This is a genomic window from Hallella bergensis DSM 17361 (assembly GCF_000160535.1).
Classification (GTDB): domain Bacteria; phylum Bacteroidota; class Bacteroidia; order Bacteroidales; family Bacteroidaceae; genus Prevotella; species Prevotella bergensis.
This window is the reverse complement of the sequence record NZ_GG704782.1, coordinates 285,331-334,681: the sequence shown is the minus strand read 5'-3', so window position 1 is coordinate 334,681 and position 49,351 is coordinate 285,331. Positions and strand designations below refer to the sequence as shown.

At 51.9% G+C, this 49,351-nt stretch carries 39 protein-coding genes and 2 tRNA genes; 27 read left to right on the top strand and 14 right to left on the bottom strand.

The features are described 5' to 3' along the window. On the top strand, positions 1-201 hold a 201-nt coding region (locus HMPREF0645_RS09770), incomplete at its 5' end, for a rhamnogalacturonan lyase family protein (protein ID WP_007174822.1). A 92-nt stretch (positions 202-293) separates the two neighbouring features. Here HMPREF0645_RS09770 and HMPREF0645_RS09765 read toward each other — a convergent pair. The 4 genes from HMPREF0645_RS09765 to HMPREF0645_RS09750 are packed head-to-tail and all read right to left on the bottom strand — an operon-like array spanning position 294 to position 8,013. Next, positions 294-2,252 carry an alpha-L-arabinofuranosidase C-terminal domain-containing protein gene (locus HMPREF0645_RS09765; protein ID WP_007174821.1) on the bottom strand — a complete coding sequence of 653 codons (1,959 nt, stop codon included), beginning with the start codon at positions 2,250-2,252 and terminating at the stop codon, positions 294-296. A 47-nt stretch (positions 2,253-2,299) separates the two neighbouring features. Next, the gene (locus HMPREF0645_RS09760; protein WP_007174820.1) at positions 2,300-5,506 is read right to left on the bottom strand and encodes a glycoside hydrolase family 2 TIM barrel-domain containing protein; all 3,207 of its coding nucleotides are present in this window, start codon (positions 5,504-5,506) and stop codon (positions 2,300-2,302) included. A gap of 51 nt (positions 5,507-5,557) precedes the next feature. Next, on the bottom strand, positions 5,558-6,703 hold the full coding sequence (locus HMPREF0645_RS09755) for a glycoside hydrolase family 88/105 protein (protein WP_044123507.1): 1,146 nt from the start codon (positions 6,701-6,703) through the stop codon (positions 5,558-5,560). A 41-nt stretch (positions 6,704-6,744) separates the two neighbouring features. Next, positions 6,745-8,013: a DUF2264 domain-containing protein gene (locus HMPREF0645_RS09750; RefSeq protein WP_007174818.1), complete on the bottom strand. Its 1,269-nt coding sequence runs from the start codon at positions 8,011-8,013 to the stop codon at positions 6,745-6,747. Between the two features lie 501 nt (positions 8,014-8,514). Between HMPREF0645_RS09750 and HMPREF0645_RS09745 the strand changes: the two genes are divergently transcribed. Next, positions 8,515-9,531, top strand: coding sequence for a YqiA/YcfP family alpha/beta fold hydrolase (locus tag HMPREF0645_RS09745; RefSeq protein ID WP_007174817.1), 1,017 nt, complete (start codon positions 8,515-8,517; stop codon positions 9,529-9,531). Positions 9,532-9,561: 30 nt separating this feature from the next. Here HMPREF0645_RS09745 and HMPREF0645_RS09740 read toward each other — a convergent pair whose 3' ends face one another. Then, the gene (locus HMPREF0645_RS09740; protein ID WP_007174816.1) at positions 9,562-10,029 is read right to left on the bottom strand and encodes a nucleoside deaminase; all 468 of its coding nucleotides are present in this window, start codon (positions 10,027-10,029) and stop codon (positions 9,562-9,564) included. Between the two features lie 140 nt (positions 10,030-10,169). Here HMPREF0645_RS09740 and HMPREF0645_RS09735 point away from each other — a divergent pair, with 140 nt between their 5' ends. From HMPREF0645_RS09735 to HMPREF0645_RS09710, 5 genes are all read left to right on the top strand, one after another. Continuing rightward, positions 10,170-10,793 carry a methylated-DNA--[protein]-cysteine S-methyltransferase gene (locus tag HMPREF0645_RS09735; RefSeq protein ID WP_007174815.1) on the top strand — a complete coding sequence of 208 codons (624 nt, stop codon included), beginning with the start codon at positions 10,170-10,172 and terminating at the stop codon, positions 10,791-10,793. Next, the gene (locus HMPREF0645_RS09730; RefSeq protein WP_007174814.1) at positions 10,780-14,226 is read left to right on the top strand and encodes an AAA domain-containing protein; all 3,447 of its coding nucleotides are present in this window, start codon (positions 10,780-10,782) and stop codon (positions 14,224-14,226) included. The genes HMPREF0645_RS09735 and HMPREF0645_RS09730 overlap by 14 nt, the downstream gene beginning before the upstream one ends. Positions 14,227-14,324: 98 nt before the next feature. Beyond that, positions 14,325-14,894, top strand: a complete 570-nt coding sequence (locus HMPREF0645_RS09725; RefSeq protein ID WP_044123562.1) for an outer membrane beta-barrel protein — start codon at positions 14,325-14,327, stop codon at positions 14,892-14,894. A 311-nt stretch (positions 14,895-15,205) separates the two neighbouring features. Continuing rightward, positions 15,206-15,673 carry a transcription elongation factor GreA gene (greA, locus tag HMPREF0645_RS09715; RefSeq protein ID WP_007174811.1) on the top strand — a complete coding sequence of 156 codons (468 nt, stop codon included), beginning with the start codon at positions 15,206-15,208 and terminating at the stop codon, positions 15,671-15,673. 10 nt (positions 15,674-15,683) lie between these two features. Next, on the top strand, positions 15,684-16,082 hold the full coding sequence (locus tag HMPREF0645_RS09710) for an HIT family protein (RefSeq protein ID WP_007174810.1): 399 nt from the start codon (positions 15,684-15,686) through the stop codon (positions 16,080-16,082). A gap of 97 nt (positions 16,083-16,179) precedes the next feature. Here HMPREF0645_RS09710 and HMPREF0645_RS09705 read toward each other — a convergent pair whose 3' ends face one another. Beyond that, the gene (locus HMPREF0645_RS09705; protein ID WP_007174809.1) at positions 16,180-17,268 is read right to left on the bottom strand and encodes a mannose-1-phosphate guanylyltransferase; all 1,089 of its coding nucleotides are present in this window, start codon (positions 17,266-17,268) and stop codon (positions 16,180-16,182) included. Between the two features lie 178 nt (positions 17,269-17,446). On the opposite strand from HMPREF0645_RS09705, the gene HMPREF0645_RS09700 reads away from it, so the two are divergent. Further along, a complete protein-coding gene (locus HMPREF0645_RS09700; protein ID WP_007174808.1) occupies positions 17,447-19,108 on the top strand; it encodes a putative transporter in 1,662 nt (553 codons plus the stop codon). 439 nt (positions 19,109-19,547) lie between these two features. Here HMPREF0645_RS09700 and HMPREF0645_RS09695 read toward each other — a convergent pair whose 3' ends face one another. Further along, on the bottom strand, positions 19,548-21,227 hold the full coding sequence (locus HMPREF0645_RS09695; RefSeq protein ID WP_044123505.1) for an RluA family pseudouridine synthase: 1,680 nt from the start codon (positions 21,225-21,227) through the stop codon (positions 19,548-19,550). A gap of 1 nt (position 21,228) precedes the next feature. After that, positions 21,229-22,119: an FAD-dependent thymidylate synthase gene (locus HMPREF0645_RS09690; RefSeq protein WP_044123504.1), complete on the bottom strand. Its 891-nt coding sequence runs from the start codon at positions 22,117-22,119 to the stop codon at positions 21,229-21,231. A gap of 97 nt (positions 22,120-22,216) precedes the next feature. Here HMPREF0645_RS09690 and HMPREF0645_RS09685 point away from each other — a divergent pair, with 97 nt between their 5' ends. The 5 genes from HMPREF0645_RS09685 to HMPREF0645_RS09665 all read left to right on the top strand — a co-directional run bounded on the left by HMPREF0645_RS09685 (position 22,217) and on the right by HMPREF0645_RS09665 (position 29,522). Further along, complete coding sequence (locus tag HMPREF0645_RS09685) at positions 22,217-22,651, top strand: Fur family transcriptional regulator (RefSeq protein ID WP_007174806.1); 435 nt, start codon at positions 22,217-22,219, stop codon at positions 22,649-22,651. Positions 22,652-22,714: 63 nt separating this feature from the next. Then, positions 22,715-23,737, top strand: a complete 1,023-nt coding sequence (gene mutY, locus HMPREF0645_RS09680; protein WP_044123503.1) for an A/G-specific adenine glycosylase — start codon at positions 22,715-22,717, stop codon at positions 23,735-23,737. 168 nt (positions 23,738-23,905) lie between these two features. Beyond that, positions 23,906-25,981 carry a methionine--tRNA ligase gene (gene metG, locus HMPREF0645_RS09675; RefSeq protein ID WP_007174804.1) on the top strand — a complete coding sequence of 692 codons (2,076 nt, stop codon included), beginning with the start codon at positions 23,906-23,908 and terminating at the stop codon, positions 25,979-25,981. A gap of 130 nt (positions 25,982-26,111) precedes the next feature. Next, on the top strand, positions 26,112-28,175 hold the full coding sequence (locus tag HMPREF0645_RS09670) for a protein-disulfide reductase DsbD family protein (RefSeq protein WP_044123502.1): 2,064 nt from the start codon (positions 26,112-26,114) through the stop codon (positions 28,173-28,175). 54 nt (positions 28,176-28,229) lie between these two features. Further along, positions 28,230-29,522: an L-cysteine desulfidase family protein gene (locus tag HMPREF0645_RS09665; protein WP_044123501.1), complete on the top strand. Its 1,293-nt coding sequence runs from the start codon at positions 28,230-28,232 to the stop codon at positions 29,520-29,522. A gap of 108 nt (positions 29,523-29,630) precedes the next feature. Here HMPREF0645_RS09665 and ribD read toward each other — a convergent pair whose 3' ends face one another. Then, positions 29,631-30,704: a bifunctional diaminohydroxyphosphoribosylaminopyrimidine deaminase/5-amino-6-(5-phosphoribosylamino)uracil reductase RibD gene (gene ribD, locus HMPREF0645_RS09660; protein ID WP_083793824.1), complete on the bottom strand. Its 1,074-nt coding sequence runs from the start codon at positions 30,702-30,704 to the stop codon at positions 29,631-29,633. 401 nt (positions 30,705-31,105) lie between these two features. Here ribD and prmC point away from each other — a divergent pair, with 401 nt between their 5' ends. The 3 genes from prmC to HMPREF0645_RS09645 are packed head-to-tail and all read left to right on the top strand — an operon-like array spanning position 31,106 to position 33,211. Beyond that, entirely contained in the window at positions 31,106-31,981 is an 876-nt protein-coding gene (gene prmC / locus HMPREF0645_RS09655) for a peptide chain release factor N(5)-glutamine methyltransferase (RefSeq protein ID WP_044123560.1), read from the top strand. A 47-nt stretch (positions 31,982-32,028) separates the two neighbouring features. Next, positions 32,029-32,502: a regulatory protein RecX gene (locus HMPREF0645_RS09650; RefSeq protein ID WP_007174799.1), complete on the top strand. Its 474-nt coding sequence runs from the start codon at positions 32,029-32,031 to the stop codon at positions 32,500-32,502. Between the two features lies 1 nt (position 32,503). Then, positions 32,504-33,211, top strand: a complete 708-nt coding sequence (locus HMPREF0645_RS09645; protein WP_007174798.1) for a ComF family protein — start codon at positions 32,504-32,506, stop codon at positions 33,209-33,211. Between the two features lie 85 nt (positions 33,212-33,296). Here HMPREF0645_RS09645 and HMPREF0645_RS09640 read toward each other — a convergent pair whose 3' ends face one another. Further along, positions 33,297-34,256, bottom strand: coding sequence for a PCMD domain-containing protein (locus HMPREF0645_RS09640; protein ID WP_007174797.1), 960 nt, complete (start codon positions 34,254-34,256; stop codon positions 33,297-33,299). Between the two features lie 677 nt (positions 34,257-34,933). Here HMPREF0645_RS09640 and pyrE point away from each other — a divergent pair. The 9 genes from pyrE (at position 34,934) to HMPREF0645_RS09595 (ending at position 42,650) form a co-directional block, all read left to right on the top strand. Beyond that, on the top strand, positions 34,934-35,566 hold the full coding sequence (gene pyrE, locus HMPREF0645_RS09635) for an orotate phosphoribosyltransferase (protein ID WP_007174795.1): 633 nt from the start codon (positions 34,934-34,936) through the stop codon (positions 35,564-35,566). Positions 35,567-35,654: 88 nt separating this feature from the next. Then, positions 35,655-36,065, top strand: coding sequence for a hypothetical protein (locus tag HMPREF0645_RS09630; protein ID WP_007174794.1), 411 nt, complete (start codon positions 35,655-35,657; stop codon positions 36,063-36,065). Between the two features lie 34 nt (positions 36,066-36,099). Then, a complete protein-coding gene (gene argH / locus HMPREF0645_RS09625; protein ID WP_007174793.1) occupies positions 36,100-37,470 on the top strand; it encodes an argininosuccinate lyase in 1,371 nt (456 codons plus the stop codon). After that, on the top strand, positions 37,467-38,012 hold the full coding sequence (locus HMPREF0645_RS09620; protein ID WP_007174792.1) for a hypothetical protein: 546 nt from the start codon (positions 37,467-37,469) through the stop codon (positions 38,010-38,012). Before argH ends, HMPREF0645_RS09620 begins: the two co-directional genes overlap by 4 nt. Before the next feature lie 116 nt (positions 38,013-38,128). Further along, positions 38,129-38,201, top strand: a tRNA-Gly gene (locus tag HMPREF0645_RS09615). 20 nt (positions 38,202-38,221) lie between these two features. Beyond that, positions 38,222-38,307: transfer RNA gene (locus HMPREF0645_RS09610), tRNA-Leu, on the top strand. A 19-nt stretch (positions 38,308-38,326) separates the two neighbouring features. Further along, positions 38,327-40,003, top strand: coding sequence for a tetratricopeptide repeat protein (locus HMPREF0645_RS09605; RefSeq protein ID WP_044123500.1), 1,677 nt, complete (start codon positions 38,327-38,329; stop codon positions 40,001-40,003). A gap of 70 nt (positions 40,004-40,073) precedes the next feature. Beyond that, positions 40,074-41,072 (top strand): DUF4369 domain-containing protein, encoded by a 999-nt coding sequence (locus tag HMPREF0645_RS09600; RefSeq protein WP_007174790.1) that lies wholly within the window; start codon positions 40,074-40,076, stop codon positions 41,070-41,072. Between the two features lie 36 nt (positions 41,073-41,108). Next, entirely contained in the window at positions 41,109-42,650 is a 1,542-nt protein-coding gene (locus tag HMPREF0645_RS09595) for a YifB family Mg chelatase-like AAA ATPase (RefSeq protein ID WP_007174789.1), read from the top strand. Positions 42,651-42,696: 46 nt separating this feature from the next. On the opposite strand, the gene HMPREF0645_RS09590 is transcribed toward HMPREF0645_RS09595, so the two are convergent. The 3 genes from HMPREF0645_RS09590 to HMPREF0645_RS09580 are packed head-to-tail and all read right to left on the bottom strand — an operon-like array spanning position 42,697 to position 45,947. Continuing rightward, complete coding sequence (locus HMPREF0645_RS09590) at positions 42,697-43,608, bottom strand: glycosyltransferase (RefSeq protein WP_007174788.1); 912 nt, start codon at positions 43,606-43,608, stop codon at positions 42,697-42,699. Beyond that, complete coding sequence (locus HMPREF0645_RS09585) at positions 43,605-44,495, bottom strand: glycosyltransferase family 2 protein (protein WP_007174787.1); 891 nt, start codon at positions 44,493-44,495, stop codon at positions 43,605-43,607. The genes HMPREF0645_RS09590 and HMPREF0645_RS09585 overlap by 4 nt, the downstream gene beginning before the upstream one ends. A 3-nt stretch (positions 44,496-44,498) precedes the next feature. Further along, positions 44,499-45,947 (bottom strand): lipopolysaccharide biosynthesis protein, encoded by a 1,449-nt coding sequence (locus tag HMPREF0645_RS09580; RefSeq protein ID WP_007174786.1) that lies wholly within the window; start codon positions 45,945-45,947, stop codon positions 44,499-44,501. A gap of 147 nt (positions 45,948-46,094) precedes the next feature. Between HMPREF0645_RS09580 and HMPREF0645_RS09575 the strand changes: the two genes are divergently transcribed. Beyond that, positions 46,095-47,123 (top strand): glycoside hydrolase family 43 protein, encoded by a 1,029-nt coding sequence (locus HMPREF0645_RS09575; protein WP_007174785.1) that lies wholly within the window; start codon positions 46,095-46,097, stop codon positions 47,121-47,123. Positions 47,124-47,225: 102 nt separating this feature from the next. Continuing rightward, on the top strand, positions 47,226-48,887 hold the full coding sequence (locus HMPREF0645_RS09570) for a nucleoside kinase (RefSeq protein ID WP_007174784.1): 1,662 nt from the start codon (positions 47,226-47,228) through the stop codon (positions 48,885-48,887). Between the two features lie 230 nt (positions 48,888-49,117). Here HMPREF0645_RS09570 and HMPREF0645_RS13980 read toward each other — a convergent pair. After that, a partial coding sequence (locus tag HMPREF0645_RS13980; protein ID WP_211205380.1) for a hypothetical protein occupies positions 49,118-49,351 on the bottom strand: 234 nt, incomplete at its 5' end.

Here is a 49,351-nt window from a genome sequence, read left to right as displayed (position 1 = left end):
GTAATCGTGCGCAATGAGGCGAGTACGGAACTGCGCATCTACACCACTGACATCCCCACACAGCACCGCGTGCCCTGCCTCATGACCGACATCCCCTATCGGGAGAGCGTGGCTGCAGAGAACGTGGCCTACAACCAGCCACCGGAATTGGGCTATTATCTCGGTCCTGATGCTCCATTACCCAACACGAAAAAGCCCTGACGATCAGGGCCTGAAAAACGAACAGCGTTGCCCCCACACTTGTAAGGAAGGGGCAACGCTGTTTTTATTGTCTTGCTTGTTCTGTCCTCTGTCTAAAACTTATACACCGCAAAGGTCTTCGCAGGAACCGTAACAGTGGCATTATTGCCGTTGGCCTGCACAGCTGACTCCTTGGGAACCACATTGGTGGGATTGGCAAGCGAGTTGGTTGCACGCATGTCATCGGCATGCAACAGGGTGGCTGTACCTGCTCCAAGACCCTTGGCACCCTTGAAGGTCAGTGCGATTTCCTTGGGTTGGTCGTTGTTATTGACAATCTTCACAATGTATTTCTTAGCATTCTTGTCATAAACGGCACTGGCATAAAGTCCGTTGTCACCCTTCACAGCCTGGTTGTTCTCGGTCAGTGAGAGCGTATGGGTACCGCGGTTGGTGGCATAGAGCATCTGCACATACCAGTTGACCGAACGCACACTACGCAGATTGTCGAACCAAATTAGGTCGGGTCGCCATTGCCATCCCTCCACATGGGCGAACAAGGGGGCGTAGGTGGCCTCATGCACCAGGTCGGCATTGCGTTCCAACCCTGTCATGAAGGCAGCCTCCGAAAGCGCGGCCTCGAAATTGTTCATGGCCACGTCAGGCTCGTTGCCGATGCCGCGCACATGGCTGGCATATTCACCGGCAAACACTTTCGGCCCTTTGCGGTCGTAGTTGTCATAGCGACCGGCGTTCTTAAAGAACCAGTCGGGAGACATATAATAGTGCTCATCCACCAGTTCTACGCCGAGTCGGCGCATCTCTTTCCACCCATAGTCGAATTGTTCGCCTCCGGCTGATGGACCGGAAGAACCACAAATCATGATGTTGGGATATTTCTTGCGAATCTGCTCGATAAACTTTTGCAGGCGCACGGGATAGAGTTCACCCCACTGCTCGTTACCGATGCCAATCTGTTTCAGGCCGAAAGGCTCCGGATGCCCCATGTCGGCACGAAGTTTTCCCCATTTTGTCGTCGTTGCTCCATTGGCAAACTCGATGAGGTCGAGGGCGTCGTCGATATACGGCTGCAAATCATCTAAGGAAGCGTGCGCCGTGGTCGACTTGTCGTCGTTCTGATACTGGCAGGCCAATCCCACTGAGACGATGGGCAGAGGTTCGGCTCCAATCTTCTCGGCAAGGAGGAAATACTCGTAGAAGCCCAGCCCGTAGGTCTGGTAATAATTAGGGTACATGCGATGGGCAAAGGTGTAGTTCCACCGGTTTTCGTTAAGCGGGCGGTTCTCGGCCGGTCCCACACTGTTCTTCCATTGGTAGCGAGTGGCCAGGTCTGTGCCCTCCACAATACATCCACCGGGGAAGCGGAAAACGCCCGGATGTAAGTCCTCGAGGTCTTTCACGAGGTCAGCGCGCAGGCCATTCCAGTTATCCCCGGGAAACAGACTCACGTGATCAAGGTCTACCGCATCTGCACTTTCGAGGAAGATGCGCATCAATCCCTTTTCCACAGTCTTGTTGGCTTTCAGCGTTACGGTAAACTTCTTCCACAAAGTATTAGTTATGGAAATGCTCTTTCTGTCCATCGGAATATTCTGGTCGTCCACCAATTCCACCCGTATCTTGGCTTCCTTGTCTTCCAAGTTATGCATTCGGGCATACACGGAGAACTCATAGGTCATGTCTTTCTTGAAACCCATGCCAAAGAAGCCGCGGTTTTCTACTCCCGATCGCTTCTCACGGTGACCTGAACGCAGTATCACAATGTAGTTGGGATTACGGTCGAAAGCCGGCTTTGCCGATGCTAAACTTACATTACCATAAGTGTTCCAGCCCATGAGATGACTGGGAAAGTCAAAACTTCTGTTCTGCACCATCTCAGCATACAGGCCGCCATCAGCACCGAAGTTAATGTCTTCAAAGAAAATTCCATACATGGTTGGCTGAATCTCAGCACCTGGTTTGGTGTTGACCGTGAACCGGTGCTGGGCTGAGGCGCCCAACGGCACCATCAGACCCAACGCCAATACGCTAAGGAAACTACGTAGTATCATATCTGTTTCGTTTTTTTATTATGTGTAAATCATTTGATTTGATTCTATCAACGCTTGCTCAGCGGGGTGATGCGGAACCTGAAAGTCATGTCCTTGTAGCCCAGTCGATGCTGTGGTAAAGGCCATGCGCCCCAGCTATTCTCACCAGCCAGGCCGAATTGTGCAAGGTCAAAGCAAAGCTCCGTAAACTTACTCTTCTTCAGATCCGTGGCATGACGCTGATCCTTCTCATCGCCCTCATCGAGATCATCGACACTGTAGTGCAATGCACTGGCGCTAAAGAGCTTGTCAGAATTAAGGTTGAATCCCGTGGTGGAATTGGCCGACTGCCTCCACCAGCGCAGATCGCTCTTCGTACCAGTCTCCTGCGGACGGATGTAGGGATAGAACTGCTGGTCCGCTGTCTGTGCATAGATACCCACCGGTTGACTCTCCTTGCGGTCAATATAGTTCTCGATGGGACCGCGACCATAGAACTCACTCTTATCCATCTTGTAGGGCAGATCCATTCGCATACCAAAGCGGAGGAGCCCTTCAACCTTGTCTTTCGTCATGGCATTGAGGCTTTGCTCCACCTCCATGGTGCCATCGCCATACACTGTATAGGTAAGCGAGAGACCGCTCTTCACCTCAGGCATGTCATATTTGGCAATTACCCGAACAGCATCCTTGCCCATCTTTTGATAGGATAGGGTCTTGAGGTTCATCGTGGGATTGCGCCAAGCCTTGAATTTCTTCTGCAATTGTGCGCCCATGTCATTGTCGGTCACGGCTCTCCAGAAGTTGGGGCGCAGGGTTCCACCCTCACCTAAGAGTTCCTTGCCATCCACATTATACTTGGTGAGCAGCCCGGTGGTCTTGTCAAACACAACATCAATGTTACTCTTGGAAGTGATGTGGTAGACATTTGCCTTCTTGTCGTCCTTCAGTTTGATTTTCGATTTCACCCCCTGCATCATGGGCAGGGTGGGTGATACCTCGCGCACGGCAAGCTGACGATAGGCCACAGTCTGTCCGGCTGACATCAGAGGCTCGGCCTCCTTGAGCTTAAACTCGATGTTGAGCATTACCTCTCCTGTTGCGGGAACCTTGTAGGGCAAGGTCAAAACGGTCTTTTGCTGAGGAGCAACATTCAGATCTGACACCTCGCCGCTCTGTATTTTCCGACCATTTTGCATCAGATTCCACACAAGTTTGTAGTTGGAAAGGTCGCGGAAGAAGTACTCATTATAGACTGACACCTTGCCATTCTTCATGTCAATGGGTTCGGCCCAGATGTTCTGATAGCAGTAGGCAAGGTCGTAAGCATGAGGGTTGAGTTGGCGATCAGGACCGATAGCGCCGTTACAGTTGAAGTTATTGTCCGACGCATCCCTGTCATTGTAGTCGCCACCGTACGTGTAGACGGGCGACATGGTTCCCGTACCGGCCTCATATTTGGCTGCAATGGCCTCGTAGTCGGCCAGTGAACGACTAGCTTTGAAATCGGGCTTGCGATGCAACGCCTGATCTACGAAGTCCCAGTTATACCCACCTTGGAACTTGGGATACTTACGAATCAAATCCCAATATTCCTTCAGTCCACCACCAGAGTTACCCATCGTGTGGTTGTACTCGCATTGTATCAGAGGTTTGTTGTATTTCGCATTCTTGGCATAACGCTCGGAGGCATCATGCGAATAATACATCGGACAGAAGATATCCGTGTTGTCACCATGTCCTGCACGCTCCCAATGGATGGGACGACTCTGGTCTTGGCTCTTGATCCATTGGTAGGCGGCCGTGAAGTTAGGTCCATCCACCGTCTCATTACCTAAACTCCATACCACCACCGAAGGATGGTTGTAGTGCATCTCGACGTTATGCTGATTTCGCTCAAGTATCTGCTTGGCAAAGCATGGCTTCTTAGCCTCCGAGTCATCCTTATAACCGAAGGCATGACTCTCCTGGTTAGCCTCTGCCGTCACATAGAGTCCATATTCATCGCAAAGGTCATACCAAATAGGATCACTCGGATAATGACAGGTGCGCACGGCGTTGATGTTGAGCCGTTTCATTATCTTGATATCGTGAATCATACGCTCACGCGTCACCACATAGCCGCCGTCGGGGTCCATTTCGTGACGGTTGGTACCCTTAATCAGCACAGGCTGACCATTAACAAGGAACTGTCCGTTCTTGATTTCCACCTTACGGAAGCCCACCTTCTGCGGAATCACCTCCACGACATTGCCCTTAGCATCCTTCACGATGGCCAGCAGTGTATATAAATAAGGTGTCTCGGCCGTCCATTTCTTCACATTCCGCACCACAAAACGCGATGCTCCATGGGTCATTCTGCGGAAGTTTCCAGTAGTTTTACCCACCACAAGGTCGTTGTGGTTGAGCAATTGGAACTCGATGATGGGGTCTCCCGTCACGTCGACATTGACCATCAGCTCACCATCCTCGTAGTTGTTGCCCAAGTCAGGAGTAATACGGATATTGCTCACCTGCACTTGTGGGTTGCGCGTATAGAGATAACTGTCGCGCGATACGCCTGAAAGCCGCCAAAAGTCCTGGTCTTCACTCAGCGAACCGTCACACCAACGGAAGATTTGGAAGGCTATCAGGTTCTTGCCCGGCTTTACGTATTTGGTGATGTCGAATTCGGCAGCGACCTTCGAATCCTCCGTATAGCCAACGTAGCGGCCATTGACAAAGAGATACATATTCGAGGTTACCGACCCAAAATGAGCAATAATCTGCTTGCCATCCCAGCCTGCTGGTATGTCGATGGTACGGCGATAGCTTCCCACGTGGTTATCCTTCGTAGGCACATTCAAGGGATTTTTCCAGTCCATCTGGTAGCGCCAGGCCAGTCCTATATTCACATATACCGGGTCACCATAGCCGTTCACCTCCCAAATTCCAGGCACAGACATGGTCTTCCAAGACGAATCGTCGAGATCGGTTTTGTAGAAATCAGTGGGGCGTTGGTCTGCATTGCGCACCCAATGGAATTTCCAGGTGCCATGCAGCGACATGAATTTGTCCGACTTAGCCATATCTCCCTTCATGGCCAACGCCCTATTCTCATAACTAAAGAACTGGGTGTGCAACCTATAGCGGTTCACCGCGTTCACCTGCTGGTCATTCCACTCCGTCCAAGTGGGCTGCGGGTCTGGTTCTGCAGCTGCCGGTTTCCCGGCAATCGCTGCATTCGTATTCAGGGCCATGGCAGCCACAGCCGCTATCAAAAGGTTTTTCTTCATAATGAATATGGTTTTGGTTTTTAATGATAAATTCGCAGTGTATCTCTCTTCTTATTTCTTATCCAAATATCTATAGTATTCGCAGGCAGCCAGCAGAAACGCTCCTACACCAAAATTGGCCTGCGAATTCTGGTCCACCACCTGTCCGGGAATGGCCTTTTCGCCAATAGGCTGCACATAGCCCACCTTCCCACTCGGTTGCAAGGCCGTCTTAGTCAGGTAATTCCACGCTCTTTTCACAGTCTTTGCAGCAGGATGTTTCGGGGAAAGCACACCATTGTTCAATCCCCACAACAACCCGTAGGTGAAGAAAGCCGTGCCCGATGTCTCAGGGCCGGGGGCATGCTTGGGGTCGAGCATCGAGCGTGTCCAGTAGCCGCCCTTCTGCTGTGTTTTCACCACAGCATCGGCCAAGACCTTATACTTGTTAAGGAAAAAGTCGTAATGGCGGTAGCTCTGGGGCATGTCCTGCAACACCTTGGCCAACCCGGCCAGCACCCATCCGTCTCCGCGTGCCCAGAAATCCTTCTTGCCGTTGACACTCTTGTGCTTGGGATACACATATTTCCCGTCGCGGAAATAGAGACCAGTCTCCTTGTCGAGCATGATTTCATCAGAGTATAACAGATAATCGTAGAGCTTGTCGAGATAGATCTCGTCGCCCGTCAGCTTGTACATCTTGGTCATGACGGGCATCACCATATAGAGTGCATCGGACCACCACCAGTAGTCATTGGCCTTGGTACGCACCTGATAGCCCATCACCTCCTTGGCACGTTGCACCATGCGCTCGTTGCGGGCAGAGCCTCCCTTGGCATTTTCAATCCAATACATGTCTATATAAGTCTGGAAACATATCTGCCAGTCGCCGAAGAGCACGAAGTCTTGCCCCTCGCCGTAGTGCTTGTATTTCCACTTCGACGGGTCCTTCTCGCGTGCTCCCTGCCAGTTGTTGTGCTCGGCCCAGCGCTTGCTGTAGTCGAGCCATGCCTCGTTGCCTAAGAGTTTGTAAGCTTCCATGTTCCCCGTATGGTAGGCAGCAGGATCCCAGAAGCTGCGTGTCTCAGCCTTGTTGTTCTGTTGCCAGTAGTTGTTCACTTGGGCGATCACGTCGGCCACTTGTTCTTTTGTCCATCCCTTGGCTTGCGTAGCAAGGGTCATGCAGGCCAATACGGCCAAAAAAAGTATTCTTTTCATATCACAAATCAAGAGCCCGTAAGCCCTGTTTTTTATTAATCTTACCACTTGTCTCTCGTCTGTATATCGTCGCTCCATCGGTGATCTTTCGGGAATGGCTGTCCACCCCATGCCTTCACCTGTGTCCAGGGTTCTGCCTCTGAAGTCCAGAACGGCGAATTGGCCGGCAGGCCGAGGGGCATAAAGCTGAGCGAACACATATAGAGCGAGCCGTTGTTGGTGTACCAGTCGGCCGTTCCGGGCTGCGACCCGCAGAAGCCTATGGTCAGGAATCCACCCTCATTATAGTTGTTCTGATGGTCGAACATGCGGTGCACCACCTGCGTGAGGGCTGCGCGCACCTGTCCGTTGCTCAGGTCTTTCGGCAATTTCTGATACCAGGCCAGCAGTGCCAGAGGTTGCAGGGCAGCCAATCGGTAGGGCGTTGAGCGACCGATAACGGGGAATGTGCCTTCGGGCGAGATGAAACGCTCAAGGATAATGGCAAACTTCTGCGCACGTTTTAAAGCGCGGTTCCAGTATTTCTGATAATCCAAGCGTGTATTGGCCTTCGCATCAACCATGCATTGCAGGGTTTCGAGATACATGGCATGGAACACATAACTGCTGTAATAGTCGAAGGCAAACACCGGACCGTCGGCATACCATCCGTCGCCCACATACCATTCCTCCACCTTGCGACAGGCCGTGTTCACACGAAACTCATCGTATTCGGCACCGGCCTTGGCCAAAAAGCTCTCGATCACCGAGCTGAAGAGGAACCAGTTGGTGTAGGGTGGATCTACGCGACGCAACTGCGTAAACTCCTCAACATATCTTTTCTTCGTTACATCGTCTAATGGTTTCCACAGCACGTCGTAGGCGCGGATAAAGCTTTCAGCCACATAGGCTGCGTCCACCAGCGCTTGTCCATGTCCGCGCCAAGCCAGATAGTCTGGACTTTGTGGGTCAACCGCGTTCTTATAGGCTGCCAGCGCCCAGGTGCGCAGCTGCTCACGCTGCTTGCTTTCGGCCGTAGCGTCGTCGGGGAGAGCCAACCAGGGCGCGATGCCAGCCATCAGTCGGCCGAAGCACTCCATGTAGGCCACTTTCTTGTTACGGCCATCCCAGTTGGGGCTTACTTCGAGCTGCATGTTCTTCTGCAATTCGCCCTTGGCCATATTCTCCAACACCGGACGCGCCATGGTGTAGGCTTGGTGGCACCAATACTCGCGATCGGTGAGCTTGGCTTTCTTCTTTGCTGAAACGCCACTCACGGGCAGCAGGCACACCACGACCACTACAATGGCTTTAAGAATTTGTCTTGTCATTATTTTTAGGTTTTTGATGAATCTATCAACTTCATGATTGGGAAGGCAGGAAAATGCCAGATAGATAGCACAAAGATAATGTTTATTTAGCTATTTCTACCACATTAAACATTTTTTAAATTCGTTTTGTGTCATATTTACAACCAACAGGCCTCATCATGACGTTTTATCGCCGGCGTTTGGCGGCCGCAATACACGTGTATCGCGTTCGGCAGACAGGTGTATGACGGCCGACGTACACGTGTATGGCGGCCGTTGTGTGATGACGTTCAAGTCGAATGGGCATCACAAAACAGCTGGTAGTCACTCCGGAGAGATCCTCATGACCGAATGTCCAAATAAATTGAAGCATCACAGCGAGACTTTTTAGGTGAAAATTTGTATCTTTGCAATAGTTATGGGAGTTGCATAAACGACCCTGCCTCACCCCACGGGAATGGCAGAGGTGCCGGCGGAGGCAACTTCCAGAAATGATTTTTCGACCTCCCAAAAGAAAGAACCATGGACAATCCTTACATCAAACAATTTCCCGACCTGATGAACGGGAAAACCATCATGTATAACCACGGCTTCGGCTCGTCAGCAGCGACGGGTACGGTGGCACGCATCCGACAGGTCTTTCCCCATGCGCGCGTCGTCGCATTCGACATTCCGCTGCATCCGGAAGAAGCCTTGGATTTTCTGAAAAAGAAGGCAGCCGAGGAGCGTCCCGACCTCATCATCGGTACGTCGATGGGTGGCATGTACACCGAGATGCTCTACGGCTACGACCGCATCTTGGTGAACCCTGCCTTTCAAATGGGACAAACCATGAAAGACCACGGCATGACGGGGATGCAGACGTGGCAAAACCCACGCGAGGACGGCGAGAAAGAGTTTATCGTGACCAAGGCACTGGAGAAAGAATACAAAGAGATGACCGAGCGGTGTTTTGTGGAACTGGAAGCCATGACTCCCGAACAGAAAACCGAGGAACAGCGTCGCGTATGGGGACTCTTCGGCGATGCTGATCCGGTGGTGCATACGTTCGATCTCTACAGGAGCCACTACCCACAGGCGGCCCACTTCCACGGCGAGCACCGCATGGACGACCGCTCGTTCATGAACGGTGTGGTGCCGGCCATCAGATGGATTGATGACAAACAGGAAGGGCGCGAACGCCACATCGTATATATTGACCAAAGCACACTGTGCGATGGCTGGGGCAAGCCGGCTTCGAGCTTAGTCAAGGCCTTCTCGATGCTTGTCGAGACGTATGACGTGTACATCGTGATGCCGGCTCCGACCAACGAGCACGAAACCTTTGCTGCCAACGCCGCCTGGGTGGAGCAGTATCTGTCCACGCCGGCCCACGACCGCGTGATCTACACCAACCGGAAGCATCTGCTCTATGGCGACTATTTCATCGACACCAACCCCTGTGAAGAATTCATGGGCACCGGCATTGCGTTCGGAAGCGATGAGTTCAAGACGTGGGAAGAAATCATAACGTTCTACAAAAGGCTAAACGGACAATGACAGAAGCATCCCGAAAGGGAGCAAGAAGGGTTAATAAGTAGTCTTGTTGATTGTGCTGCGCCACAGGTCGAAGGCTTTCCGGCCCTCCTCGGGCAGCAATTCTTCTATGGGTTTTTGGCGGTCTGCCATGGCCCGGCCTATCTCCTGATAGATCAAATCGTCGTCGAAACCTATGCTGGCAGCCGCCTTGCGATTGTTGGCATAGTAAATATGGTCGAGTCGGGCCCAATAGATGGCTCCGAGACACATGGGGCATGGCTCACAGGAACAATAGATCTCGCACCCCGACAGGTCGAAAGTGTGCAAGCGATCGCAGGCCACCCGGATGGCATTGACCTCAGCATGCGCCGTGGGGTCGTGGTCGATGGTCACACTGTTGGAAGCCTCGGCCAACACCACGCCGTTTCTGGCAATCACTGCCCCGAAAGGGCCACCACCTGTCATCACACTCTTTTCGCTGAGGACAATGGCCCTGCGCATAAGTTCTGTTTTATCCATAACTGTCTATATTATTGTCGGTTTTCAAGGCCACAAGGCCGCTTTACAAAATTAAGAAAATTCTGAAGTTCCACAACGGATAACCCAATTTTTTTTACATCTTGCGGTAGGCTTTCACCCGTTTTTTATATCTTTGTACCATGATGGGAACTATTGTTTACGGATTCAGCGACAGCCCCTTTGGCGAAATCATTGTAGCGGCCACGGCAAAAGGCATCTGCGACCTGCAGTTTCTGGAACACAGCAGGATGCAAGCCATCCACGAGCTGGGCAGTCGGTGGGGTGTTTACACCTCCACCACCATTGACAACGAGATGGCAGAGACCGTAGCAGGTGTCATTTTTGAAGGTTTGGACAAGCCCCTGACCATCGACCTGCGTGGTACGGAGTTCCAGATCGGGGTATGGAACCAGCTGCGTGAAATTCCGTTCGGCCAGACCGCAAGCTATCAGGACATGGCTGACCGCCTGGGTTCGCCCGGAGCCGTGCGTGCCGTGGCATCGGCCATCGCCCGCAATCCCGTGGCCATGCTCATTCCCTGTCATCGGGTTATCCACAGCGACGGGTCGGTAGGCGAATACCACTGGGGACGGGAGCTGAAGAAAAGGCTGTTGGAATGGGAGGCCCAGGTGGCCGAGGAGGCCGCTGCCGGAAGCGCTCTGAGCAAGGGACCCCTGCGCCTGACGGTTAACAGCAGCACTGTTCCGTTGGCCGAGGAATTGTCTAATGATATCTTCAAGGGGGAGCTGGATGGACTGTTCTGAATTGTTCGGGAGAATTTCGACGGTTCTCTCCGATGACCAGGTTGCTCCCGCCGTGCGTAATAAAATTATGCACGAAACGCTCGTGCTGACGTGTGCGGAGGGACTGAAAGACTCCAAACATGGGTTTGGCGACCTCAACTCGCAGGTCGAGACGCTCATCCGCCAATTCCACATCCCTCTCGAGGAGGCCAATGCCATACGGCGAATGCGACGCAACAGCAACCGCACGAAGGCTCTCCTGCCCGAAGACCGACTGTATGATGCCAGCGCCTTGGCCACGCTCATCGGCCGAGTGTTTGGCGTTGCTGTGCCCGACAACCTCACATCGAAACTTCCACGGAACCGGAAAACGACGGACAGATCCATCCATGCCAATGCGCCCGACAAGCGGTGCACCGTGAATGCGTGGGACGAAAACACCATCACGGTGGTGGTAGACGAGGAGGGTGCGGAGTCGATGAAAACCGTCTGCTATACCAAGGAGACGCAATATGCAGACATGGGATATCTGAACAACATTCTGCAAGTGGGTATGAGCCTTAACTTGCTGGGCTGCGAGGTGGATGGAAACACCATCACGCCACGCCTGATCGTGGTGGAACCCGACTGCCTGCTCGATATCTCGGTCATCGCATCGTGCTTCGAAGACTACGGACACCACCCGTTGCTCTACCTCGTCAGCCGCATGCAGGAGAAAACCAACAGCCAAGCCATACTGCTCGGAAACTTTGCGGGCAGCGCGCTCGACGACATCATCAACAATCCGAAAGCCGACATCCGGCATACCTTGATACGAAGTTTCAAGGATAAGGCGCTGGAATACAGCACCTGTCTGGATTTCGACGCAGAACAATTCAAGCAGGATGCCTCTGCCCAGGTAGCCAACCTGCGACAAATTGTGGAACAGTTGCGCAGGGAGTTTGACCTGAACAAGGCCATCCTTGAGCCTTCTTTTGTCTGCGAAAAATTAGGCATACAGGGACGTGTGGACCTGATGACCACCGACCTGAAACTGCTGGTGGAGCAGAAGTCGGGGCGCAACATCATGCTCGAACGCAACACCAGAAACGCCCATGGTTCGCAGATGATGGAGAAGCACTATGTGCAGCTGCTGCTGTATTTCGGTATACTCTACTACAACTTTCATCAATCGAGCACTGATATACGGTTGCTCTATTCCAAATATCCCCTTCCGGGCGGGCTGATAAGTGTGGCCAATCTCATGAAACTGGTCTATGAGGCCATACGTTTTCGAAACGAAGCCATCGCCCTCGAGTTTGACATGGCCCACAACGGGGTTGCTCACATCCTGCCACAACTCACCTCCGACAACCTGAACACCACGGGACTGAACGGATATTTTTACGAAAATTACCTGCGCCCGCCGCTCGAAGCCACCCTCATTCCCCTGCAACACCTACAGCCATTGGAGCGTGCCTATTTCTGCAGGATGATGCAATTTGCCATCCGCGAGAACCTCATGTCGAAAGTGGGGGTGGTGGAAGGCACGGGCAACTGTGTGGCCAACCTCTGGAATATGCCCCTTCAGGAAAAAAAGGAGACGGGTAATATCTATACCGGACTGACCATTATCAATAAGGAGAAAAGCCGGGAACAAAAGGGCAACAACAGTTATGACCTTGTCACTCTGGCAGTTCCTGTGCAGGGCGAAGACTTCCTGCCCAACTTCCGGAGGGGTGATATGGTGTGTCTTTATGCGTATCCCGAAAACGAGGAACCCGACATTCGGAAGGCGATGGTATTTAGGGGTGGGCTCTCGGAGATTCATCCTGACCGTGTCACCGTGAAACTGAACAACGGACAACAGAATCCGGACATCTTCGAACGACTTCCCTATTCAGCCCTCCTGTCTTCTCCCGGAGCGGATGCACGCCCCGATCAACAGTTTGCGTGGTGCATTGAGCATGGCAACAGCGATGTGGGAGGGGGTGCAGCCATACATTCCCTCTACGAATTTGTCACCTCCACCGCCGATCGCAAGGCGCTTCTGCTTGGCCAACGCGCACCGCGTAGCGACAAAACCGTGACTTTGTCGCGCAGCTACGACACCCTGCTCGACCCCATTCTGCTGAAGGCCAAACAGGCCCGGGACTATTTTCTGCTCGTTGGCCCACCGGGTACCGGCAAGACCAGTAGGGCGCTGAGATTCATGATGGAGGAAAGTCTTGTGCTGCCGGATCACGCCATTCTCCTTCTGTCCTATACCAACCGTGCGGTCGATGAGATTTGCAGTATGCTCGTGGAGGCCGGTATCGACTTTATCAGAATAGGTAATGAGCTGAGCTGTGCACCTCAGTTCAAGCCCTATCTCCTGTCAGGCAGGATTGGTGAAAAACCCAAACTGAGCGCGATGCGACAGATGCTGCTCGATGCCCGTGTGGTGGTGGGAACGACATCGATGTTGCAATCCCGACCGTTTCTGTTCAGCCTGAAGCATTTTTCCACAGCGATCGTCGACGAAAGTTCACAGATTCTCGAGCCCGGTATCATCGGATTGCTGGCCAGTCACCGTGCTACGGCAAGCGGACAAGATGAAACGATATGCAACATTGACAAGTTTATATTGATAGGCGACTACAAGCAGCTGCCGGCTGTGGTGCAGCAAAACGACCGCGATGCAACGGTGACAGAACCTGAGCTGCAGGCTATCGGACTGCAAGACTGCAAGAGCAGTCTCTTCGAACGACTGATCAGGTTGGAACAAAAGAGCGGACGGACGGACTTCATGGGTGTTCTTCGGCGTCAAGGTCGAATGCATCCGGACATTGCCCACTTCCCCAGCACGGCATTTTACTTCGACGAACGGCTCACAACGGTTCCCCTGCCCCACCAGGAAACCAACTCGATTGGCTACTCCGCAGCATCGGAAGACGCTATAGACGACCTCCTGAAGCAGCATCGGATGCTCTTTTTTGCCTCGGAGGACTGCCGTCAGCCCGACATATCCGATAAGGTGAATGCCGATGAAGCGCGCATCGTGACTGACCTACTGCGGCGCATTCATCGGTTCACCGCAGAGTGTTTCGACCCTGACAAGACTGTGGGCGTCATCGTTCCCTACCGAAACCAGATAGCCATGATACGCCAGGAAATCGAGAAACTTGACATCTCTGCCCTCGAAAACATCAGCATTGACACCGTGGAGCGATATCAAGGCTCGCAACGTGACATCATCATCTACTCGCTAACCATACAACAGCGATACCAGCTCAACTTTCTCACAGCTAACACCTTTGAGGAGAACGGACATTGGATAGACCGTAAACTCAACGTGGCCATGACTCGCGCACGCAAGCAACTGATCCTTACGGGAAATCTTAAAGTTCTTTCACACTCTCCGATATTTAAACAACTTTTGGACTATTATAAAGAGGGAAAGGGATGTTTAAGTAGTTATAAAAATGTAAAATAGTGAAAAAAATATAACAAAATAATGCCGCCCGAGCTAATTTACGTATATTTGCCGTCGAATTTTCAAGGATAATTTTGTTTAATAAATACATGAAGATTATGAAAAAATTTATTTTATCAGCAGTTGTAATGCTTGCTTCTGTAGCAACCTACGCACAGCACGAAGTTGGAACAACGACCATTCAACCAAAGATCGGTGTTAATATCGCAAACCTTAGCGAATTGAAAGGTGATGCCAAAGTTGCCTTGGCCGCTGGTGCTGAACTCGAGTATCAGGCAACTGACATGGTTAGCTTCTCTGCCGGTGTACTCTACTCCATGCAAGGATCCAAGTGGGGCGGTGGCAAAGCAGACATTCCATTGTTAGGAACCGTTAAGTTAGATTCGAAGAAACTCAACACGGGCTACATCAATGTACCGGTTATGGCCAATGTGTATGTTGTTCCAGGATTAGCCGTGAAACTCGGTTTGCAGCCTGGATTCTGCATTAGCAAGGACAAAACCGATGCCAAAACAGTAGACCTGTCTATTCCTGTTGGTCTGTCTTACGAAATCAGCAATTTCGTAGTTGACGGTCGTTACAACTTCGGAGTAACCAAGGCCTTTGATACAACCAAGGCTAAGAACAGCGTGTTCCAAATCACCTTGGGCTATAAGTTCGAACTCTAAACAATACAGTAGGGTGCCGCAACCCGACTCCCTTGTATAACAACAAACCAGACCCGGACGCCGACCATCGGTTCCGGGTCTTTTTATGCCATAGTGGTATAAGCTTTTTGGGAAATTTTGTTGACCCGATTCACGATATCGGGAAAAAACAACCAAAAAAATTGCCCATATCAAAGATTATACCTATCTTTGCAGAAACACGAAAAAACACAAACTTTAGAAAACAAGATTCCGACATTGTAGAGATGTCGGAATCTTGTTTTCTAAAGTTTATATTTACAAAAAGCATTAACAATTAAAAGAAATAACGAATGGCTTACATGTCAAAAGAGGGCTATGACAAACTTGTAGCCCAGCTTCACCAACTTGAAGCAATTGAACGCCCCAAAGCTTCTGCTGCAATAGCCGAGGCTGCCGACAAGGGCGATTTGAGTGAAAATTCGGAGTATGAGGCCGCTAAAGAGGCCCAGGTTCATCTGGAAAACAAGATCAACGAGATGAAGATGACAATTGCTCAGGCAAAGATTGTCGATATGAGCAGATTGTCGGCCGATGAAGTGCAGATTATGTCGAAAGTGGAGATGACCAATCTTGCCACCAAGAAGAAAATGACCTACACCATCGTCAGCGAAAGCGAGGCCAACCTGAAAGAGAACAAAATATCCATCCACACCCCCATTGCGCAGGGTCTGCTCAACAAAAAGGTGGGCGAGGAAGTGGAAATCAAAGTGCCGCGTGGTACGTTGAAGCTGCGCATAGACAATATCTCCATCGCATAATCCAACAACCATGGCTACAATATTCACTAAGATCGCCAATGGCGACATTCCCAGCTACAAGTGTGCCGAGGATGAAAACTTCTATGCATTTCTGGACATCAACCCTGTTGTGAAAGGTCATACCTTGGTAATTCCACGCAAGGAAATAGACTACATCTTTGACATGGAGGATGACGATCTGGCTGCTTTCGAACTCTTTGCCAAGAAAGTAGCCAAGGCCATCCGCACTGCTTTTCCATGCAAGAAGGTTGCCCAGGTGGTGCTTGGCCTTGAGGTTAACCATGCCCATATCCACCTTATGCCCATCAACAGTGAAGGCGACGTGGATTTCAAGAAGCATGTGAAGCTAACCGAAGAGGAAATGAAGGAGACCGCAGAGAAGATATTCGAGGCGTTTGAAAGCCTCTAACCCCTCACTTCCCACGCATAACGAGGGAGAGTAATCACCCGGATAAACAGAGAAACTCATACGGCCTGCCTGCTTAGGCGGCCGTTATTCCATTCTTTTACACATACCGATCTCCATTCTTCATCCTGGCCTCAGTAACATATTTGCGGATAAGGTCCGAAGAATCTTCTTTCTTACATATCAGCAACACGTTGTCGTTCTCTGCCACAATAAAGTCATTGAGTCCATCAATGACACCAAGTTTTCCCTTGGGCAGTTTGATAACGTTGCCGCGGCTGTTCTCAATGATAACATCAGAGTTAATGATCACGTTGTCATCGGGTGTTTTAGGCAGAGCCTCATAGATGCCATGCCACGTCCCGACATCAGCCCAACCGAAATCACATTTCATCACACACACTCCCTCGGCACCTTCCAGAAGTCCCATTTCCACCGACACATTAGGATAAGACGGGAAGTGATCCAGCATATAAGCATCCTCCTGCTCGGTGGAGGCATAATAGTTGATGTCATCGAGCGTACGTAACACCGAGGGCAGAAGTCTGGAGAGACGTTGCCAGAGGTGGTTTGCATTGGCCAGAAACAGGCCGGTATTCCAACAGAACTCGCCGCTCTTCATAAATGTCTTGGCAAACTCACGGTTGGGCTTCTCAGTAAATGTTTTCGCCACATACACATCATGCTCCAACGGTTCCGCCAACTGGATATAGCCATAGCCCGGCTCAGGTCGGGTTGGCTTGATGCCCATGGTAAGCAACACATCGTTACCAGACACAAAAGTCAGCCCGTCAAGCACATTCCTCCGAAACGCATCTTCATGGATAATGAGCTGGTCCGAGGGAACTGCAATGAAACTTGCCTTGGGGTTAGCATGCAATATTCTGTGCGTTGCCCACGCAATGCTGGGCGCGGTGTTGCGATGGATGGGTTCGGCCATGATCTGCGAGCGCCGCACATCGGGCAGTTGTTCCATCACATAGCTCAGATAATTCGTATTGGTATTGATAAAAATGTGGTCGGCAGGAAGAATGGCTGCCATCCGGTCGTAGGTCTGCTGCAGGAGCGTGCGCCCCGTTCCGAAGAAATCAACAAACTGCTTGGGAAAGTTCTCCCGGCTGCACGGCCACAGACGCCGACCCTTCCCCCCGGCTAAGATCAGACAATAGAAGTTTTCGGAATTTGCCATTATTTTCTCAGTATAGATTTAAATCAACAATAAAATTACAATGTTAAAACGAGTCTTCAAACGTTTTAGTACCTTTTTTCCGTTATTTTTCGATTATCCAACCTTTTTTGTCTTTTTACTTCTCCACCTCCCTGCTTTTTACTAATTTTGCACACGATTCTACAGGACAACGCGCGTCATGGATTGGACATCTTCTCTTTTCTGCATTCATTCGCCTTTACAGACGGTTATCGTCATCTCCTTGGTTATTGCTCTGGGCCTGGGTCTGGGAAGAATCAAGGTGATGGGCATATCGCTTGGCATTGCTTTCGTATTCTTCGCAGGCATCCTGGCCGGCCACATTGGCTTGTCGGCAGATGCCCAAACCCTCGACTTCATCGAGACTTTCGGCTTAGCCCTATTTGTCTATTGCCTGGGGCTGCACGTCGGGCCTAACTTCTTCGGATCGTTTCGAGAAGAGGGTATGGCCCTCAATCTATGGGGATTGGCGGTGATTGTCTTAGGAACCGTCATGGCGCTTGTCCTCATTCCCATCACCGGCGTGAGCCTCCCCAATATGGTAGGACTGCTTTGCGGTGCCACGACCAACACTCCTGCGCTCGGTGCAGCCACCCAAGCCCTCGAGCATATTGGTATTTCCAATGGCAGCGCGGCATTGGCAACAGCCGTCACCTACCCGCTTGGTGTGGTGGGCGTGATACTCGCCATGGTGTTTATCCGTAAGTTTTTTGTCAAGCCCCAGGACCTCGAGGTGAAATCACAAGATGACGACAACCACACCGTCATCTCTCAACTCAACGTGATCAACCCCGCCGTAGACGGCAAAACGATATTGGAGATTGTGCAGATGTCACACTTGCGCTTCGTTATTTCGCGCATCTGGCGTGGCAACGAGGTCATCGTTCCACTGGCTGACACGGTGATTCGAACCAACGATTCACTGCTTGTCGTGACCAACAGAGAGGACGATGATGCCCTCGTGCTGCTCTTCGGCCAACAGGAAAAGAAAGACTGGAACCGGGAGAAGATAGACTGGAATGTCATCGATTCGAACGTGGAGAGCCGCATCTGCGTGGTGACCCGTCGCACCCTGAACGGCAAGCGGCTTGGCGACCTGCACATGCGGCAGGTCTATGGCGTCAACGTGAGCCGTGTGATTCGTGGCGATATCAAACTGCTGGCCAGTCACAACCTGCGTCTGCAATACGGTGACCGCGTAACCATCGTCGGCAAACACGAGGACGTGAACAATGCCGAGCAATTCTTCGGCAACTCTGTCAAGACGCTCGAAGAGCCCAACATCGGCAGCATATTCTTCGGACTCATCCTCGGTCTGGCCATCGGCACCATTCCCATTGCCCTCCCAGGCATGAGCACACCGGTTCGCCTGGGCATCGCCGGAGGCCCAATCATGATGGGCATCCTTGTTGGCGCCCTGGGGCCCCGCATGCATTTCATATCCTATACCACGCGCTCCGCAAGCCTCATGCTCCGCAAGCTCGGCATATCGCTATACCTCGCGTGCCTTGGCTTGGATGCCGGCAAAGACTTCCTAAGCACGGTGGTTCGACCCGAAGGCATCACGTGGGTAGGCATCGGCTTTCTCTTAACCGTTATCCCCGTGCTCATTATCGGCATTGTCGCCCTGAGGACCAAGAAATACGACTTCGGAACCATCTGCGGCATACTCTGTGGCAGCATGGCCAACCCCATGGCGCTGGGCTATGCCGACGACACCATCAAGGGCGACACCCCAAGTGTTTCCTACGCCACGGTGTATCCGTTGGGCATGTTTATCCGAGTTATCATCGCACAAATACTGATAATGTTTCTGGCATAGTTAGGCGAACGGTTTTTAATAAGAAATCTTGACAAACACCCCTTCAGGCTTGGCGAATTTCAAAACACAAAGTTTGGGATTTAATATTCGAGAAATTTGCAGAAATTCGTAGAACGCTAACCGTCAGCCAGTTAGGCAAATCGTTGTTTCCACCTCCATTTCATCGCTTGCGGTTGACTATCGAATGGCAAGGCGACTAAGCCCTAACCGCACCGCGACTAAGGTTTCTTCGCACAATCAATCGACTCGAACGACACCACGACAAGACCTTTTTCGCAGGGCCAACCGATTTTTTTGTGTCGCTCGGACGAACTTTGGTCGTCAAAACATGGCGCTTTTTGCTCTGGTTTGCTCAAAAAACTGGACCGATAAACGGTCATCTATTTTTACACGTCGTGCTGTCATTGCAGAAGGGAAACGGCCTGAAAATCGTGATTCGTCAGAACGGAGCCACCGACGTAAACTCCACTTCCTCTCCCGTCGCCGGATGCCTGAAAGCCAGCCATTCGGCATGCAGGTACAGCCGTTCGGCCCGTCGGCCATAAAGCTCGTCGCCCTTGATAGGACTGTCGAGTCCGTCGCGGTGGGCACAGTGCACGCGCAGTTGATGGGTGCGCCCGGTACGGGGATAGAGCGCCACACGGCAACCGTCAATAATTTCATAGTGCGTCAACGCCGGTTTTCCATACACCGAATCAACCACCTGGCGCGGTCTGTCGTCGAGATCGGGACGAAGCGGCAGGGCGATTTCTCCCTTAGGCTCCCGAGGTTGCCGACTCAAGATAGCCACATACCGCTTTCTCACGCTCCGCGTGGCAAACTGCCTCTGCAACTCCCGATAAGCCTCCGCCGTCTTGGCGACCACCATCAGTCCACTCGTTGCCATGTCTAACCGGTGTACCACAAGGGCTCCCGTGGCATCGGGACACCGCCGACGCATCACGTCGAGCACGCTCTCACGGCAGCCCTTCCCCGGCACCGAGAGCATACCTGCAGGCTTGTCCACCACACAGAGGGTGTCGTCTTCATAGACAATCTTCAGTTCGTGTGTTTCCTCCTGCTCCAGCGGGTTAGGATCGACATCCATGCCTTGGAGCATCCAGCGCAGAATGGGCTTGCACTTTCCACTACATGCAGGATAGAATTGCAGATGATGGCGCACCTCCTGCTTCGGACTTTCGCCCCACCAGAACATGGCCATGCTTACCGGACGCAGCCCATGGGCAAACGCATATTGCAGCAGTCTGGGCTCACAGCACTCGCCGGAACCGGCAGGCGGATAGTCATGATCCATTCCGAACAGGCTGATCAGGTCGCGTTGCTCGCCCCGTGCATTTCTCATCACAAAATTACGGAATAACCACGCCTGCAAGTTGTCACTCTTTTGTCGTCGCAGTCGCTTCAGGGCAGCTATCCTGTCCGCTTTCTGTTGCTCCCTGGCTTCAAAATCTTGCCGCTCCGCGCGCACCCTGAGTTTCCAGCGGTGCAGTTCTGCATTCTCAAACTGCCGACGACGGATGTATTCCTCATGGCTTTCGTCCGCTCGCCTGTTCTTGTTAAACTCGGATTTCTCACCGGCTTGCGAACTCCCCTCCCACTGGAGCGGCAGGGGGAGGTGTTCAATATCGCGGGTTAGCTTCTCGATTTCTGCTTCCTCGCGTTTGAAGTATCCTTCGGGCTGAAGATAGTCGAACACCGCGGGCACGAAGTCAGCCCAGTCGCTCCGTCCGCAAATCTGACCGCTGTAGCCGGAAAGATAAGAGAGAGAAGAGTGAAGAGGGGAAAGAGAAGAGTGAAGAGGGGAAAGTGAAGAGTGAAGAGAGGAAGGATGGGGAGAGAAGAGGGAAGGATGGGGAGAGAAGAGGGAAGGATATGATGGGGAAGCACTGTGCTCCACGACTAACACGCCGAACATCTTGCCCTTGGCAATCTCTGATTGAAATTCGGGACTGATGGGACGAGAGGAAAAATGCTGGGAAGGAGCACCCGAGAGATAGTCGACAAGTTCGTCGACCGCCTGACGCGTTAGTGCATCGGGGGTGTAATAAAACGGATTGTTCAGCCGCGGCCGCGGCCGAACAGACGAATGGAGGGGATGAAGGATGGAAAGATCTTTCAAACTATTCTGCTGCTATCAGTCCCCGCCGGCGAAACTCCTCCATCAATGGCTCGGCCAGTATCTTTGCATCGGGATGGGGTGCACCAGTGGTGCCGATAGCACGGAGGTCGAAAAAGTGATTCCAGTCGGACACAAAAGCCGTGTGCACCAGTTCGGTGTTGGTGTCTAAGGGTAACACAGCGCGCGCCTCCTGCGCCTTGCGCCCGGCTGCCGTGAGATTCATATAGGCCTTTTCGGCCGCAAGATTGGCAAACGTCCAGTTCTCCAAATCGGTGGCCGTGCCAGCCATCACCTTCTCGAAAAGCTCGGGAAGCGAAGCCGTTTCGTCCACTTCCTTCACCCATGTGGGCAAGTTCACCGTTATCTCGTTACCAAATTTTGCCTTGGCATAGTTACAGTAGCGGGTGCTTTGCTCGGCCATCGAGTTGGCCCGGTGACGGTTGAACTCGCGCGTGGTGCCAATCTGGGTCGTGAAGTGCACCGTGATTCGGCGCTCGTGATGCGCTGTCGGCTCCACAAAATACCGCAAATCGTCCATCCAATGGTTTTCGGCAAGAACACGTAGGTTGGTCGTAATGTATGCCACACCGTCCACTGTATGAACATGAGAAAACTTATTCTGCACGTACTTCTGGGCTACTGTTGTTTCCAAGCGCGCCTCCGCGTCATCGGTAGAAGAAGAGACCTTAAGGGCAAGATACACCGTGCCATGCTCCAACATCGCCGTATGGTCATTTCTGAGCATTCGTTCCACGAAGGGTCGGGCTGAATCGTCGGTGCGATGCGTCTCACTCTTGTAACAAACACGGCCGGCACGCTCGATCTGGCGGTACACCCCTTGGAGTCCCGGCTCCTGCAACCATATCTCGAAGGATGGTTCTTGTATTTTCATTGATTGATATTTTATCGCGATTAGATATGCAAAGATAAGAAATTTAACACCATATCGAGGATAAAACAACATTTTTATTTGTATTTTTGCAAGTACTATGGATGAATCTACATGCGTAAAAATGCTCGAAAAGCACGGCATCAGACCCACCAGCAACCGTATCGTGGTGCTGAAAGCTTTGGCCGCGGCGATGAACCCCTCGTCGATTTCCGACCTGGAAAACAAGATCGTGACCATCGACAAGAGTGGCATTTTCCGCAGCCTGATGCTCTTCCGCGAACACCGATTGGTGCATGTGCTGGAGGATGGTGACGGCGGAGTGAAGTATGAGCTATGCCTGAGCCACGACGAAGACGAGGACGAGGACATGCATGTGCATTTCTATTGCGAGCAATGCCACCGGCTGTTTTGTCTCCACGACATGCCCGTGCCCCAAGTGGATCTGCCCGAGGGCTACTCCATGACAACCGTCAACTACGTGGTGAAGGGCACTTGTCCACAATGTGCAGAGCGCTGCCGGCATGAGCATTGACACAACAGTCGGCCTGAACCGAGCCGACAACACTCCCAATAAATTATAAAATTCCCTCCATTCATGTCTCCACATCACTTTGTCCACACCCTTCTCGCGTGGTTTTCGGTCAATGGCCGCGACTTGCCATGGCGCCACACGCGTGACCCATACGCCATCTGGCTGAGTGAGATTATCCTCCAACAGACGCGCATCAGTCAGGGCATGGACTACTGGAAACGTTTCATGGCAACCTATCCCACCGTTGATGACCTGGCGGCGGCATCCGAGGATGAGGTGCTGAAACTCTGGCAGGGACTCGGATATTACAGCAGGGCACGCAACCTGCACAAGGCTGCCCGGCAGATTGTGGCCATGGGCAAATTCCCCGACACACCTGCCGACATTAAAAAGCTCAAGGGTGTGGGCGATTACACGGCCGCAGCCATCGCCTCGTTTGCATTCAGCTTTCCAGTGCCGGCGGTGGACGGCAACTGCCACAGGGTGCTGTCGAGAGTCTATGGCATCGACACTCCTATCAACTCTACACAGGGCAAGAAGCTGTTTCAGGCCTTGGCCGAACAACTGATGACCGAGGGACGGGGGAACGCCGACCGCCCGGAAGATTTCAATGCCGCCATGATGGACTTCGGGGCAACACAGTGCACACCCAAGCCGCCGGCCTGCATCGTGTGCCCGTTCAACGAGCAGTGCGAGGCACTGAGGCAAGGCCGAGTAGATGAGCTGCCCGTGAAGCTGAAGACGACACGGGTGAAAACACGCCGGATAGTCTACTTTTACATCAGACATCAGGGCCAGGTCGCCATCCACCGACGTGGTGAAGGCGACATCTGGCAAGGGCTATGGGAGCCGGTTGTCTTTGAAAACCAGAAACTGCCGGCATGGGACGGCAAACTCACCATGGTGGCAAACCAGGTGAAACATGTGCTCACCCATCGTGTCATCATGGCCGATTTCTACCTCCTTGAGACCGACACTAAACCACCGCTCCCCAAGGACTACATCTGGATTGACGAGGGGGAGTTCGAAACCTATGCCGTACCCCGGCTCGTGGAGATATTGATAGAACGGCTTTCGCGCGTCTGAACCTGTCTCCGGACATGTTGACAAAAACGGGAAAACTCACACTCCATACGCTCCCGGAACCGCGCAGCAGCTACCAAAAGTCATTGTATGCAAATTAATAAAGGTATAGAACACTTTTATGAATTACTTTTTGTAATTTTGCATATTAAATAATCAATCTCCTAAAAGATGGAAGAAAAGAAATTTAAACGTACCACCGTCACCGCCGCCCTGCCCTATGCCAATGGCGGCGTGCACATCGGTCACTTGGCCGGTGTATATGTTCCTGCCGACATCTACGTGCGCTATCTTCGCCTAAAGAAGCAGGACGTAGTATTCATCGGCGGCAGCGACGAGCACGGTGTGCCCATCACCATACGTGCCAAGAAAGAGGGCATCACACCACAGGAGGTGTGCGACCGCTATCACAAGATGATCAGGGACTCGTTCAAGGAATTTGGCATCTCATTCGACATCTACAGCCGCACCACCTCAAAGATTCATCACAAGTTTGCCGCCGACTTCTTCAAGAAGCTTTACGACGACGGGAAGCTTGTGGAGAAAGAGACCGAACAGCTCTATGACGAAGAGGCGCATCAGTTTCTGGCCGACCGCTACATCACGGGTACATGCCCCCACTGCGGCAATCCCAATGCCTACGGTGACCAATGCGAGAAGTGCGGCTCTGACTTAAGTCCTGAAGAGCTGATCGACCCGCACTCCACCATCTCCGGTGCAAAGCCCGTCAAGAAGGTCACGAAGAATTGGTATCTGCCCCTGAACGACTATCAGCAGTGGTTGAAAGCGTGGATTCTCAACGGCCATAAAGAGTGGCGCTCCAACGTATACGGCCAATGCAAGAGTTGGCTCGACCTCGATTTGCAGCCCCGTGCCATGACACGCGACCTCGATTGGGGTATCCCCGTACCCGTGGAAGGTGCTGACGGTAAGGTACTCTATGTGTGGTTTGATGCGCCGATAGGCTATATTTCCAACACCAAAGAGCTTTGCGACAGCAACCCTGAGCAGTGGGGCACATGGCAGAAGTGGTGGCAGGATCCTGAAACGAGACTTGTCCATTTCATTGGCAAGGACAACATCGTGTTCCACTGCCTCATCTTCCCAACCATGTTGAAAGCTCACGGCGACTATATCCTGCCCGACAACGTACCGGCAAACGAGTTTCTGAACTTGGAGAACGACAAGATTTCCACGAGCAAGAACTGGGCTGTGTGGCTGCATGAATACTTGGTTGATTTCCCGGAAAAGCAGGATGTGCTGCGCTATGTCCTCACCGCGAATGCGCCTGAAACCAAGGACAACAACTTCATGTGGAAGGATTTCCAAGAGCACAACAACTCTGAACTGGTGGGAGTATACGGCAACTTTGTGAACCGCGCACTGCAACTCACCAAGAAATACTGGAACGGCGTGGTTCCGGCCTGTGGCGAACTCAACGACACTGACCGCCAAACCATTCAGGAATTCAAAGACATCAAGGAGAAAGTAGAAGCCTACCTTGACGTGTTCAAGTTCCGCGAGGCACAGAAAGAGGCCATGAACCTGGCACGAATCGGTAATCGTTACATCACGGAATGCGAGCCTTGGAAGGTGTGGAAGACCGATCCGAAACGCGTGGAGACCATACTCTATATCTCCCTGCAACTTGTGGCCAATCTCGCCATTGCCTTCGAGCCATTCCTTCCTTTCTCGAGCAAGAAGCTGCGCGGCATGATTGGCATGGAGAACTTCGACTGGTCGGAACTCGGAAGCATCGAACTGCTTAAGCCGGGAGCACAGCTGAATGAACCGGCCCTGCTCTTCGAAAAGATTGAAGACGACGCCATCCAAGCCCAACTCGACAAGCTCGCCGCTACCAAGGCAGCCAACGAGGCCGCTCTTGCTGCCAAGGAATACAAGGCAAAACCTTTTAAGGAGAACATTGCCTTTGACGAATGGGAGAAGCTCGACATCCGCGTGGGTCACATCAAAGCCTGTGAGAAGGTGAAGAAAAGCAACAAGCTGTTGCAGTTCACCATCGACGACGGCAGTGGGAAAGACCGCACGATTCTCTCCGGCATTGCCAAATTCTATCAGCCCGAACAACTTGTGGGCAAGGATGTGCTGTTTATTGCCAACCTCGCTCCACGCAAAATGATGGGCATCGAGAGCCAAGGCATGATACTCTCTGCCGTTGATTTCGACGACTCTCTGGCCGTGACGACTACGCTCAGCGGCGTAAAGCCCGGCTCACAAATCAGTTAAATGCGCATGAGGAAGAACTCCTGCATACAGGTAGGACTTCCTCAGCTCCTTTCATGATACAGGATCGAACTGATATTATATTTCGAATCAATATTTACAAACCGCTAAATTAATACGAGGAATGTACCCTATGAAAAAAGCAACGACCTTGATTTTGGTGATGCTCGTCAGTATTCTGGCCAATGCACAGATGCTTAATCCGGTGAAATTCACCTCACAACTTAAGACCAACAACACGGCCGAAGGCGAAATAATCTTCTCCGGGAAGATTGATCAGGGCTGGCATGTATACTCCACCGGACTTGGAGCCGATGGTCCCATATCTGCGACATTCAACAAAGTAAAGCTTGACGGCGTGGAACTCGTGGGCAAACTTCAGGCCCGAGGCAAGGAAATTTCGAATTTTGACAAGCTGTTTGAGATGAACCTCCGGTATTTCGAGAACAGCGTTCAGTTTGTGCAGCGGGTGAGATTTACCAAACCTTCCTACACCATTGAAGGCTACTTGGAGTATGGTGCGTGCAACGACCAGAACTGTCTGCCACCTACCAGTGTGGAAATCAAGAAGTCTGGCAAGAGTCCTGCCGTAGTTGACAACAAGGCTGAGGTTAAGAAAGAGGAGAGCGAAAAGGCTTCTGCTGAACCGATTACAGCCACCCTAACCGAGGCTGACACCCTAACCGAGGCACAAATCGACTCGGCCGCCACAGCCGTTGTGGCCGAAAGCAACCTGACGGACAACGAAAAAGCTGACCTTTGGCAACCCGTCATCAAGCAGTTGCAACAGTTTGGAGGCAACAGCGACATCGCCAACCATTCCTTATTATATATATTCCTCATGGGAATCGTAGGAGGTTTGCTCGCCTTAGTGATGCCATGTATATGGCCCATCATCCCCATGACCGTGAGTTTCTTCCTGAAACAATCGAAAGATGACAAGAAAAAAGGCATCCGCGATGCCGTGACCTACGGTATTTCGATCGTGGTAATCTACCTCGCTTTGGGTATCGGTGTAACGGCAATATTCGGTCCCAGCACACTTAACTCACTGTCGACAAACGCTGTATTCAATATCTTCATTTTCTTATTGCTGGTTGTTTTCGCCGTCAGCTTCTTCGGCTGGTTCGAAATTAAACTTCCCGACAGCTGGGCAAACCGTGTTGACAACAAAGCCACACAAACTTCGGGCCTGCTCTCCATCTTCCTGATGGCATTCACATTGGTGCTGGTTAGCTTCTCGTGCACGGCCCCCATCGTTGGCCTGCTGCTCGTACAGACGGTTACCTCAGGCAACTGGGTGGCTCCCGCCATTGGCATGCTGGGGTTCGCCTTGGCTCTTGCCGTTCCGTTCACACTCTTCGCCATGTTCCCCACCTTGATGAAGAAAAGCCCCAAAAGCGGCTCATGGATGACCCAAATCAAGGTGGTACTGGGTTTCATAGAACTGGCTTTCGCCCTCAAATTCTTCAGTGTGGCCGACTTAGCCTATGGCTGGCACTTGCTCGACCGCGAGGTATTTCTCTCACTTTGGATAATCATCTTCTTCGCTTTGGGCTGTTATCTCGTTGGCTGGCTCAAGTTTCAGGAAGACGAAATTGGTGGCGACATCCGCAAACCCATGCCGGTTCCTTCCATCATGCTCGGTCTGTGCTCATTGGCTTTCGCCGTTTACATGGTTCCTGGACTGTGGGGCGCACCCTGCAAGGCCGTATCGGCGTTTGCTCCGCCCATCAATACGCAAGACTTCAACCTCAATACTCAAGTTGTAGAAGCCACTTACAAAGACTACGAGGCAGGCATGGCCGCAGCCAAGGCACAGGGCAAACCCGTGCTTATCGACTTCACAGGCTTCGGCTGTGTGAACTGTCGCAAGATGGAAGCATCCGTCTGGACTGACCCGAGAGTGGCCGATAAGATCAAAAAAGACTATGTCCTCATATCGCTATACGTAGACGACAAGACCTCGCTGCCCGAGCCCATGGAAGTGGAAGTCAATGGCAAGAAGCGCACCTTGCGCACCATTGGCGACAAATGGAGTTATCTTCAGAGCCACAAGTTCGGTGCCAACGCACAGCCATTCTACGTGGCTCTCGACAACAACGGTCTCCCCTTGGTCGGCTCCTACGGCTACAAGGAGGATGTTCCGGCATATCTCGAGTTCCTGAACAGCGGATTGGAAGCGTATAAGAAGTAAAGCTTTTCCACCTGCATCATTCTTCTTCTGTTCCCCTTCTTTATCTTTTGTATGATGTTAGAAAAAACGATCCGCGATCAAATCATTGACCTTATCAACAAGGAAGTAGTACCCGCCGTGGGCTGTACAGAGCCCATGGCCGTGGCACTGTGCACGGCCCGTGCCACCGAAATACTCGGGCAGAAGCCTGAAAAAATCACAGCCCTGCTCAGTGCAAACATCCTGAAAAACGCCATGGGCGTGGGCATACCGGGCACGGGCATGATAGGCTTGCCTATCGCCATCGCACTCGGTGCCCTCATTGGCAAAAGCGAATACAAGCTCGAGGTCATCAAGGATCTCACCCCCGAGTCGTTAGAAGCAGGCAAAGCCTATATACAGGACCCCGAACGCATCAATATCAAGCGTAAAGAAAATATCAGCGAAAAGCTCTATATCGAGATTACGTGCGAAGCCGGAGGCAACAAGGCAACGGCCATCATCGCCGGCGGACACACCAACTTGGTCTACGAGGAGCACAATGGTCAAGTCATCGTAGACCAACGTCAGCCCGTCAACAACAAGGAAGAGAAAAAAGACATACAGTTGGACATGAAAACCGTGTGGGAATTTGCCACCACGACTCCTGTCAATGAAATTGATTTTATTCTCAAGACGCGCGATTACAACATCCGGGCTGCACGCGAAAGCCGCAAGGGCAACTACGGGCATAACCTTGGGAAGACAATCGAGCGACCCATGAGTTGCGGTATTTTCGGCAAGTCCATCTACTCACGCATCATCTCTGTCACGGCATCGGCCTGCGACGCACGCATGGGTGGTGCACTCATCCCCGTGATGTCAAACTCCGGTTCGGGCAACCAGGGCATCTGTGCCACCAATCCTGTGGTCATCTATGCCGAGGAAAACGAGAATACCGAAGAGGAACTCATCCGCGCCCTCACCCTCTCGCACCTCACCGCCATTTATATCAAACAGAACCTCGGCAAGCTGAGCGCACTCTGCGGATGCGTGGTGGCCAGCACAGGGTCGAGTTGCGGCATTGTCTATCTCATGGGTGGCAACTATACTCACATGTGCCATGCCATCAACAACATGGTGGCCAACCTCACCGGAATGATTTGCGACGGTGCCAAGCCGAGCTGCTCTATCAAGATCTGCTCGGGCGTATCGTCGGCCCTTCTCTCTGCCTTGCTCAGCATCGAGGGACAATATGTCACCTCGGCCGAAGGCATTATCGACAACGATGTGGACCGAAGCATCCGCAACCTCACAAGCATCGGCAAGGATGCCATGTCTCTGACCGACGAGATGGTGCTCGACATCATGACCCACAAGGGCTGCTAACCCTTCCGCAGCAGCCCTTTTTGCAAATCCTTTCCTTATACTTGATGTTCGCGATTCAGTCCTATCATCATTGCATCGCATCCGCAGTATAGTAGGATTTCATTGGCTTTATTCATCAATTTGAACACGATTCACCTTAAAATACCGCTGAATCGTGTTACCATCATAGTCATGTGACTCTACAAGACGGACATTATCGGGCAAATCGGGGGCATCAACGCCCTCGGCCACACTCCAAGGAGCTGTTTCCACCCGTATCTCATCCCACAGTCCTCGTTCCAGAAAACTCCTCAGTGTGACAGCTCCACCCTCGACGATGAGACTCTGTCTGCGGTTGTTGTAGAGATATTGCAACAGCTTATCCATATCGTCAAAGCACTTGAACCATTGCGGCACATCGTCCGTGCAACGCGCCAGCACCAAACGTTCAGGGTCACGTCCGCTCCAGCTGCGCGTGTTCAGTTGCGGATGGTCTGCCCGCACCGTCTCGTGCCCCACTAAAATGGCATCGTTCTCGGCTCGCAGCTTGTGGACAAGCATCTTGGTAAAAGCGGAGGAAAGAACGAGGGGGGCGACTGTCATAACAGTCGAAACACCGCTCCCTACCGCAGGTGTCACGGAGGCAGAGGCTATCTTTCCATTCTCCGTCTGCGCCCACTTCAATAGAATATAGGGTCGCTTTTCCGTATTAAACGTGATGAACCGACGATTTAGCTCCAGGCACTCCTGTTCCAATACGCCGACTGTTACTTCAATTCCAGCCTTTCGAATATGTGCCACCCCGCGCCCCTGCACCTTCGAGAACGGGTCGATGCAACCACAAACCACGCGGCGCACCCCTTTTTTCACAATCAAATCGGCACAGGGTGGGGTCTTGCCCCAGTGCGAGCACGGTTCGAGGGAGACGTAAACCGTAGACTCCTTCAACAGCACCTCATCCTCGGGGCGAACCGATGCGAACGCATTCACCTCAGCATGACCCTCACCACAACGCACATGATAACCCTCGCCGATAATCCTACCGTCACGGCTCACAATGACCGCCCCCACCATCGGATTAGGCTTTGCATTCTGCCAGCCGTTGCGTGCCAACTGCAGACAGCGGCGCATATACCGTTCGTCGGTGACGAGTTGTTCTTCCCGACCGCACTCTTTTGCTTTCGCGGATGTTGTATTTTCCATTATTTCTCCAATTATCAAAGCCACTTACCCTTTATATACTACAAAATACTTGTTGCGACACACTCATTTGGCCTTGAGCCTACGAGGTAATTTTGATATTCTTTATGTATTGCAAATATAATAATAAAGGGCTGTTCATACTATCTAAAGAGTGCTTTTAACTCAAATTCTTGCAAATTCTTCAAGAACTTGCAAGAATTTTAAAGAATGACAGCAGAAGAATGGGCTGTACTTCATATCAGATAGCGAAAGAAAAATAGGGCGTTGGACAACGTAAATCCCGTCGTATCGTTCATTTTCAACACCGAGACTTGTCTCGTTGGGTTATTTTTTCTAATTTTGTCCGAACAGCCGCGGCAACTCCACATTGCATGATTGCCCGACTGAAAACATGCAACAGGATGATGACAACAAACCATCAGGACATATATACTCGCCTGTGGCGATCGCTGACTCCCATCTATGGAGACGGCGAAGCCAAAGCCGTAGTCAGGCTTTTGCTTGACGAAGGCTTCGGCTTGACACTGACCGACATCATGAGTGGGAAAGCCGACGAACTACCGACAAGCGATAAGGAGCGGCTCTCGGTAATGGCCGACCGGCTACAAAAGGGCGAACCGGTGCAGTATGTGTTGGGGCGGAGCGACTTCTGTGGGCGCACATTCCATGTGGAGCCGGGCGTGCTGATACCGCGACCGGAAACCGAGGAACTGTGCCAGATGATTGTGTCGGAATACACCAAACCCTACTGCGCCCTGCAACCGCCTGTACCTCTGCAGGTGTTGGACGTGGGCACGGGCAGCGGATGTATCGCCGTGACGCTGGCACTCGGCCTGCACAACGCGGAAATCACAGCCTGGGACGTGTCGTCCGAGGCGCTCATCATCGCCCGTGACAACGCCCACCGGCTCGGAGCGAAGGTTAATCTGGAATGGCAGGACATGCTCTGCCCGCCCGAGGACGACCGCCAATGGGACATCATGGTGTCGAATCCGCCCTACATTGCCAACCACGAGCGCAAAGCCATGAGCCGAAACGTACTCGACTATGAACCCGAACAGGCACTCTTCGTGCCCGACGACGACCCACTTCGCTTCTATCGTGCCATTGCCACCTATGCCCGTCGGACATTAAAAAAGGGCGGAAAAGTCTTTTTTGAAATCAATCCTCTCTATGCCGAGGAACTCCAAGAGATGTTCCACCGGCAAGGATTCGAGTCGACAAAACTGATCAAAGACAGTTTTGGAAAACAACGAATCGCCATCGTCCAAAACTAATTGTAATTTCCAAAAACATCACTCAACTTTCTTAATCCACCCGTCCCATGAACTATTCCGAGGAAAAAGCCCTGTCGAAACTGGCCGCTCTCTGTTCCCAAAGGGAGCACTGTACAGCCGAATTAGATGACAAAATGAAGCGATGGGGCCTTGACGAAGATGCCCGCGAACGCGTTGTCGACTATCTGACAAGTCATCAATTTGTCGACGAAGAGCGCTACTGCCGCGCGTTTGTCAACGACAAGGTGAAGTATAACAAGTGGGGACGGCGAAAAATTGAGCAGGCACTATGGATGAAACACATTCCCAACGACATCTCCACACCCATTCTGGATGCTGTGCCCGATGAGGATTATCTCCGTGTGTTGCGCCCTCTGCTCAAGGCCAAATGGCCTACCATCAAGGCCAAGACCGACTATGAGCGAAGCATGAAGCTCATCAACTTTGCCATGGGCCGTGGGTTTGAAATTCGGTTGATTCGCCAGTGTATCGACGAGGCCGAAGACATAGAAGAGTTCTAAGATGAAGGTTGGTTTGCTGCAACGAATTCTCGACCTCATTGCCCCACGGGCCTGCTGCATCTGTGGCACGCGCCTGGCACCTGAGGAAAATGTGATCTGCGTAAGCTGCAACCTGCATTTGCCGCGCACCGACCATCTCGCAGCCCCATACGAAAACGAAATGGCCAAGATATTCTGGGGACGCATCAAGCACATCGAGAAGGCAGCGGCGTGGATCTATCATCAGGGCGGCTCACAAGCCTCATCCCCCATCTACAGACTGAAATACCACCATCAGCCGGAAATCGGTACAAGGTTAGGCAGGATCATGGCTACTGAAATGGAAAAAACGCATTTCCTGGAAGACATCGATGCCCTCATTCCCGTCCCCCTGAGCAGCGACAGACAGCGTGAACGAGGCTATAACCAAAGTGAGGCCATTGCCCGGGGCATGTCGGAAATATGCGGCAAACCCGTCCTGACCGATGTGTTGGAACGAACCGAATACCACGGAAGTCAAACACAGAAAGGACGCTGGGAGCGCAATGACAATGTAGAAAACGCCTTTCGCCTTATCAACGGTGACAAAATCAGGAACACTCACATCCTCCTTGTAGACGATGTGGTAACCACAGGAGCCACCATGTGTGCATGTGCCAAACAGCTGGAGCAGGTCGGCAGGGTAAATATCAGCGTAGCCGTGATTGGATTTGCAGCCCCGGGAAGATAATTACCAGCCCTTTTTAATTCTGCTCCGACACCTTTTTCTCAAAAAATTCTCCTGAATTGTCGCACTATTGAATACGATTTCGTGGTTAGTAGACCAGCCGCACGTTATCTACCCATAATGTGTTGCCCACCGAACCGACATACGCACCACCATGGCTCGATGCAAACTGCAACATGAGATGCGTTGGCTTCTCGTTTGCCCCGGCCCATCCGGTCTCCCTGATCAGCACACTCTTGCCTTTGCTGTTGCGTGCGTAGTCAGCGTGGCGAAGTCCCATCGTTTTGGCATCATAGTGGGGGTTTTTACGTATATCGCCATACATAATCTCATACGTCGCATTGTTCACCCATCCACCGGTGCTCTTGCCGTATTTCACGACCATGGTACCCACACGTTTCGCAGTGATATTACCATTCTTGTCCTCAGTGCGCTTTTGCAAATAAAGCACAGCGGTGGCATAGTCTCGTCCACGTACAATCTGTTTGTCGCTGAATCCCGTCAATTTGATTCTGTTCGCCTTGCCAGCTGCCTGCATGCGGTAGTCATACCTCAGGGCTTTCGGCCTACCGGTGAAGCGTATGCCATTGTTGATGGCCTTCGGAGCATCCTTCATGTCGCCGATCGGCTCCTTCATGTCACCGAGGAACATTGAGCCGGCAGCCAGCACATCGACCTTCTTCAGTCCCATCATATTCACGCTCTCAACGTGCGTCGTTAGTTTGGCACACCATCCCTTGCCCCGTCGGTCCCGATAGACAGAGTTGCTGGCCTTCACCACACCCATCACTTTGGCCATCACGTTCGATGTCGCCCAGGGCGATCCCCCTCCGTTCACATAGGGTTTGTTTCCACTTATCGTTCGGTTGGGTCCTATCTCGTAGAGGGTTTTGGAATCTCCACCGATAACGCCCGACTCACTTACTTTGCGTATGGTCCAGCGGTTCATGTCTCCATAACGAATGGGGACTACCTTCCCTGCAACATTGGCGCTGACAGCTGCCATACATGCGATTATTGCTACTATAGAATTGAAAATATACCTCATAATGATAACAAATATATAAAACTTAATGATAACAAAGATATAAAAACCAAACCTAATATAAAAGTTTTTTAATGCTTTTTTTATTTTTTAGAGATACGTTATTACAGTTTCCTCCAGCTCTAATCCCAACATGGACAACGATGCCTCGGCGTATCTTCAAACCCATTGGGTAAGAGCGTGTTCCCGTATGACACACGCACTGATATGCTGCAGCGCATGCGGTCTGTTCGGGTGTAAACCCGATTCGGCTTCTTTCTCATCGTTTGGCGACCGTAATACACGCGTATCGCGGACGAAGTACACGTGTCTCGCGGTCGTCATCCACGTGCATTGCGGTCGAAAGACGCTCTCATAAAGCGATGGCGGACGTCGCCCTACCGTCTGCAGAAGGCGTGTGAAACAGGGCAAGGATACAGCAGGGAACTGCCGGCGTTGGGACATATCATTCCCGACGTTGCATCCTTGGCAAGAAACAGAACAGTCGACATCGATTCAAAACATAAACCTGCTGATTTCTTTGCGTTTTCACTATTTTACCTTAACTTTGTAAAATCATAAATCAATCGAGGAGATAGCCGGGGTAAGTCACGCCAGGACAAACAGTACGGCATTGGCAACTGCCTCTTTATCTTCCAACTGTTTTTAATATAATTCCCGTAAAATAATCCCAAAACATCATGGACAACTTCAAAAAGGCTTTTGCCAAACGGATGCTCGACATCAAGGCCATTAAGCTGCAACCCGACAACCCCTTTACATGGGCATCGGGCTGGCACTCCCCCATCTATTGTGACAACCGCAAGGCACTGTCGTATCCCGACCTGCGCAACTTTGTCAAGCAGGGACTTACCCATGCCATACTCGACCATTTTCCCGAGGCAACAGCTGTTGCCGGAGTGGCAACAGGAGCCATTGCCCAAGGCGCATTAGTGGCCGACCAGTTGGCTCTGCCCTTCTGCTACGTTCGCTCGAAACCCAAGGATCACGGCATGGGCAATCTCATTGAGGGCACCCTGCCCGAAGGGTCGAAGGTTGTGGTTGTGGAGGATCTGATTTCCACGGGCGGCAGCTCCCTGAAAGCTGTCGAAGCCCTGCGCCAAGCCGGCTTCGAGGTGGTGGGCATGGTGGCCAGCTTCACCTACGGTTTCCCCGTGGCGGCCCAAGCCTTTGAGGATGCCGGCGTGAAATTAGTGACCCTGTCAGACTATGAGCAACTCGTGGAGGTGGCACAGGAAATTGGCTATGTCAAGGACAGCGACATCGAGGCTCTGCACGTATGGCGCAAGAACCCGGCAGACTGGAAAAAATAACGGCCGCTCCTAGCTCCGACAAGGAGTGGGGACATCCGAAATACCGTCGCAGGTATTTCGGTGTCACGAAAAGGTAAAACACAAGAATATGACAACAATAGAAAGCACTATTCGCCAGATTGACTACCCACAGCAGTCTGTGTATGACATGCTGAGCGACCTCAGCAATATAGAAAAGGTGAAGAACATGATACCCGAGGGCAAGGTGGAAAATCTTGTTTTCGACACCGACAGCATCTCGATTTCCACCCCGATGGGTGCAGTGAAACTGGGTATCGTCGACCGCGAGGAACCCAAAATGATTAAGTTTGGTACGCAGGAAAGTCCTGTGCCCTTCAGTTTCTGGGTTCAGATCATGCCCGTGACCGAGGCCACGAGCAAGATGAAGCTCACCATCAAGGCCGAACTCAATTCCTTTATTGCCGGCATGGTGAAGAAACCGTTGCAGGAAGGCATAGAGAAGATTGCAGATGCCCTGCAGATGATTCGTTACGAATAGTCTCTAAGCACCTCCATACTCACGATCATTGCTTATGTCAAACAAACTTTGGGAAAAAAACTTTGAAGTCAACGCGGAAATCGAACGCTTCACTGTTGGCCGCGACCGGGAGATGGACCGCTATCTCGCCAAGTACGATGTGCTCGGCTCCATGGCACACATCACCATGCTCCAGAGCATCGGACTACTTGAGAAAGACGAGCTCACGCAACTCCTTGCAGCGTTGGGGAACATCTACAAGACATGCGAGGAGGGACAGTTTGTGATCGAAGAGGGTGTCGAGGACGTGCATTCGCAGGTGGAGCTGATGCTCACTCGCAAACTCGGCGACATGGGCAAGAAAATCCATTCGGGACGCTCGCGCAACGACCAGGTTCTCGTGGACCTAAGACTCTTCATCCGACAGCAGCTCATGGAAGTGGTTGAGGATGTGAACACTCTCTTTGACGAACTGATTCGGAAAAGCAACCACTACAAGGATGTGATGATACCGGGCTACACCCATCTGCAAATCGCCATGCCGTCGAGCTTCGGCTTGTGGTTTGGTGCTTACGCGGAGAGTCTCGTCGACGATATGCTTTTTCTTCAAGCCGCATATCGCATGACCAACCGAAACCCCTTGGGCTCGGCTGCCGGCTACGGTTCGTCGTTTCCGCTGAACAGATCCCTGACCACCGAGTTGCTGGGCTTCGACTCGATGGACTATAATGTGGTCTATGCACAGATGGGGCGTGGCAAAACCGAACGCAATGTAGCCTTCGCCATGGCCACAGTGGCCGGAACCCTGGCCAAGTTGGCCTTCGATGCCTGTCTGTTCAACTGCCAGAACTTTGGCTTCGTCAAGCTTCCCAAGGAGTGCACCACCGGCTCGAGCATCATGCCCCACAAGAAGAATCCCGACGTGTTCGAACTGATTCGAGCAAAAAGCAACAAGTTGCAGGCGCTGCCCCAACAGGTGATGCTCATCATGAACAACCTGCCCTCGGGCTATTTCCGCGACCTGCAAATCATTAAGGAAATTTTTCTCCCTGCATTTGACGAGCTGAAGGACTGCCTGCAGATGTGCGCTTATATCATCAACAGAATGGAAGTGGACGAGCACATTTTAGACAACCCGATCTACGACCCGATTTTCTCCGTAGAGGAGGTAAACAACCTCGCTGTAGCCGGCATGCCCTTCCGCGACGCTTACAAACGCGTGGGACTGGAGATCGAGGCAGGTACTTTCAAGGCCAACAAGGACATCCATCATACCCACGAAGGCTCCTTGGGCAATCTCTGCAACGATCAGATTCGAGCCTTGATGAAGAGGACACTTGGGGAGTTCAACTTCGAAAAAGTGCGCCGTGCCGAGAAGTCTCTGCTCAAACAGGCGATTCCTGACACCCCAAAAGCTTCATTATGAAAAGACTCTTCATCACGCTGATGGGTATCATCACCTTGTTTTCCGGTTGTGGAGACACCGAGGAACTATACAGCAGACACTTCTGTCGTTTCTTTTTCGACAATTCCATCCACAACGACCCCACCTTAGCCACGGCCATGACACCCAACTCGGGAGCCTTTGTCACCATCACGGCCTCGGGCAAACAGTTTGTGTTTACAAGCAACCAGGGGTTGGAAAGCAAAGCCAACATGACCGCCAAGGGTGAACGAATAGGCTATGTGCTGGGCATAAACAACGGCATCATCGTAGGCTATGGCACATCTGTGCCTCCCACCTTCTTGGCCTACGACCGCGAATGCCCCAACTGCTTCGATGTGAATGCCCTGCCCATGCGCAGTTACAAACTGTCGGTCGATGAGTTTGGAACAGCAACTTGTGCCCATTGCCACCGCCAGTACAACATGAACAATGGTGGCATAGTGAGCAAAGGCGATGCCGGCAAGAAGCTCACACGCTATTATGCCACGACGAGCGGTGCCTACGGAAGACTGTCTATTTAATAAGGTAAAGGCGATTATCTGCCCTCATGAAACAGGAACCATCGGCTCTACAATTATTAAATAGTGTAAATCTTTTGGCTTTCTAAGGATTTAACGATAACTTTGCAACGCATAATGCGGCAATAGCTCAGTTGGTAGAGCACGACCTTGCCAAGGTCGGGGTCGCGAGTTCGAGTCTCGTTTGCCGCTCTTCTTACAGAATTAACCGCGCCGCAATGGTGGAATTGGTAGACACGAGGGACTTAAAATCCCTTGGCCAGTAATGGCTGTACGGGTTCGAGTCCCGTTCGCGGCACTTTCTAAAAGCTTACAACATGCGTAAACATCTCATCTATTCTCTTTCTATTTTATCAATTTTATCACTCGCTTCTTGCTCAAAAATGGGACCGTTGTCGGCCGACAACTTTACCGTCACCCCCAACCCCCTCGAAACACAGGGTGGGCAGGTGCCTGCAACCATCAACGGAATATTCCCTGCCAAATACATGAAGACCAAGGCCGTGGTAACCATTACCCCGGAATTGCGATACGGCAACGGGCAGGTGGCCAAAGGGCAGAGCGCCACTTTTCAGGGTGAAAACGTCATGGGCAACGACCAGACCGTGTCGTACAAAATCGGTGGACGATACACCATGAAGACCTCTTTCGACTATGTACCCGAGATGCAGCAAAGCGAGATGTTCCTTACATTTAATGCCCGGTTGGGCAAGAAAAAGGTGAACGTGCCCGCCGTGAAAGTTGCCACGGGCGTTTTGTCCACCTCGGAACTGTACAAGCAGACGCTGATGAATGCAGGGGGCTGCATTGCACCGGACTCTTTCCAGCGTGTGAAGGCACAAATGACAGAGGCCAACATCAGGTTCCTCGTCAATCAGGCCAACATCCGACAAAGTGAATTGAAGAACAACTCTGTTCAGGAGTTTGTGCAGATGTTGCGCAACATCAACGCCGACCGCGAAAAGCTCAACCTGAGAAATGTTGAAGTGCGCGCCTATGCTTCTCCGGAAGGTGGCTACAGCTTCAACAACAAACTGGCTGGCAAGCGTCAGGACACCAGTGAGAAATATGTGAAGCAACAACTGCAAGCTGCAAAGCTGGGCAAGGCAAACATTGATGCCCACTACACCGCACAGGACTGGGACGGCTTCAAGCGCTTGGTGCAGGCCAGCAACATACAAGACAAGGATGTGATCTTGCGCGTTTTGGAAATGTATAAAGACCCGGAGGAGCGCGAACGCCAGATTCGTAACATGAGCGCAGGCTTCCGCGAACTGGCCGACGGCATTCTGCCCGAACTGCGCCGCAGCCGCCTCATTATCAACTATGAGACCATCGGGCGCTCTGACGAACAAATCAAGCAGCAGTATGCCAGCGATCCCGCCCGCCTCAGCCCAGACGAGTTGCTCTATGCAGCAACACTGGAATCCGGAACGGCTAACAAGGAAGCTATCTACAAGAAGACAGCAGAGATCTATGACAAGGACTACCGCGCCTTTAACAACCTGGCTACACTGGCCTTCAACGAGGGTAACGAAGTTCTCGCCAAAGAATATATCCAAAAGGCTTTCAGCAAGAATCCCAAGGCTCCGGAAGCCAATGCCAACTTGGCTCTGATAGCCCTGAAGCACGGTAATCTGAAGGAAGCAGAATCGAATCTGGCCAATGCCATCGATGCCAACGGCTTCGGAGAAGTGCTGGGCAACCTGAATATCGCCAAGGGAAATTATGCCACCGCAGTGCAAAACTTTGGTGACTCCAACTCCAACAGTGCTGCCCTGGCTCAGATTCTCAACAAAGACTACGCTGCAGCCGTGGCAACACTCAAGGCCATCAAGAAGGGTGACGCAATGACCGACTACCTCATGGCCGTGGTGCTCAACCGCCAAGGCAACATCGCCACAGCCAAGGACTATCTGCAAAAGGCAATCGCTGCAGACCCGAGATTGGCCGCATACGCTGCGAAAGATTTGGAATTTTCAAACCAAAGGTAAACAACCTGTTTGCCGAGTCATCATAAAGCCTTTTGCCAATCAGGCAAAAGGCTTTTCAAATATCATACAGATGCACAAGCAACTCCTTTTCTCCCTGGTCACGATGCTGTCGCTTGTATCTTGCGGAGTAGACAGCAAGCACTTCAAAATGGAAGGGCGAATCCTCAATATGAACCAAGGAGAGTTCTATGTCTACGACGATCAGGGTTTCATTTCGGGTATCGACACCATCAAGATTGAGGGCGGACGATTTGTCTATGAAATGGAATGTGAGCGACCTACGACGGTGATGCTTGTATTTCCCAACTTCTCCGAACAGCCCATTTTTGCTGAATCACACGAATCCGTGACAATCAAGGGTGATGCCTCACACCTGAAAGTGTTGAGCGTGAAAGGCACCAAGACCAACGAGCGGATGACCGAATTTCGCCAACAGATATCGAATGCCTCTCCCCCGGAAATCAAAAAACACGCAAGTCAGTTGATAGAAGACCACCCGGAATCCCCGATTGCTCCCTATCTGCTTAAGAAATACTTTGTCAATACAGCCAAGCCGGATTTCAGGGAAGCGAGTCGACTTGCCAAAATCATCATGGAGAAACAGCCCGGGAACCTACGGTTGGCACGCCAATCCCAAATGATAGAAAACTTGAACAAGGCTAAGGTAGGCTCTCCCCTACCCACCTTTACGGCCTATGACCTCAGAGGAAGGCTTGTCTCCTCATCCGATTTGTCGAACGGACTGGCTGTTATCTGTGCTTGGGCATCGTGGAGTTATGAGAGCACCAGCCAGTTGAGATCGATTCAAAGAATCCAGAAAAAGTCGAAAGGACGGCTCAAGGCTGTGTCCATCTCGGTAGATGCCAGCCGCAAGGATTGCAAGGACGTGATCGACCGAGACAGCATCGCCTGGCCGAATGTCTGCGACGGAAAGTTGTTTGAAAGCAAAACGCTACTGCAATTAGGTATGACAAGCATTCCTGATAACATACTCATCAAGAACGGGAAGATAATAGCCCGAGGACTTTCCACTTCCGATTTGGAAGACACCATTGAGAAAAACCTTTAGCACAAACACCGACTCCTATACCGAAAACAATCTTTTATGCTCATCAAGACATACTCTGCTGCCGTCAACGGCCTTGAAGTGACACCCGTAACCATTGAAGTAAGCATTACGAAAGGAATTGTATACCATCTGACCGGGCTTGGTGACGAGGCTGTCAAGGAGGGTCGTGACCGTATTGCCGCTGCCTTGATGCATAACAATTTCCACTTCCCCAGAGCCGACATCACCGTCAACATGGCTCCGGCTGACCTGAAAAAGGAAGGCAGCAGCTTCGACTTGCCATTGGCGATCGGCATTCTTGCCGCCGACGGACAGATTGTTACGCCCACCCTCAACCAATACATGATGGTGGGAGAGCTGAGCCTCGACGGCAACCTGCAACCGGCAAAAGGCGTTCTGCCCATTGCCATCAAAGCGCGGGCAGAGCATTATAAGGGACTCATCGTACCGAAAGAGAATGTGCGCGAAGCCGCCATTGTGAATAATCTCGAGGTCTATGGCATGGATAGCATGATGGACGTGATCAAGTTTCTCTCGGGCGAGGCAAGCTATGAGCCGACTGTAATCGACACCCGGAAGGAGTTCTACGACCAGCAATACAATTTCGACCTCGACTTTGCCGATGTTCGTGGTCAGGAAAACGTGAAGCGCGCACTTGAAGTAGCCGCTGCTGGCGGACACAATCTCATCATGATAGGCCCTCCCGGCAGCGGCAAATCGATGATGGCCAAGCGCCTCCCCTCCATTCTTCCGCCGCTCACCCTGTCGGAGAGTTTAGAGACCACACAGATACATTCCGTAGCCGGGCTACTGGCCAAGCAATCATCACTCATATCCCAGCGCCCTTTCCGATCGCCCCACCACACCATTTCGGAAGTGGCTCTCGTTGGCGGAGGCACCAACCCGATGCCCGGAGAGATCAGTCAGGCACACAATGGCGTGCTCTTCTGCGACGAGTTACCGGAGTTCAACAAGCATACGCTCGAGGTACTTCGCCAACCGCTCGAAGACAGGGTTATCACCATCAGCCGAGCCAAATACACCGTGACTTTCCCCTGTAGCTTCATGTTTGTAGCCAGCATGAACCCTTGTCCATGCGGTTATTATGGCGATCCCACCCACCATTGCGTCTGCACCCCGGGGCAAATCCAGAAATATCTCAATAAGATCAGCGGTCCCTTGCTCGACCGTATCGACATTCAATGTGAAATATCGCCCCTCCCCTTCAAAGACATCAGCAAGGCGTCACCCGGCGAACCCAGTGCCAAGATCCGTGAACGTGTCATTGCCGCTCGTGCCCTACAGACCAAACGATTTGAACAACACCCCAAAGTCCACTGCAATGCACAGATGACTGAGCGCATGATTCACCGCTACGCCGAACCCGATGCGCAAGGTCTCGAATTGCTCCGCGTGGCGATGGAGCGGCTCTCGCTGTCCGCCCGCGCCTATACGCGAATCCTGAAGGTTGCCCGAACCATTGCCGACCTTGCCGGTTCCGAGCGTGTCACGTCCGCCCATTTGGGTGAGGCCATAGGCTATCGAAACCTCGACCGCGGCGATTGGGCAGAGAGATGATACTCCATCTTTTGACCATCCGACTCACGGATGGGGCCTACAGCCTTTAGGACAACAATGCCTTGAGGGTTCGTTGTAGCCTTCTTTTAGCCTTGGCCCATTTGGAATTGGTGCGCGCATAGTAACGTTCGTACGCCTTCCGGGCCTCTAAGTTTTCCACAACGGGACTGATTGGGCGAACCTCAATGGGGTTCATGCTCAGCGCCGAGCGGTAGGGGTCCAGCGAAACCGAGTTGGTTCCCGACCCATCGAGTCCCTCATTCGAGACCAAAGAGCGGCCAACGTTCAGCGAGAGCACATCGGCCAGGAACAACGACGCGTTCCAACGGATAGCCCATGAATTGTTTTTCCCCTCAATTTGCTGCCGCAACATGCGGGTGAAACCGTATTTGCCGTTGAAGTCGAACTGCTTGGTGAGACGACGTTCACGCAGTTGGTCGAGCAACTCTTGCCCATTGGGGTTGAACAATTCCCAAGCTCTTTGCCAGGTAGCCCAGCCCCAACTGCCCGTCCACTTAATCAAAAAAGTGTCTGGCAACGTAGGCGACTGTATGAAGTCGCATGCCTGAATATGCCCCACCCGAGGCTCATCCTTGTAGACTTCCAGTGCATCGTTCATAAAGCGGAGGAAGTAGGGCGACACCACCAGGTCGTCTTCCAGTACAATGACGCGTCCATACCGATTGACAATACTGGTTACTCCTTCGATGATGCTGCGCGCCAACCCAAAGTTTTCGTTTCGCTCAACAACACTCACGCTTCTGAAACCCTGAATGTCGGCTATCTCCTCCCTCACCATTTCCACAGCTGCGGCACCCTCCGCAGACCTGGCAGCATCTGAAAAAACATAGAGGTCGGAAGCCGCTGCCTCCCTGTTCTGCAATAGGGAGCCGAGGGCTCGTTTCACATGCTGCGGACGATTGTAGACAAACAAGAGTATGGGGGCAAGGTCTTTCATAAATAAGAATTTAAATCAACGTGTTTCGACATTCGCCGTGTGCGCACCACTTCATGGGTCTTGCATAGCAGTCGGCCGGCCATGGAAAGATAGGCCGTGGCATCATTCCACTTTGCTCGTATCACGGATAATGCTGTTTTCTTGAAAACGGCCAGCACACCCATGGCGCAAGCCTTGCCCAAACCATAGTTGATATTGGCATATTCCGTCAGATGATATACATATTCGGAATGCAGGATTCGTTTTCGGGTCTCCTCCCTCGCCTCTCGTCCGTGGCACCCAAAAGCCGCGGGCAGGTAGCCAATCTTCCATCCATGATACCTCATGCGATTGACCAAGTCCTTGTCTTCGCCATAATGATAGAATAGTGGAGCGAAAAATCCCACATCCTTCAAGACCTTCAGGGGTACGTACCAAATTGCCGCGTTAATAAAATCCACCTCCACAACTTCCTCAGAAGGAAGATGCGCAAGGTTCGTCAGTCCGCTGTACACTGCAAAACCATGTTCTATTCCCTGCCTGTTTCCCATCAGGTGAATGGGCGACAAGATGCCAAACTCCGGGTGTCGCTCGGCTGCGTCAACAAGCTTTGTCAGGGCATCATGGTCTATCCAGGCATCCTGATTGAGCAGCAACACCCCCTCGTAGCCTTCCTTCACGGCATAGTCCATACCCTTGTTGTTGGCCCTGCCAAAGCCAAAGTTGTCCCTGTTCTCCACAATCCTCACCTCGGGATAGCGTGCCTTGAGCACACTCACCGTGTCGTCTTGCGAGTTATTGTCTATCACCATGACATCCACCGGCTTGTCCAACTTGCGCAACGACCCGAGGCAGCGATCCATCCAGGGCACGAAGTTATACGAAACAATAATGACGAGTATCTTCATGGTTTAGTGATGTTTCAGTTTTGACCATACGAAGTTCTGGCATTCTTCCAATATTTTCACCCGCGCAACCTTCATCACGGCATAATAAAGCACCACGGCCATGACGATTCTACTCAGCAACAACGCCCATAGGTTATCAATTCCCGACGTTGCCCAATACGTTGTGCCCATCACCCCGGCTGCTGCCAAGGCAAAGGGGAGGGTGTCTTTGAGGAAGGATAAGAGGCGGTAACCGGTGAGACGCCAGGTGAAATAATGCCAAACAAATATCCAAACCACATTCAGCACAGCATATACAATCACCATGTTCCTGATGCCATAAGGCCAGATGAGGAGCATGGTAACGATTTGCAACAGCCCAAATACGAGTGTGCACCAGAAGAATATACCCGATTTCCCCTTGGTCAGTATCATGTTGGTGAGCAATGTGTAGATGGGCATTGTGATGCCGGCAAAGCTCAATATCTGAATATAACCGGCACTAACGAGCCACTTTTCGCCTATGGCCAGCACAATGAACTCCTTGGCCACCATGCCAAAGCCCCATATCAGGGGAAACGAGATAAAGGCGTCGAACCGCATCATCTTTCGAAACACGAGCAATTGCCGTTCCCGCTCGTCCTTGAGATTCACCAAAACGGGCTGTGCCACTTGGCTCACCATACTCTGTACTAAGTAATAACACTTCGACGTCCATTGGTAAGCCTGATTGTAGTTACCGGTGTCGTGGGGCGAGAAATAGTGGCCCAGCAGGATGTTGAGCACGTTGTTGTTGACATGATTGGTGATGGTTGTTGCCAATATCTTGAACGAGAACCTGAACATCCGCCTGACCGGGGCAAACGTGATGTGATGAACATTGGGACGCCAGGGGGAATAGTGCCATGCAAAACAGGTGTTCAGCAAGATATACAAGTTGCTCTGCGTGGCCAATGCCCAATAGCGTGCACCATAGTATGCCATCATCACGCCCACCGTACTCGACACCAGCACCGAGGCTATGGCACCCTTGGCTTGTTGCCTGGCCTTGAGATTTTTAAAGAGATAGGCGTTTTGCGCCGTGCCAAATGAGGCAAACACAAAACCCAGAAAGGCATAGCGGGCGAGTGGGACGATGGCTTCGGTGTGATAGTAGGAACCGATCAGCGGAGCACAACAAAAGAGAAGGATATAGAGGGAGACCCCCATAATGATATTAAACCAGAACACTGAGTTGTAGTCCTCGTCCCTCGGCTCCTTGATGTTGGTCAGCGCCACCGTGAATCCACTGTTTTGCAGGGCGTTGGCTATGAGCGAGAAAATGAGAATCATGGCCATCATGCCATAGTCGGACGGAACCAGCAATCGGCCGAGGATAATGCCGAAGACCAGTCCTATGAGCTGTTGCATGCCATTGTTCAGGCCTCCCCAAAACAGCCCCCTTGCAGTTTTCTCCTTCAGTGTTTCAGCCATAACAGTTGCAAAAATACCACTATTTGTTTGATCACCAAAATAATATAATTATTTTTGCCAACGAATCCAGACTGTCCCGCACCCCACCATGCCAAAACTTATTTTCCCCTTTAGTGGCAATTTTCCACTCATTGTGGCGTTATAGCAATGACAACAATAACCCAAATCAATATTGACATGTCCCTCAAACTCAACTTTCTCAAGACGCTGCTGCTCGCAGCATTACTTGCAACGCCCATGGTCGGACTGGCAGGAAACAAGATGTCGGCCTATCTCTTTGCCTATTTCACAGGCAATGCACCCGAAAAGGAGCAGATACACTTTGCCTATAGTCACAACGGATTTGACTTCACACCGTTGAACAATGGCAAACACATCATTGCATCAGACTCGATCGCCCTCATGAAGGGAGTGCGCGACCCACATATCCTTCGTGGCCACGATGGCTATTTCTATATGGTGGTGACCGACATGCGCAGCTCTTTGGGCTGGGCCAGCAACCGCGGCATCGTGCTGATGCGGTCAAAAGACTTGGTGAACTGGACCCACCACACCGTGAACTTCCCCACCAAATTTGCCGGGACCAACCTCGCCAATGTGACCCGCGTGTGGGCACCACAGACTATCTACGACGAGAAGGCAGGCAAATACCTCGTTTACTTCTCGCTGCTCACCAACGACGGCACCATACCCTACGACCGCGTGTACTGCGCATACGCCAACAAGGACTTCACCGACTTGGAGGAAACCCCAAGAATTTTCTTCGACTATGGGCAGGCAGCCATCGACACAGACATCGCGCAGGACAACAACGGCACCTACCACATCTTCTTCAAGACCGAGGGGGCAAAACAGAAAGGACTCAAACAGTATGTGGCGCGCGACCTCAGCAACTGGCACTCGTGGAAGATGGTCGGCGGCTACTGCCAAGACACCAACCACGCCGTGGAAGGTTCTGGCGTGTTCCAACTCCTGAACGGTGGGTGGTGCCTGATGTACGATTGCTACATGGCCGGATTCTACCAGTTCTGCAAAAGCGACGACCTGCTGTTCTTCAAGGCGGTGAAAAACACCGAACCGCAAGGAGCCTTCACACCCCGTCACGGCACAATCATCCAGATTACCAACAAGGAACTGAAGCGACTGCTGAAGGCCTTCCCCAACACAAGTAAATAACCGGCAGGGCTTTTCATTCGCCTCAAGAATGGAAAGCCAAGCGCATCAGGCCAATTCCTGTTCACACCCCTTTACTAAACTTACGATTTAACAGCTGAAAACATGGAACAAAAAATCACGATCCGCTGCAAGAACAACGGGCAGTCCATCAAGGTTCCCGTTGGCACGACCCTTTCTGAAACCTTCAGACACCTTGACCTCAACATGAAATACGGACCTATCTGCGCCAGGGTCAACAACAAGGTCGAGGGAATGCACTACAGGGTGTACCACAACAAGGATGTAGAATACCTTGACATGACATCCGGCTCAGGCTCGCGCAACTACACCCGCTCGCTCTTCTTCGTGCTCTGCAAAGCCGTGCACGACCTTTATTCGGGCACAGACCTGTCCATCGACATACCCGTGAGCAACGGCTATTACGTCAACCTGCAAATCGGTCGACCCATCGAGCAGGAAGACGTGGACAACATCCGCAAGCGCATGCAGGAGATCATCGATGCCAAACTGCCCATCACGCGCTATCATGTCCCCACCGAGGATGCCATTCGCATGTTCGAGGAGAAGGGCGACGAGGCCAAAGTGAAGTTGCTCAAGAGCATTGGCACGATATACACCACCTATTATAAGATAGACGACTACGTGGATTATTACTACGGTTCGTTGCTCACCAATACCTCCAAGCTCTATCTCTTCGGACTGGAGAAATATTTCGACGGATTGCTGCTGCGCATCCCCGACCTGCGCAATCCCGGCGTGCTGCCTGAGATGACACGCCAGGAAAAGATGTTCGAAATATTCCAGGAACACCACCATTGGCAGAGCATCATGGGCATGAGAACGGTCGGCGACTTCAACGAGTTTGTGCAAAACGGGCGTGCCACCAACCTCATCAATGTGTCGGAAGCCCTGCAGGAAAAGAAAATTGCAAAGATTGCCGAGCAGATTGCCGCGCGTAAGAATGTGAAGCTGATTCTCTTGGCCGGTCCTTCTTCCTCAGGAAAGACCACCACCTGCAAGCGGCTCAGCATCCAGTTGCTCACCAACGGCATACGCCCACTGCAGATTTCGCTCGACGACTACTTCGTGAACCGCGATGAAACCCCCAGGGATGCCATCGGCGACTACGACTATGAGAGTCTCTATGCCCTCAACCTCGACCTCATCAACGAGCAGTTCAACGCTCTATTCCGGGGCGAGGAGGTGGAACTGCCCAAGTATAATTTCCAAACAGGAAAGAGCGAGCGTAGTGGTAAGAAACTGCACATGGACGAGCACAACGTCCTCATTGTGGAAGGCATTCATGCCCTCAATCCGGAGCTGACCTCCCATATTCCTGAGGAGCAGAAGTTCCGCGTGTATGTATCGGCCCTCACCACCATCTTGCTCGACGACCACAACTACATTCCCACCTCCGACAACCGCTTGTTGCGCCGCATTATCCGCGACAACAAGTACCGCGGGGTGAGCGCACAGGAAACCATACGGCGATGGCCGTCCGTGCGCGCCGGTGAGCGCAAGTGGATCTTCCCGTATCAGGAAGAAGCCGACGCCATGCTCAATTCGGCCATGCTTTTCGAGTTGGCCGTTATTCGTCAGCAGGCTGAGCCCCTGCTCGAACTGGTACCCCAAAACACGGAGGAGCATGCCGAGGCTTACCGGTTGAAGAAATTCCTGCAATACATCCACCCCATCCCCAATCTCGACATCCCGCCCACCAGTCTGCTGCGCGAGTTCCTCGGCGGCAGCTCGTTCAAGTATTAAGCACTGGGGCTCTCATTTCGCACACAGCCGGCAAACCGCAACTCGACGGATTTTGCCGGCTGTTTTGGTTATGCATCGGCCTCGAGAAGTTCCTGAGGACACGCGAAAAAGGCAAAGTCGGCAGCGTCTACCGTCCGACAGACGATCGTCTCTCGAACGACAGACAGGTGGATGGCGGACGAAAGACAATCGTTGCGCGGACGCCATACACCGCCGAAACAACCCAAAGATTAACATACGTCCTCCGCAATTTTTTGGTTTCGGGCTATCTGGCTGAGAAGGAATAGGTTACCGTTTGGATGGATGCGGATAGGTAACGATTTAGAAATGAGCAGAGTGCTTTGAAGTACATCGTTTTGGATAGCCAAAGAACGCTCACTATTATCACTTGCAAAGATAGTGATTCGTGGGAGAAAGTGAGCGTTCATGCGTGATTTTCTTCTTAAAAGTTTAGTCGAAGCCCG

What these genes read in the sequence shown, in the direction of transcription:
- HMPREF0645_RS09630 (WP_007174794.1), top strand. Translation starts at nt 35,655, where the DNA reads ATGACAACAATAGAAAGCACTATTCGCCAGATTGACTACCCACAGCAG.
- HMPREF0645_RS09580 (WP_007174786.1), bottom strand. Translation starts at nt 45,947, where the DNA reads ATGGCTGAAACACTGAAGGAGAAAACTGCAAGGGGGCTGTTTTGGGGA.
- HMPREF0645_RS09700 (WP_007174808.1), top strand. Translation starts at nt 17,447, where the DNA reads ATGGATTGGACATCTTCTCTTTTCTGCATTCATTCGCCTTTACAGACG.
- HMPREF0645_RS09570 (WP_007174784.1), top strand. Translation starts at nt 47,226, where the DNA reads ATGGAACAAAAAATCACGATCCGCTGCAAGAACAACGGGCAGTCCATC.
- HMPREF0645_RS09745 (WP_007174817.1), top strand. Translation starts at nt 8,515, where the DNA reads ATGGACAATCCTTACATCAAACAATTTCCCGACCTGATGAACGGGAAA.
- HMPREF0645_RS09590 (WP_007174788.1), bottom strand. Translation starts at nt 43,608, where the DNA reads ATGAAAGACCTTGCCCCCATACTCTTGTTTGTCTACAATCGTCCGCAG.
- HMPREF0645_RS09725 (WP_044123562.1), top strand. Translation starts at nt 14,325, where the DNA reads ATGAAAAAATTTATTTTATCAGCAGTTGTAATGCTTGCTTCTGTAGCA.
- HMPREF0645_RS09600 (WP_007174790.1), top strand. Translation starts at nt 40,074, where the DNA reads ATGCACAAGCAACTCCTTTTCTCCCTGGTCACGATGCTGTCGCTTGTA.
- pyrE (WP_007174795.1), top strand. Translation starts at nt 34,934, where the DNA reads ATGGACAACTTCAAAAAGGCTTTTGCCAAACGGATGCTCGACATCAAG.
- ribD (WP_083793824.1), bottom strand. Translation starts at nt 30,704, where the DNA reads ATGGAAAATACAACATCCGCGAAAGCAAAAGAGTGCGGTCGGGAAGAA.
- HMPREF0645_RS09640 (WP_007174797.1), bottom strand. Translation starts at nt 34,256, where the DNA reads ATGAGGTATATTTTCAATTCTATAGTAGCAATAATCGCATGTATGGCA.
- HMPREF0645_RS09595 (WP_007174789.1), top strand. Translation starts at nt 41,109, where the DNA reads ATGCTCATCAAGACATACTCTGCTGCCGTCAACGGCCTTGAAGTGACA.
- argH (WP_007174793.1), top strand. Translation starts at nt 36,100, where the DNA reads ATGTCAAACAAACTTTGGGAAAAAAACTTTGAAGTCAACGCGGAAATC.
- HMPREF0645_RS09620 (WP_007174792.1), top strand. Translation starts at nt 37,467, where the DNA reads ATGAAAAGACTCTTCATCACGCTGATGGGTATCATCACCTTGTTTTCC.
- greA (WP_007174811.1), top strand. Translation starts at nt 15,206, where the DNA reads ATGGCTTACATGTCAAAAGAGGGCTATGACAAACTTGTAGCCCAGCTT.
- HMPREF0645_RS09750 (WP_007174818.1), bottom strand. Translation starts at nt 8,013, where the DNA reads ATGACAAGACAAATTCTTAAAGCCATTGTAGTGGTCGTGGTGTGCCTG.
- HMPREF0645_RS09740 (WP_007174816.1), bottom strand. Translation starts at nt 10,029, where the DNA reads ATGGATAAAACAGAACTTATGCGCAGGGCCATTGTCCTCAGCGAAAAG.
- HMPREF0645_RS09650 (WP_007174799.1), top strand. Translation starts at nt 32,029, where the DNA reads ATGAACTATTCCGAGGAAAAAGCCCTGTCGAAACTGGCCGCTCTCTGT.
- metG (WP_007174804.1), top strand. Translation starts at nt 23,906, where the DNA reads ATGGAAGAAAAGAAATTTAAACGTACCACCGTCACCGCCGCCCTGCCC.
- HMPREF0645_RS09705 (WP_007174809.1), bottom strand. Translation starts at nt 17,268, where the DNA reads ATGGCAAATTCCGAAAACTTCTATTGTCTGATCTTAGCCGGGGGGAAG.
- HMPREF0645_RS09670 (WP_044123502.1), top strand. Translation starts at nt 26,112, where the DNA reads ATGAAAAAAGCAACGACCTTGATTTTGGTGATGCTCGTCAGTATTCTG.
- HMPREF0645_RS09665 (WP_044123501.1), top strand. Translation starts at nt 28,230, where the DNA reads ATGTTAGAAAAAACGATCCGCGATCAAATCATTGACCTTATCAACAAG.
- HMPREF0645_RS09710 (WP_007174810.1), top strand. Translation starts at nt 15,684, where the DNA reads ATGGCTACAATATTCACTAAGATCGCCAATGGCGACATTCCCAGCTAC.
- HMPREF0645_RS09605 (WP_044123500.1), top strand. Translation starts at nt 38,327, where the DNA reads ATGCGTAAACATCTCATCTATTCTCTTTCTATTTTATCAATTTTATCA.
- HMPREF0645_RS09735 (WP_007174815.1), top strand. Translation starts at nt 10,170, where the DNA reads ATGATGGGAACTATTGTTTACGGATTCAGCGACAGCCCCTTTGGCGAA.
- HMPREF0645_RS09645 (WP_007174798.1), top strand. Translation starts at nt 32,504, where the DNA reads ATGAAGGTTGGTTTGCTGCAACGAATTCTCGACCTCATTGCCCCACGG.
- HMPREF0645_RS09690 (WP_044123504.1), bottom strand. Translation starts at nt 22,119, where the DNA reads ATGAAAATACAAGAACCATCCTTCGAGATATGGTTGCAGGAGCCGGGA.
- HMPREF0645_RS09585 (WP_007174787.1), bottom strand. Translation starts at nt 44,495, where the DNA reads ATGAAGATACTCGTCATTATTGTTTCGTATAACTTCGTGCCCTGGATG.
- HMPREF0645_RS09755 (WP_044123507.1), bottom strand. Translation starts at nt 6,703, where the DNA reads ATGAAAAGAATACTTTTTTTGGCCGTATTGGCCTGCATGACCCTTGCT.
- HMPREF0645_RS09575 (WP_007174785.1), top strand. Translation starts at nt 46,095, where the DNA reads ATGACAACAATAACCCAAATCAATATTGACATGTCCCTCAAACTCAAC.
- HMPREF0645_RS09685 (WP_007174806.1), top strand. Translation starts at nt 22,217, where the DNA reads ATGGATGAATCTACATGCGTAAAAATGCTCGAAAAGCACGGCATCAGA.
- HMPREF0645_RS09730 (WP_007174814.1), top strand. Translation starts at nt 10,780, where the DNA reads ATGGACTGTTCTGAATTGTTCGGGAGAATTTCGACGGTTCTCTCCGAT.
- HMPREF0645_RS09760 (WP_007174820.1), bottom strand. Translation starts at nt 5,506, where the DNA reads ATGAAGAAAAACCTTTTGATAGCGGCTGTGGCTGCCATGGCCCTGAAT.
- prmC (WP_044123560.1), top strand. Translation starts at nt 31,106, where the DNA reads ATGATGACAACAAACCATCAGGACATATATACTCGCCTGTGGCGATCG.
- HMPREF0645_RS09765 (WP_007174821.1), bottom strand. Translation starts at nt 2,252, where the DNA reads ATGATACTACGTAGTTTCCTTAGCGTATTGGCGTTGGGTCTGATGGTG.
- mutY (WP_044123503.1), top strand. Translation starts at nt 22,715, where the DNA reads ATGTCTCCACATCACTTTGTCCACACCCTTCTCGCGTGGTTTTCGGTC.